The sequence below is a fragment of the Streptomyces sp. NPDC012827 genome (assembly GCF_042900905.1).
GTDB classification, from domain to species: Bacteria; Actinomycetota; Actinomycetes; order Streptomycetales; family Streptomycetaceae; genus Streptomyces; species Streptomyces gulbargensis.
Genome location: NZ_JBIBBY010000014.1, coordinates 54396 through 111416 on the forward strand (window position 1 = coordinate 54396; position 57021 = coordinate 111416).

47 protein-coding genes, 3 pseudogenes and 2 riboswitches (2 of these 52 running past the window's edge) are annotated in these 57021 nt (G+C 71.3%); of the genes and pseudogenes, 24 read left to right on the forward strand and 26 right to left on the reverse strand.

What is annotated here, in order from left to right; translation table 11 throughout:
- A protein-coding gene (locus ACFY60_RS27805; protein ID WP_388616254.1) for an alpha/beta hydrolase crosses the window boundary here: on the forward strand, positions 1 to 630 show its 3' portion. Its footprint begins 102 nt before the window's first position; 630 of the gene's 732 nt are visible here — the last part of the coding sequence; the start codon falls outside the window, past its left edge; it ends in the stop codon at positions 628 to 630.
- Positions 631 to 749: 119 nt separating this feature from the next.
- Here ACFY60_RS27805 and ACFY60_RS27810 read toward each other — a convergent pair whose 3' ends face one another.
- A complete protein-coding gene (locus ACFY60_RS27810) occupies positions 750 to 1499 on the reverse strand; it encodes a ZIP family metal transporter (RefSeq protein WP_388616256.1) in 750 nt (249 codons plus the stop codon).
- 205 nt (positions 1500 to 1704) lie between these two features.
- On the opposite strand from ACFY60_RS27810, the gene ACFY60_RS27815 reads away from it, so the two are divergent.
- Together ACFY60_RS27815 and ACFY60_RS27820 are read left to right on the forward strand one after the other, a co-directional pair.
- Positions 1705 to 2079, forward strand: coding sequence for a PRC-barrel domain containing protein (locus tag ACFY60_RS27815; RefSeq protein WP_388616259.1), 375 nt, complete (start codon positions 1705 to 1707; stop codon positions 2077 to 2079).
- 41 nt (positions 2080 to 2120) lie between these two features.
- Complete coding sequence (locus ACFY60_RS27820; protein ID WP_388616262.1) at positions 2121 to 2543, forward strand: hypothetical protein; 423 nt, start codon at positions 2121 to 2123, stop codon at positions 2541 to 2543.
- Positions 2544 to 2596: 53 nt separating this feature from the next.
- Here ACFY60_RS27820 and ACFY60_RS27825 read toward each other — a convergent pair whose 3' ends face one another.
- Together ACFY60_RS27825 and ACFY60_RS27830 are read right to left on the reverse strand one after the other, a co-directional pair.
- Complete coding sequence (locus ACFY60_RS27825; protein WP_388616265.1) at positions 2597 to 3187, reverse strand: hypothetical protein; 591 nt, start codon at positions 3185 to 3187, stop codon at positions 2597 to 2599.
- Between the two features lie 251 nt (positions 3188 to 3438).
- On the reverse strand, positions 3439 to 4032 hold the full coding sequence (locus ACFY60_RS27830; RefSeq protein ID WP_388616268.1) for a TetR/AcrR family transcriptional regulator: 594 nt from the start codon (positions 4030 to 4032) through the stop codon (positions 3439 to 3441).
- Positions 4033 to 4151: 119 nt separating this feature from the next.
- Here ACFY60_RS27830 and ACFY60_RS27835 point away from each other — a divergent pair, with 119 nt between their 5' ends.
- Entirely contained in the window at positions 4152 to 4367 is a 216-nt protein-coding gene (locus ACFY60_RS27835; protein ID WP_388616271.1) for a hypothetical protein, read from the forward strand.
- Between the two features lie 48 nt (positions 4368 to 4415).
- Here ACFY60_RS27835 and ACFY60_RS27840 read toward each other — a convergent pair whose 3' ends face one another.
- Positions 4416 to 4775: an STAS domain-containing protein gene (locus ACFY60_RS27840; RefSeq protein WP_388616274.1), complete on the reverse strand. Its 360-nt coding sequence runs from the start codon at positions 4773 to 4775 to the stop codon at positions 4416 to 4418.
- Between the two features lie 489 nt (positions 4776 to 5264).
- Between ACFY60_RS27840 and ACFY60_RS27845 the strand changes: the two genes are divergently transcribed.
- From ACFY60_RS27845 to ACFY60_RS27865, 5 genes are all read left to right on the forward strand, one after another.
- A complete protein-coding gene (locus ACFY60_RS27845; protein ID WP_388616276.1) occupies positions 5265 to 9428 on the forward strand; it encodes a SpoIIE family protein phosphatase in 4164 nt (1387 codons plus the stop codon).
- Positions 9428 to 9727 carry an STAS domain-containing protein gene (locus ACFY60_RS27850; RefSeq protein ID WP_388616279.1) on the forward strand — a complete coding sequence of 100 codons (300 nt, stop codon included), beginning with the start codon at positions 9428 to 9430 and terminating at the stop codon, positions 9725 to 9727. The genes ACFY60_RS27845 and ACFY60_RS27850 overlap by 1 nt, the downstream gene beginning before the upstream one ends.
- 448 nt (positions 9728 to 10175) lie before the next feature.
- Complete coding sequence (locus tag ACFY60_RS27855) at positions 10176 to 10430, forward strand: hypothetical protein (protein ID WP_388616282.1); 255 nt, start codon at positions 10176 to 10178, stop codon at positions 10428 to 10430.
- Positions 10427 to 12274 (forward strand): PP2C family protein-serine/threonine phosphatase, encoded by a 1848-nt coding sequence (locus ACFY60_RS27860; protein WP_388616285.1) that lies wholly within the window; start codon positions 10427 to 10429, stop codon positions 12272 to 12274. Before ACFY60_RS27855 ends, ACFY60_RS27860 begins: the two co-directional genes overlap by 4 nt.
- Positions 12252 to 13439, forward strand: a complete 1188-nt coding sequence (locus ACFY60_RS27865; protein ID WP_388616288.1) for a PP2C family protein-serine/threonine phosphatase — start codon at positions 12252 to 12254, stop codon at positions 13437 to 13439. Before ACFY60_RS27860 ends, ACFY60_RS27865 begins: the two co-directional genes overlap by 23 nt.
- Positions 13440 to 13449: 10 nt before the next feature.
- Here the strand turns inward: ACFY60_RS27865 and ACFY60_RS27870 are convergent, their stop codons facing one another.
- Positions 13450 to 13953: a MarR family winged helix-turn-helix transcriptional regulator gene (locus tag ACFY60_RS27870; protein WP_388616290.1), complete on the reverse strand. Its 504-nt coding sequence runs from the start codon at positions 13951 to 13953 to the stop codon at positions 13450 to 13452.
- 181 nt (positions 13954 to 14134) lie between these two features.
- On the reverse strand, positions 14135 to 14608 hold the full coding sequence (locus tag ACFY60_RS27875) for an ATP-binding protein (protein ID WP_388616293.1): 474 nt from the start codon (positions 14606 to 14608) through the stop codon (positions 14135 to 14137).
- Between the two features lie 274 nt (positions 14609 to 14882).
- Positions 14883 to 15031: riboswitch (cobalamin riboswitch) on the forward strand.
- Between the two features lie 158 nt (positions 15032 to 15189).
- Here ACFY60_RS27875 and ACFY60_RS27880 point away from each other — a divergent pair.
- Positions 15190 to 15522, forward strand: a pseudogene (locus ACFY60_RS27880) (acyl-CoA thioesterase); the annotation flags it as partial.
- A 260-nt stretch (positions 15523 to 15782) separates the two neighbouring features.
- On the opposite strand, the gene ACFY60_RS27885 reads toward ACFY60_RS27880, so the two are convergent.
- The 7 genes from ACFY60_RS27885 to ACFY60_RS27915 form a co-directional block, all read right to left on the reverse strand.
- Positions 15783 to 17042, reverse strand: a complete 1260-nt coding sequence (locus tag ACFY60_RS27885; RefSeq protein ID WP_388616499.1) for an extracellular solute-binding protein — start codon at positions 17040 to 17042, stop codon at positions 15783 to 15785.
- Between the two features lie 387 nt (positions 17043 to 17429).
- Positions 17430 to 18761: an LLM class flavin-dependent oxidoreductase gene (locus ACFY60_RS27890; protein WP_388616295.1), complete on the reverse strand. Its 1332-nt coding sequence runs from the start codon at positions 18759 to 18761 to the stop codon at positions 17430 to 17432.
- Between the two features lie 88 nt (positions 18762 to 18849).
- Positions 18850 to 19818: an ABC transporter permease gene (locus tag ACFY60_RS27895; RefSeq protein WP_388616298.1), complete on the reverse strand. Its 969-nt coding sequence runs from the start codon at positions 19816 to 19818 to the stop codon at positions 18850 to 18852.
- Positions 19815 to 20639 (reverse strand): ABC transporter ATP-binding protein, encoded by an 825-nt coding sequence (locus ACFY60_RS27900; RefSeq protein ID WP_388616301.1) that lies wholly within the window; start codon positions 20637 to 20639, stop codon positions 19815 to 19817. Before ACFY60_RS27900 ends, ACFY60_RS27895 begins: the two co-directional genes overlap by 4 nt.
- A gap of 5 nt (positions 20640 to 20644) precedes the next feature.
- Positions 20645 to 21682: an ABC transporter substrate-binding protein gene (locus ACFY60_RS27905; RefSeq protein WP_388616304.1), complete on the reverse strand. Its 1038-nt coding sequence runs from the start codon at positions 21680 to 21682 to the stop codon at positions 20645 to 20647.
- 24 nt (positions 21683 to 21706) lie between these two features.
- On the reverse strand, positions 21707 to 22264 hold the full coding sequence (ssuE, locus tag ACFY60_RS27910) for an NADPH-dependent FMN reductase (RefSeq protein ID WP_388616306.1): 558 nt from the start codon (positions 22262 to 22264) through the stop codon (positions 21707 to 21709).
- A 20-nt stretch (positions 22265 to 22284) separates the two neighbouring features.
- The gene (locus ACFY60_RS27915; protein WP_388616309.1) at positions 22285 to 23220 is read right to left on the reverse strand and encodes a TauD/TfdA dioxygenase family protein; all 936 of its coding nucleotides are present in this window, start codon (positions 23218 to 23220) and stop codon (positions 22285 to 22287) included.
- 636 nt (positions 23221 to 23856) lie between these two features.
- Here ACFY60_RS27915 and ACFY60_RS27920 point away from each other — a divergent pair.
- From ACFY60_RS27920 to ACFY60_RS27935, 4 genes and pseudogenes are all read left to right on the forward strand, one after another.
- A pseudogene (locus tag ACFY60_RS27920) lies at positions 23857 to 24082 on the forward strand (trypsin-like serine protease); the annotation flags it as partial.
- A 183-nt stretch (positions 24083 to 24265) separates the two neighbouring features.
- A pseudogene (locus tag ACFY60_RS27925) lies at positions 24266 to 24834 on the forward strand (snapalysin family zinc-dependent metalloprotease).
- Between the two features lie 403 nt (positions 24835 to 25237).
- Entirely contained in the window at positions 25238 to 28675 is a 3438-nt protein-coding gene (locus ACFY60_RS27930) for an RHS repeat-associated core domain-containing protein (RefSeq protein WP_388616312.1), read from the forward strand.
- Between the two features lie 35 nt (positions 28676 to 28710).
- Positions 28711 to 28836 carry a hypothetical protein gene (locus ACFY60_RS27935; protein WP_388616315.1) on the forward strand — a complete coding sequence of 42 codons (126 nt, stop codon included), beginning with the start codon at positions 28711 to 28713 and terminating at the stop codon, positions 28834 to 28836.
- Positions 28837 to 29000: 164 nt separating this feature from the next.
- On the opposite strand, the gene ACFY60_RS27940 is transcribed toward ACFY60_RS27935, so the two are convergent.
- From ACFY60_RS27940 to ACFY60_RS27950, 3 genes are read right to left on the reverse strand one after another with little or no spacing between them, the layout of a single operon-like run.
- Complete coding sequence (locus ACFY60_RS27940; RefSeq protein WP_388616318.1) at positions 29001 to 30020, reverse strand: ABC transporter substrate-binding protein; 1020 nt, start codon at positions 30018 to 30020, stop codon at positions 29001 to 29003.
- A 15-nt stretch (positions 30021 to 30035) separates the two neighbouring features.
- Positions 30036 to 30848 (reverse strand): ABC transporter ATP-binding protein, encoded by an 813-nt coding sequence (locus ACFY60_RS27945; protein ID WP_388616321.1) that lies wholly within the window; start codon positions 30846 to 30848, stop codon positions 30036 to 30038.
- Positions 30848 to 31945: a FecCD family ABC transporter permease gene (locus tag ACFY60_RS27950; RefSeq protein ID WP_388616502.1), complete on the reverse strand. Its 1098-nt coding sequence runs from the start codon at positions 31943 to 31945 to the stop codon at positions 30848 to 30850. The genes ACFY60_RS27945 and ACFY60_RS27950 overlap by 1 nt, the downstream gene beginning before the upstream one ends.
- Before the next feature lie 114 nt (positions 31946 to 32059).
- Positions 32060 to 32207: riboswitch (cobalamin riboswitch) on the reverse strand.
- A gap of 725 nt (positions 32208 to 32932) precedes the next feature.
- Between ACFY60_RS27950 and ACFY60_RS27955 the strand changes: the two genes are divergently transcribed.
- The gene (locus tag ACFY60_RS27955; RefSeq protein WP_388616324.1) at positions 32933 to 34246 is read left to right on the forward strand and encodes a glycoside hydrolase family 43 protein; all 1314 of its coding nucleotides are present in this window, start codon (positions 32933 to 32935) and stop codon (positions 34244 to 34246) included.
- A 113-nt stretch (positions 34247 to 34359) separates the two neighbouring features.
- Here ACFY60_RS27955 and ACFY60_RS27960 read toward each other — a convergent pair whose 3' ends face one another.
- Positions 34360 to 35601 (reverse strand): MFS transporter, encoded by a 1242-nt coding sequence (locus ACFY60_RS27960; RefSeq protein ID WP_388616326.1) that lies wholly within the window; start codon positions 35599 to 35601, stop codon positions 34360 to 34362.
- A 229-nt stretch (positions 35602 to 35830) separates the two neighbouring features.
- On the opposite strand from ACFY60_RS27960, the gene ACFY60_RS27965 reads away from it, so the two are divergent.
- From ACFY60_RS27965 to ACFY60_RS27975, 3 genes are all read left to right on the forward strand, one after another.
- Positions 35831 to 37360: an ABC transporter substrate-binding protein gene (locus ACFY60_RS27965; RefSeq protein WP_388616328.1), complete on the forward strand. Its 1530-nt coding sequence runs from the start codon at positions 35831 to 35833 to the stop codon at positions 37358 to 37360.
- Positions 37361 to 37365: 5 nt separating this feature from the next.
- On the forward strand, positions 37366 to 39183 hold the full coding sequence (locus tag ACFY60_RS27970; RefSeq protein ID WP_388616331.1) for an ABC transporter permease subunit: 1818 nt from the start codon (positions 37366 to 37368) through the stop codon (positions 39181 to 39183).
- A gap of 245 nt (positions 39184 to 39428) precedes the next feature.
- The gene (locus tag ACFY60_RS27975; protein WP_388616334.1) at positions 39429 to 39845 is read left to right on the forward strand and encodes a TIGR03618 family F420-dependent PPOX class oxidoreductase; all 417 of its coding nucleotides are present in this window, start codon (positions 39429 to 39431) and stop codon (positions 39843 to 39845) included.
- Positions 39846 to 40146: 301 nt separating this feature from the next.
- On the opposite strand, the gene ACFY60_RS27980 is transcribed toward ACFY60_RS27975, so the two are convergent.
- From ACFY60_RS27980 to ACFY60_RS28000, 5 genes are all read right to left on the reverse strand, one after another.
- The gene (locus ACFY60_RS27980; RefSeq protein ID WP_388616505.1) at positions 40147 to 41061 is read right to left on the reverse strand and encodes a carbohydrate ABC transporter permease; all 915 of its coding nucleotides are present in this window, start codon (positions 41059 to 41061) and stop codon (positions 40147 to 40149) included.
- Between the two features lie 8 nt (positions 41062 to 41069).
- Positions 41070 to 41963 (reverse strand): carbohydrate ABC transporter permease, encoded by an 894-nt coding sequence (locus tag ACFY60_RS27985; protein WP_388616337.1) that lies wholly within the window; start codon positions 41961 to 41963, stop codon positions 41070 to 41072.
- 94 nt (positions 41964 to 42057) lie between these two features.
- Positions 42058 to 43374, reverse strand: coding sequence for an ABC transporter substrate-binding protein (locus ACFY60_RS27990; RefSeq protein WP_388616340.1), 1317 nt, complete (start codon positions 43372 to 43374; stop codon positions 42058 to 42060).
- A 42-nt stretch (positions 43375 to 43416) separates the two neighbouring features.
- Positions 43417 to 45150 (reverse strand): alpha-glucosidase, encoded by a 1734-nt coding sequence (locus tag ACFY60_RS27995; protein WP_388616343.1) that lies wholly within the window; start codon positions 45148 to 45150, stop codon positions 43417 to 43419.
- Between the two features lie 87 nt (positions 45151 to 45237).
- Positions 45238 to 46422, reverse strand: a complete 1185-nt coding sequence (locus ACFY60_RS28000) for an ROK family protein (protein WP_388616346.1) — start codon at positions 46420 to 46422, stop codon at positions 45238 to 45240.
- A 766-nt stretch (positions 46423 to 47188) separates the two neighbouring features.
- Here ACFY60_RS28000 and ACFY60_RS28005 point away from each other — a divergent pair.
- The 5 genes from ACFY60_RS28005 (at position 47189) to ACFY60_RS28025 (ending at position 52755) form a co-directional block, all read left to right on the forward strand.
- A complete protein-coding gene (locus tag ACFY60_RS28005; RefSeq protein WP_388616348.1) occupies positions 47189 to 49495 on the forward strand; it encodes a family 49 glycosyl hydrolase in 2307 nt (768 codons plus the stop codon).
- An 86-nt stretch (positions 49496 to 49581) separates the two neighbouring features.
- Complete coding sequence (locus ACFY60_RS28010; protein WP_388616351.1) at positions 49582 to 50028, forward strand: DoxX family protein; 447 nt, start codon at positions 49582 to 49584, stop codon at positions 50026 to 50028.
- An 80-nt stretch (positions 50029 to 50108) separates the two neighbouring features.
- Positions 50109 to 50765 (forward strand): lytic polysaccharide monooxygenase, encoded by a 657-nt coding sequence (locus ACFY60_RS28015; protein ID WP_388616355.1) that lies wholly within the window; start codon positions 50109 to 50111, stop codon positions 50763 to 50765.
- Between the two features lie 112 nt (positions 50766 to 50877).
- Positions 50878 to 51393 (forward strand): hypothetical protein, encoded by a 516-nt coding sequence (locus ACFY60_RS28020; protein ID WP_388616358.1) that lies wholly within the window; start codon positions 50878 to 50880, stop codon positions 51391 to 51393.
- 42 nt (positions 51394 to 51435) lie between these two features.
- Positions 51436 to 52755 carry an ABC transporter ATP-binding protein gene (locus tag ACFY60_RS28025; RefSeq protein ID WP_388616361.1) on the forward strand — a complete coding sequence of 440 codons (1320 nt, stop codon included), beginning with the start codon at positions 51436 to 51438 and terminating at the stop codon, positions 52753 to 52755.
- 52 nt (positions 52756 to 52807) lie between these two features.
- Here the strand turns inward: ACFY60_RS28025 and ACFY60_RS28030 are convergent, their stop codons facing one another.
- Positions 52808 to 53722 (reverse strand): pirin family protein, encoded by a 915-nt coding sequence (locus tag ACFY60_RS28030; RefSeq protein WP_388616363.1) that lies wholly within the window; start codon positions 53720 to 53722, stop codon positions 52808 to 52810.
- Between the two features lie 123 nt (positions 53723 to 53845).
- Here ACFY60_RS28030 and ACFY60_RS28035 point away from each other — a divergent pair, with 123 nt between their 5' ends.
- On the forward strand, positions 53846 to 54331 hold the full coding sequence (locus tag ACFY60_RS28035) for a carboxymuconolactone decarboxylase family protein (protein WP_388616366.1): 486 nt from the start codon (positions 53846 to 53848) through the stop codon (positions 54329 to 54331).
- Between the two features lie 51 nt (positions 54332 to 54382).
- On the opposite strand, the gene ACFY60_RS28040 is transcribed toward ACFY60_RS28035, so the two are convergent.
- The 3 genes in view from ACFY60_RS28040 to ACFY60_RS28050 are tightly spaced (each overlapping or abutting the next) and all read right to left on the reverse strand, a layout consistent with a single transcriptional unit that may run on beyond the window.
- Positions 54383 to 55705, reverse strand: a complete 1323-nt coding sequence (locus tag ACFY60_RS28040) for a lysine N(6)-hydroxylase/L-ornithine N(5)-oxygenase family protein (protein ID WP_388616369.1) — start codon at positions 55703 to 55705, stop codon at positions 54383 to 54385.
- On the reverse strand, positions 55702 to 56292 hold the full coding sequence (locus ACFY60_RS28045; protein ID WP_388616371.1) for a GNAT family N-acetyltransferase: 591 nt from the start codon (positions 56290 to 56292) through the stop codon (positions 55702 to 55704). Before ACFY60_RS28045 ends, ACFY60_RS28040 begins: the two co-directional genes overlap by 4 nt.
- Positions 56289 to 57021 carry the end of an IucA/IucC family protein gene (locus ACFY60_RS28050; protein ID WP_388616374.1) on the reverse strand. Its footprint extends 1091 nt past the window's final position, so 733 of the gene's 1824 nt are visible here — the last part of the coding sequence; the start codon falls outside the window, past its right edge; the stop codon is at positions 56289 to 56291. The genes ACFY60_RS28045 and ACFY60_RS28050 overlap by 4 nt, the downstream gene beginning before the upstream one ends.

Genomic DNA, 57021 nt, shown 5'->3' on the forward strand with positions numbered 1-57021 from the left:
CTCCATGGCGGCCGGGCGGAGGCCCTGGAACCACCGCCCGCCCTCAACCCGCCTGCCCTGCGCATGCGGCCCTTCGCCCGGGCCATCGCGCGGGCCACCGCCCACGACGACGTCCTCGTCGCCCACGTCCGCTACGGGCACCGCGGCTGGAACGGTCACCAGGCGCACCCCGTCGCGGACGCCCACCGCGCCCTGGCGGAACTGCGGGAGCTGACCGGCCCCGTGCCCGTGGTCCTCGTCGGCCATTCCATGGGAGCACGGGCGGCGCTGCGCGCGGCATCGGACCCGCACGTGACCGGGGTCGTGGCGCTCGCCCCCTGGTGCCCGCCGGGGGAACCGGTCGCCCACCTGCGCGGCCGTACCGTCTGCGCCCTCCACGACGAGGCCGACCGGGTCACTTCCGCCGCGAGCACCTGGGCCCACCTCACCCGCGCCCGGGCGGCCGGTGCCCGGGTGAAGGGGCTGCGCATGCCCCACGGCGGCCACGCCATGATCCGCCAGGCCCCCCACTGGCACCGCCTCACCGCGGCGATCACGGCGGCCCTCCTGGGCATCGCGCCGTTCCCCTCCCCTCTCGCAGGGGACGCGGACTGGAACGGCGGCCCCGCCACCCCGGACACCACCGGATGAGGTCACGAGGGCCGAAGCCGCCGCGGCGGAGGGACGAGCGAGCCGCGCAGGGAGGGTGAGCTGGGACGGGCCGGAAGGGTGAGCGGGTACGGGCCGCTCCCGCGCCGCCGGCCCGGCCCCTACAGGTGCGCGAGGGCGAACGCCGACAGGAACCCCAGAACGGTGATCAGGCCCGTCATGAGGTGCACCCTGCCGTACGCCTCGGGAATCATCGTGTCCGCGATCATCGCGAGGATCGCCCCGCCGGCCACCGCCGTGATCACCGCCATCACCGCCGGGGACGCCCCGCCGAGGAGCGCGTACCCCGCCAGCGCCGCCAGACCGCTGATGACCGCGATACTCCCCCACAGGGCGAAGACGTACCGGCGGCTGCGCCCGGCCGCGCGCATGCCGGCGGCACTGGCCAGGCCCTCGGGCAGGTTGCTGATGAACACCGCTCCCACCGTGGCCACCCCGAGGTGCCCGCCGCCCAGCAGACTGGTGCCGATCACCACGGACTCCGGGACGCCGTCCAGCAGTGCCCCGAGCGCGATGGCGTTGCCCGAGCCGGGAGCCTCGCTCTCGCTCGGCTGCCGCCGGCCGGAGCGCTTGCGGTGCCGGGCCCCGTGCCGGGCCAGCAGGGCGTTCGCCCCCGAGTACACGACCGCTCCGCCGACCGCGCCGGTCACCACCGGCCCCATACCGGCCCGTTCGTACGCCTCGGCGATCAGCTCGAACGAGACCGCCGCCATCAGCACTCCGCTGCCGAACGCCATCACCAGCGCGATCAAGCGGGGCGGGACCCGTACGAACGATCCGGCGGCGGCGCCCACCAGCAGCGCCGCTCCCGCGAACAGACCCCATCCCCCCGCAGTCAGTGCTCCTGCCACAACCGCCTCGTTCCGCGCCGACGACACATGTCCCTCATGTGTACCCACCGGCCGCCGCCCGAGACCGGCGAACGGCAGCGGGCCCGCGCGGCGTACCCGGGTGGTCGTACGGGTGTGGGTCCCCCGGTGCCGGGGCAGGCGGTCCTCCTGAAGTCGCGGCGGGAAGCGCCGCCGCACCGCTCGACCGGAACGAAGGAGTATCCGCATGACGGAGAACGCGTGGGCCTACGGGGCGTCGGCCGGCTATCCGGTGGGCACGAACCTCGCCGGATGGCGGGTCGAGGCGACGGACGGGCACATCGGCAAGGTCGACAAGCACTCCGAAGACGTCGGTGACGCCTACCTGGTCGTCGACACCGGCGTATGGATCTTCGGCAAGGAGGTGCTGCTCCCGGCGAGCACGGTGACCCGGGTCGACGTGGAGGAGACCACGGTCCACGTCGGTCTGACCAAGGAACAGATCAAGAACGCTCCGGAGTTCCACTCCGACAAGCACCTCACGGACCGCCAGTACCGGGAGGAGATCGTCCTGTACTACCGGGAAGGCGGGCCGTTCAGGGGCGGTCCGAGCCCCGTCTGACCCCACCGGCCGGCCCCCCTGTCGACACGGAAGGAACCGTCGTGAACGAGCCCGGCTCCGAGCCCTCCTCCCCCGGCGGGGCCGTCGTGCCGCCGGTCGATGCCCACCTGGAGCTCCTGCTGCGGCTGGTGGCCGTACGCCGGGAGGCCAGCATGGCGATCTGCCTGACCACGCCGGGCGGCGTGGTGGGTGGTCACCTGGTGGGCCCCCAGGCCTGGGCCGACCGGTGGGAGGAGGTCGTGTCCGAGGCGATCGGCCGGCAGGAGCGGTCCGAGCTGCTGGCGCAGCTGCCGCACACCGTTCAGGCGGCCCTGCGGCAGACCACCGGGGACGACGGTGGTCTCCAGCCCTTCATCCACCTGGTGGACGTCACCTACATGTCCGTGCCCGGGACACCGACGACGCCCGTGTGGCGCGGGCGGGTCAGCGACATCTGCGGCTGGTCCCTCGGCGCCCCGTCCTGAGGCCGCGCGGCCCGCGACCCCGGCCTCGCGGGCGGGGCGTGGAGCGGTGGAGTTCAGTGGGTCCGGCCGCCCGGCCCGTCCGCCGGCGGCCCGGGCCTCGGCACACCCGGTGAGGTCGGCGCGGCCGGCGAGCCCGCCGTGGCCGCGTCCTCGACCAGCGCGTACGGCACGGCCGTCGGCGTCCTGCCCGGCTCCATCCGGTCCACGACCCGGGCGACCGCGTCGTAGACGCGACGGGCCAGCGGCTCGTCCGCACGGTCCCGGTCCACCCCGCCGTGGGCCTCGTAGTCGAGTTTGCGGAGGTACGCGGCCAGCTGGGGTCCGGTCAGGGTCACCTCGACCATCCCCTTCCTGCCCATCTCGCCCTTCAGTCCGCGCGGCTCCACGTCCCCGAAGGTGTCGTCGTCCAGGTCGTCCCGGCCGCTGAGCCGGGTCCGGTCCCACACGTCCTGAGTGAGGGCGATGTGGAACCGGGCGACCCTGGCCGCCTTGTCCAACCGGTCGGCGTGCCGGGGCGGGGACTGCGTACCGAGGTCACCGCACCCCGACACGGCCGGGGAAGCGGCGAGGACGGCGAGCACGGCGGCGACCGAGCGGAACCGGCGGAGCCGGCGGGACGGGCGGGAGCGGCGGATGGTGATCACCCGGCGATCGTGGCGAGGTACGGCCCTCGGCGAGGGGCATTCGCCCCCCGGTCACCGGAACGAGTGGACCGCCGCCCTTCCCCGGCGGTGGGAGATCGTGCCGCGCCGCTCTCCGATCCACCGGACGACCCCGCCCCTCATGCCAACCGGCCCTCGGGCACCGGGCGTTGCCCGGCTCCGTCCGGTGTCCCGGGGCGAGGGGCCGGAGCCCGCCGGGCAGGGGGTGCCGCGCGAGGTCCGCTGCGCAGTCTTCAGCGAAGGACCTGCTCGATGTGGTGGTCGAGGAGACGTTCGGCCGCTTCCGGGGTGCGGTAGCCGAGGGCGACGTCCACGCCGAGGCTGGTGGCGAGGGACCAGCAGATGTCGGCGTCGATGCGTTCCTCGGAGCGCGGCTTGCTGCCCCGCTGCTCCCGGGCTGCCGTGATGAGGCCGGCGGTGAAGGTGAGCAGCTCGTCGTCGCCCGGCGCCAGGACCTTGGCCATCGTCGGATCGGAGACCGCCCGGCCCGCGGCCGCCAACGCGAAGCGCATCAGCCGGGTGCTCTCCTCGGCCGGACTGATCAGCGCGTGGAGGCAGGCGCGGAGTACGCCCTCCGGACCGGTCGTGCCGGCGGCGGTGACCGCGCTCTCGATGGTGGCGTTGACGGCCCGTACGGCCCGGTCGAGGGCGTCGCGGATCAGGGCCTGCATCGAGGAGTAGTAGTGCTGGATCTGGCCCATGGAGACGCCCGCCTCCTCGGCGACCTTACGCAGCGACACCTGCTCGATGCCGCCGCGCACGGCCAGTGACCAGACGGCCTCGACGAGGCGCGTCCTGCGCGCCTCATGATCCACGATCTTCGGCACGGTACCGCCGCCTTCCTCGCCGTCTTCGCATCTTCACCATGCGATCGCATGGTGAAAACGGGCACTGTCGGTTTACAGTGCAGCCGCATGGTAAAACGCGATCGGACTGCGAGGATCCCATGAAATACGGCATCTACCAGGCGCTCGGCATGGCACTGCTCGTCATCGGAGCCCAGGGCGCCATCCGTCAGCTCGCCGACCACGACAACGCCGGCCTGCTGGGCCGGCTCCCAGGAGGCTTCGCCGCGAGCATCACCGTGTACGTACTGGCCGTCGTGTCCGGCGCGATCATCGCGAGCCGGGCTCACCACGCTCGTAAGGCGACCGGCGACTGACCTGGTGCGGTGACCTTTCCACCGGCCGCCCGGAATGCGCGGCAGACCTCAGGGCCGCAGGGCCGAGGCGGCCGCTTCGGCGGTGGCGTGGAACGTGAAGATCTGATCGAGGCCGACCACCTGGAAGACGCGCATCTGGTGGGGGCTGACTCCGGCCAGGCCGAAGGTCGAGTCGGCGGCTCGCGCCTTCTGGTAAGCGATGACGAGGACGGTGATGCCGGTGGAGTCGCAGTAGGTCAAACCGGACAGGTCGATGACGAGGCCCTGCCCTTGGAGCGGGGCGTCGTTGATGGCCGCGGTCAGGAGCTGAGCGGTGTGGTAGTCGAGCCCGCCCGTCACCTCCAGCACGTAGGGACCCGAAGGGATCTGCCGGGGCGTGACGATCAGGGTGTGGTCGAGGTCGGTCACCGAGTCTCCTGGATGTGGTCGTCGACGTGAGTGGAAACGGCCGGGTGGAGGAGCGTGGTGCCTTCACCGACTCCTTCGCCGAGGACGTACAGGAGGGCTCCGGCGGCGTTGGGCCGGGTATGCGGTGCGAGCCGGACGTGCCTCCGGGACGGGATGCTCCCGTTCGTCCTCGGCCGACGGAGCCGGCCGCATCTCTTGGGCCGAAAGCCGCACTTGGGCAGCCCGCATAGGGTTGACCGTCATCCTTCCCCCGTCCCCCCGGCAGGCCGCCTGCCCGCCCTGCGCGTACGCACGCCCGGCAGGCTTATCCTACGAAAATGTCGCGGTCGCTCGACCCGCCCCCCGTTGCGCGTCGCTGCGGATCGTCTCACGTGGCGGCGCGGGATGTCCCTTCTCTTCCCTGTTGTCCGCCGATGATCGGGGCGCGCGGCAGGCGAGGGGAGCGGCTTCGCCGCGCATGCCCGTCGGGGTGTGGGGAAAGGGGGTGCAATGGCGCGTACGGAAGGCAGTGCTCACGAGCCGGGGGCTGAAGCCACGATGGGAGTGTTCGACGCCGACGGGGAGGTCGGCGGGGACCTGGCCCGTGTGGACTGGTCGGCGACCCCGCTGGGCCCGCCCGAGCACTGGCCGCAAAGCCTGCGGACGGCGGTGAGCATCCTTCTGTCGTCCCGGTTCTCCATGTGGATGGCGTGGGGACCGGAGCTGACGTTCTTCTGCAACGCCGCATATCGCCGCGACACCCTGGGGCGGAAGTACCCCTCGGCGTTGGGGCGCCCGGCCAGCGAGGTGTGGGCGGAGATCTGGGACGACATCGGTCCGCGCATCGACACGGTCATGACCACGGGCCGGGCGACCTGGGACGAGAGTCTGCTGCTGTTCCTGGAACGCTCCGGGTACACGGAGGAGAGCTACCACACCTTCTCCTACAGCCCGCTGCGCGACGACTCCGGCGTCGTGGTCGGCATGCTGTGCGTGGTCAGTGAGGACACCGAACGCGTCCTGGGCGAACGCCGGATGGCGACCCTGCGGGACCTCGGATCCGATCCCAGCGTGGTGCGTACCGAACGGGAAGTGCTGGCGTTCGCCGGCCGGCAGCTGCGCCGCAATCTGCGGGACCTGCCCTTCACCCTGACCTACCTGCTCCGGCCCGACGGCACGGCCGAGCTCGCCGGTACCACCGGGCTGCCCGCCGGACACCCGATGGCGCCCGCCGTCCTGCGGGCCGACAGCGCTGGCAGCGTGTGGCCCGTCGCGGCACCGGCGCGTGGTGAGTCCGTACTGATGCCGCTCGACCGGGCACCGTTCACCGGCCTGCCGGGCGGAGACTGGCCGGAGCCGCCCGTGCGGGCACTGGTGACGCCGCTGCCGCGGCAGGGCGGCGCTCCGTACGGCTTCCTCGTGGCCGGGCTGAATCGGTACCGCGTCTTCGACGACGCCTACCGCGGCTTCGTGGAGCTGACCGCCGGCCATCTCGCCTCCGGGATCGCCAGCGCCCGCAGCTACGAGGCGCAGCAGCGGCGGGCGGAGGAGCTGGCCGAGCTCGACCGGGCCAAGACCACCTTCTTCTCCAACATCAGCCATGAGTTCCGCACACCGCTGACCCTGATCATGGGGCCCGTGGAGGAACTGCGCGGCCGGCTGGCCGGCGCCGGCGACCAGGTGCGGGAAGAACTGGACGTCATCCACCGCAACGGGCTCCGGTTGGGCAAGCTGGTCAACTCCCTGCTGGACTTCTCCCGCATCGAAGCCGGCCGCATGCAGGCCCGCTACGAGCCCGTCGATCTCCCCCAGGTCACCGCCGACCTGGCCAGTGTCTTCAGGTCGGCCGTCGACAAGGCCGGTCTGGACTTCCGTATCGACTGCCCGCCGCTGGCCCAGCAGGTCCACGTCGACCGCGGCATGTGGGAGAAGGTGGTGCTGAACCTTCTCAGCAACGCCCTGAAGTTCACCTTCGACGGTGCGATCGGCGTCGCCGTGCGCGGCGACGACACCCATGCGGTGGTCACCGTCGCCGACACCGGCATCGGCGTCTCCGCCGAGGAGATGCCCCGGTTGTTCGAACGGTTCCACCGCATCGAGAACGCCCGCTCCCGGTCCAATGAGGGCAGCGGTATCGGCCTGGCCCTGGTCAAGGAACTGGTCGCTCTGCACGGGGGCACCATCACCGCCGACAGCACCGAAGGCGAAGGAACCCGCTTCACCGTCCGCCTGCCCTTCGGTACCGCCCACCTGCCCCCCGACGCGCTGGTCCCGGCCGAGGCCGAGGACGGCCACCAGCCGTCCGCGGCCGAACCCTATGTGCAGGAAGCACTGCGGTGGCTGCCGTCGGATGCGTCTCCGGACGTACCGGCGATGGCGACGTCCCACGAAGGGCCGGGGCACATCTCCGGCCCGGCCGTCACCGCCCGCGTCCTGGTCGCCGACGACAACGCCGACATGCGCGAGTACCTCACCCGCCTCCTCCTCGGCGCCGGATACCGGGTCGACGCCGTCAACGACGGCATGGCGGCGCTGAACACGATCCGCACCGACGCCCCCGACCTGGTGATCAGCGACGTCATGATGCCCGGCCTCGACGGCCTGGGCCTGGTGGCGGCCCTGCGTACCGACCCCCGGACCGCCTCGGTGCCGGTACTGCTCCTGTCGGCCAGGGCAGGTCAGGAGGCGTCCATCGAGGGCCTGCAGGCAGGTGCCGACGACTACCTCGTGAAGCCGTTCTCGGCAGCCGAGCTGCTCGCCCGCGTGCGGGCCTGCGTCGAACTGGCCAGACTGCGCAGCCACCAGGCCCGCTGGCGCACCGCCCTGGTCGACTCCCTGCAGGAAGCGTTCTTCGTCTGCGACGAGGAAGGCGCCGTCATCGAGATCAACACAGCCTTCAGCGACATCCTCGGCTACGGGCCCGAGGGCCTGCCCTACCGCCCGGTCCACCCCTGGTGGCCGGACGCCGACGCCGACCCTGACGCACATCGGCAGGTCACCGCCGCCTTCGCCCAGTTGATGAACCACCCCAAGGGCTCCTACACCGTCCCCGTCACCCATCACGACGGGCACCGGGTGTGGGCGACCGCCACCTTCAACAAGGCGCAGGATCCGGACACCGGACGTCAGGTGACGGTCGGCACCTTCCGGGATGTCACCGCCGAGCACTACGCCATCCAGCGCAAGAGCGCGCAGGCGTCACTGGCCGTTCGACTGACCCAGGCCACCAGTTTGCCGGAGGCTCTCAGGGGCGCTCTGACGGAGCTGAAGCACCTCTGGAACGCCCCGTGCGTCCTCGCGGCGGTGTCGCGCCCCGCCCGGGAACCGGACCTCACGGTCGCCGAAGCCGAGACACGCTGGCAGGACCTGCCCGCCGAACGCCGCGCCAAGCTCACCGCCTGGTTCGACCAACCCCCCCTCACCCCGATCGACGACGCCACCGGCGCGGGCATCACCCTCGACCATCCCGACGGCCCGATGGTGGTGTGGATCGATCTCGGTGATCAGCGCCGCCTCTCCGAGGAGGACCAGCTGCTGCTGTCCCTGCTGGCCGGACAGCTCGCGCAGGGTCTGACCCGCGCCCACCAGATCGACCAGCAGCGCGAGACGGCTCTCGCGCTCCAGCGCGCCATCCTCGGACCCGCTCGACTCCCCTCGGGTTTCGCCGTCCGCTACGAGCCCGCCACCCGCCCCCTGGAGGTCGGCGGTGACTGGTACGACACCATCACGCTGCCCGACGGGCGCATCGGCATCGTCGTCGGCGACTGCGTCGGCCGCGGCCTGCAAGCGGCCACCGTCATGGGGCAGTTGCGCAGTGCCTGCCGCGCTCTGCTTCTGCAGGACTCCAGTCCCGCCCGGACACTGATGGCGCTGGACCGCTTCGCCGCCGGTGTTCCCGGCGCACTGTGCACCACGGTCTTCTGCGGTGTCCTCGACCCCGAAGCCGGGCGCCTCACCTACTCCAGCGCGGGGCACCCGCCCGGCATCCTCGCCCGCCCCGACGGCACCACCCACCTCCTCGAAGAAGGACGCTCCATTCCGCTGGCCGTGCGCCTCGGCACCGAACGGCCCGTGGGCACCTGCACCATCCCGGCGCGCTCGACGCTGCTGCTCTACACCGACGGCCTCGTCGAACGACGCCGCCAGTCGCTGAACGTCGGCATCGACCGGGCCTGTGAAGCCGTCAAGGCCGGCCGGAACGTGGCCGTCGACGACCTCGCCACCCGGGTGATGGCCCAGCTCGCGCCCGAGGGCGGCTACGACGACGACGTCGCCCTGCTCCTCTACCGCCACCCCGCGCCGTTGGAGATGGACTTCCCCGCCGAGTCGTCGCAGCTCGCGCCCGTCCGACATGCTCTGCGCACCTGGCTGGACCGGTGCGAGCTGCCTCCGCACACGGCCCAGAACATCCTGGTCGCGGTAGGGGAAGCCTGCGCCAACGCCATCGAGCACGGCCACCGGGACGCGCCCGGGGACGTCCGGCTGCGCGCTGAAGCCCTGGTCGACGACCTCCGCCTGACCGTCGCCGATTCCGGTCGGTGGAAGACGCCACAGCCCGAACTCAGCGCCCACCGAGGCCGGGGCATGATGCTGATGCGTGCTCTGATGCAGAACGTCACCATCACCTCCGACGCCACGGGAACCACCGTCGACATGCACGCGAGGATCGCCTGATGTCCACCCCTCTCACCCTGACCCGCAGTCGGCGACCTGACGGCGTCGTTCAGCTGACGGCTGTCGGTGACATCGACATGAGCAACACCGACGCCTTGGCCGAGGCCATCGAGACCATCCAGGGTCCGCTCGTGATCGACCTCACCGCTGTCGAGTACCTCGACAGCGCCGGCCTGAACGTACTCTTCCGCCACTCCGATCGCATGGAACTCATCGCGACACCCCTGCTGGCGCCTGTACTGGAGATCTCCGGCCTCACCCAGCTCACCACGGTCCACGGCCTTCACGTCGACGACTAGGCCGTGTCTTTTGGATCACGCCGCGAGCCCGGCAAGATCCGAAAGACACGGCCTAGCGGCCGAGGCGCCGGCGGTCGGAGTACCGCGAGCGGGACGTACGAGGCGGTCCCGGGGAGTCGCCGTATCGCGATTCGACCGAATGCTTGCCGTTTGACAACTATGGCCATGAGACAAGAAAGTATGCGGGTCAGTCGGGTACGGGGAAGGACCAGGAATGCTCCGGTGGGCGGAGACGCCTCCGTGTGCTTGCCACCCGCATCGTGAGGCGCCGGTGGCTCGAGCGCCGCAGGGCGTTGTTCGGGCTGTACGGCCGGCCGCGTCGGGGGTGACGCCGTGTATCTGCGTCGCGGCGGCGGAGCAGAAGGCTTCCAGCCCTTCCAGCAGCTCGACGGCCGTGGTCGTCACACGACTGGGTGTCCGGCCTGCCCACACGCCGCACAGGCACCCCATGAGCAGAGTCGGGGACATCCCCGTACAGGACTCCACCCGCGTCCGAGACGTCCGCGTCGCCACCGCACTGCGGGACGGCTCCACCACCGCCCGGGCGTCCCTCGGCGCCGGCCTCGGCACCTGCCGGCGCCTGTCCCACGCATTCGCCCCGCACGGCGCGCCGGACCGCGACGCCGGCAGCGCCGCGCGCCCCGAGCGCGACGACACCTGCGTGGCCGTACCGGCCCCTGCCCCCTCGGATGGGAGTCCATGACCGCGACCACTCACGTCCGGAAGCTGGCGTCGCTCGCCGACGCCGCCCGGGCCCGCGCCGCCCTCGACCGGATCCTCACCGAGGGCGGTGCTCCGGCGTTGGAGCGCGCCCGTTTCCTCACCGCCCTGACGGCGCGGCTGCGCCACTGTCTCGACCACGGCGGTGAGCAGGAGCTGCTGATCCGCGTACGGCCGAGCACATCGGTCGAGGGGGGCGGTCTCGACGTGTGGGTGCGACCCGCCGGGGCCCCACGAGGCACACAGGAGGTACCGACCGTCACGTGCGCCCTGCCGGATCGGTCGGCCAGGGGCCGCCTGCGGGCCGGTTCACCCCTGTCCGAGGCCCTGCTGCGCGCCGACGAGACCACCGCGACCGTGCTGCGCCTCCTCGACGAGCGGGAGGATCTCGTACGGCTCCACGAGGAGGAACTGCACAAGACCAACCAGGGCGTCCTGGCCCTCCACTCCGACCTGGAAGCGGCGGCGGTGGCCCAGCGCGAGCTGCTCGAAGCCGAACGGACCGCCCGCGCCGAGGCCGAACGCGCCCGCCGGCTGCTCACCTTCCTCGCCGACGCCAGCGCCGCCATCACCGCCTCCCTCAGCGCCACCGCCGTCCTGCGCCGCCTGGCCGACATGCTCGTACCGCAGTACGCCGCCCACCTCGACGTCTGGCTCTTCGACGAGGACGGTCCGGAGCCCGGCGGTGCCCAGGCGCCTCAGGAACGCGGACGCTCGGCGGCCCTGACGGCCGCCCGCACCGGCCGTCCTCAACACGCCGCCGCCCACCCCGGCGGCCTGCCCGGCACGGACGACCTTCCCCCCTCCCTCCTCTCCCCCGACCGGCCACTCCTCGCCATCCCCCTCACGGCCCACCGCCTCCTGGGCGTCATCACCCTCACCGCCCCCGGCCCCCGCTTCGACGCCGACACCGCGGTCATGCTGGTCGAACTCGCCCGACGCGTCGGAATCGCCCTGGACAACGCCCGCCGCTACGAGCAGTACCGCGACACCGCCGAAGCCCTGCAACGCGCCCAGCTCACCGACCTGCCCGACCCACCCGGCCTGCTCCTGGCCGCCCGATACCTGCCCGCCACCCGCGGCCTGAACATCGGCGGCGACTGGTACGACGCCTTCCTCCAGCCCGACGGCGGCCTCCTGGCCGTCATAGGAGACGTCACCGGCCACGGGATGCATGCCGCCGTCGTCATGGGCCAGCTCCGCACGGCGCTGCGCGCCTACGCGGTCGAAGACAGCAGCCCCGCTGCCATTCTCACGAAGCTTCACCGCATGCTCGCGCACCTCCAGCCGGAGCTGTACGCCACGGCGATGATCGCCCGGTTCCAGCCGGGCGGGACGGAGATCATCTGGGCGTCCGCAGGCCATCCGCCCGCCGTGGTGCGCGCCGCGGACGGCTCCGTACGCGTCCTGGACGCCAAGCCCGGTGTGATGCTGGGGCTCCCCGTCCCGTACACGTATCAGGACCACCGGGCCGACCTGGGCCCGGGCTCCTCCCTGGTCCTCTACACCGACGGACTGGTCGAACGCCGCGCCGACGGCATCGACCCCGGCATCGAACGCCTCGCCCGCTCCATGGCCGCCTTCGACACCACCGAACTGGAACAGGACCTCAACGCCGCGGCCGACAACGTACTCAAACAACTCCTGCACGACTCCGAACGGGACGACGACGTCTGCCTGCTGATGTGCCACGCCTCGGAATTCGGGGAGCCTGATGTCGAGGGGAACGCGGTGCTTCTTCCTTCCCAGCGTCTCTCCTCCGGGGCGTTCTCTCGCGGTAGCGTGGATGCCATAGGGCGAGAGGGTGTATGCCGTGAAAGCTTTTGACCTTCTTCCGTCCGCGGAAGCTCAGCTACGGGCGGCCGCTCCGCATGCGCTGCTCCCCACCGCCCGCCGGATCCTCACGGAGCAGGCCGGGGCGCAAGAGGTGACGCTTCTCCTGGCCGACTACAGCCTGAGCGTCCTCCAACCGGTGTCCCACCTGCCGTACACGGCGGAATCGGTTCCTGCCCAGGACGGTCCGGCCGGCAGTGCCTTCGTGCAGCAGAGCCCCGTGATCGAGGTCCTCCGTGACCACGCCGGGCACCTGGTGCATCTGCCCATCACCGTGCGGGGGGACCGCTTGGGCGTGCTGTCGGTGCGGCTGCCCACCGGCGGTACCGACCCGGAGAACGTGCTGGAGCTCGGCGCCTTCGCCACGGCCCTGGGTCACGAGGTGGTCACCGCCGACCGCGACACCGACCTGTATCTCCAGGCGCGCCGCACCCGGCGTCTCACCCTGGCCGCCGAGATGCAGTGGCAGCTCCTTCCCGGGCGGGGGTGCGCCCGGGAGGAGTACACGATCGGGGCGCATCTCGAACCCGCCTATTCCATCGGTGGGGACAACTTCGACTGGTCGACCGGCGCGGACCATCTGACTCTTACCGTCACCGACGGCATGGGACAGGGCATCGAGGCATCTCTGCTGACCGGTCTCGCCGTCGGGGCGTTGCGCAACGCCCGCCGCGCGGGCATAGGCCTGGCCGACCAGGCATGCCTCGCCGATCAAGCCATCTACGCCCAGTACGGCGGCAAGGTCTACGCCTCCACGCTGCTGCTCCGGTTCGATCTGGTCTCCGGCACCGTCCGGGCGGTCGACGCCGGCTCCCCCCAGCTGTTCCACCAGCGGGACGGCCGTACGCAACGGATCGAGCTCGAAGCGCAGCTCCCGCTCGGGATGTTCGAGGAGACCCCCTACCAGGAACAGACGTTCCACCTCGAGCCAGGTGACCGTCTCATCGTCGTCAGTTCCGGGGTGCACGCCACGCGCTCCGCGACGGGCGATCTGTTCGGTGAGCGCGTCCTGCGCCAGCTCCTCGGCGCCACTCGCCCCGCGCCGCCGCACGAAACCGCGCGGGCCGTCGTCTCCGGGCTTTTCGAGCACTACGGGAGCCGTGAGCTGATGGCGGACGCCGCTGTGGTCTGCCTGGACTGGAGCGGCCGGCCCGCCTGAGGGGCCGCGGTCAGTCCCTGTCGCCTGCCGGCCATCCGGCGGCGCCGTCCTGAGCTGCGAGGAAGGCCCTCAGTCCTCGGCCCAGCGCGTCCCGCTCCGCCGGCTCCATCGCGGCCAGGACCTCGGCGAGCGCCCGCGACTGGTGCTCGGCCACTTCGTCCAGGACCTGGCGACCGTGCAGCGTGAGGTTCAGCTGGACCTCACGGCGCTTGTGCGGGTGGAGCACCCGCTCCAGCAGCCCCGCCGCCGCCAGCCGGTCGCACAGCCGGCTGGCCGTCGGCAGCGTTATGTCCATCCGCTCGGCCAGCGTGGTCAGGTTGGCCCCCGGCTCGGACCGCAGGATCTTCAGCGCACGCAGCTGGTGTCGCGACAGCCGCAGGCTGGCCTTCTGGCTGGCCGCGCTCCACAGGTGCGCCAGTCCGTCGACGGCACCGGTGATCTCCAGCGCCCGGGACAACGGGTCTCCACCCGTTCCCCTGGTCTGGTCGTCCCCTGTGTCACCGAGACGAGTCACGAACCCATCGCTTTCAGCAATCGCCTGCCTGGAGGGACAGCACCCTCATGGACGCGGTACCCGGCAAGGCACCCCGCACGCATCGCCGCGTCGGGCCATGGTAGGAGCTCAGGCCGATCGCGGCTCGGAATCGGCCCCCGCCGTGCGCTCCCCACCACCTGCGGCGTAGCGACGGCGCCGATCACGGCTGGCGACCCGCCGCGGCCCCTCCGGGATCGTCGGCCAGCACGATCGACGTGGTGATGCGCTTGCCCACAGGTTCGCGATGGACGGCGAAACTCTCGCTGACGGCCATGACGATCTCCAATCCGTGCTGGCCGATGCGGAAGGGGTCAGGGCCGAGGATCGCCGGCGGGGTGGGGTTGCTGTCCCACACCGTCACTTCCACCGAACCGCCCCGGACGCGCAGATCCAGCAGGCAGGGCCCGGGCGCGTACTTACGCGCGTTGGTCACGAGCTCGCTCACCACGAGCTGCACCATGCTCATCGCCCGCCCCGACACCGGCAGACCGTGTACCGCCTGCACATCGGTGAGGAAGTCGCCGGCCAGATCGCGGGCGAGCGCGATGTCGTCGTCGCCCTCGAACACCGCGGACACCGGCCTCACGCCCGCCACCCGCGTGAGCCCGCCCTCGCCACCTGCCGTTTGATTCATTCCGGTCCGCCTCGCAACCGTCCGCACGCATGTCCCGCCCCGCCTACCCCGGATTTCACAGCGCAGACGCATGGAGGCGACATGTGTTGCGGTGACGGGCACCTCGATCGCGTCGGGGCGCGGCTCGGCGGCGTTCTCCGGCGGGACCCCCACCGTGCCCTCGTGTCCGCCCTCTCCCGTTCCGTCGGGGCACGGGCGCGTAGGGTGGGCGTGCAGCTGGTTCGCCCCCGTCCACCCCATGGCCCGTACGGCTCCGGGGAGGTCGGGGGCGTCGTAAGAGGGAACCCGGTGGGAATCCGGGACTGCCCCGCAGCGGTGAGCGGGAACGACCGCCGTCATACGCACTGGACCCGGCGGGTCTGGGAAGCGACGGCCAGTAGATGTCCTCCTCCGGGGAGGGCGTGCCCGCGAGTCCGAAGACCTGCCCGTTGCCCGCACGCCGGTACCCGTGGCGTGCGGAACAGCCCTGCCGCGACTCGCGAAGGAGAGTTGACGTGGCCGATCCCACCGTCACCAGCCCCGCCCCCGTGTCCCGCCCGGTGAAGACGCCGGACGACTCCCGGGTGGTCCTCGCCCACATCATGAGCGAGCACGACACCAACCTCTACGGCACCATCCACGGCGGCGTGATGATGAAGCTGATCGACGACGCCGCCGCCGCGGCCGCGGGACGGCACGCCGACGGCCCCGCGGTCACCGTCTCCGTCGACCGCATGACCTTCCTCGCCCCGGTCCGGGCCGGGGATCTTCTCAGCGTCGAGGCCGGACTCGAACGTGCCGGCCGGACGTCCATGACCGTCGGAGTGCGGGTCACCGCCGAGCGGTGGAACAGCGCCGGACCCGCCACCGAGGTCGCCACCGCGTTCCTGACCTTCGTCGCCGTCGACGCCGACGGATCCCCGCGTCCGGTCCCCGCGCTCGACGTGTCCCTGCCGGGCGTGAACTGACACCGCCCTCAGCAGGCGGTGACGGGCCGGCCGGGGCGGATTCTCTTCGCCCGGGCCGGCCCCGAGGGCGTCACGCGCCTCGGCGCAGCGCCGAGGACGGCGAACACGGCGATCAGGACGAAGGTGGCGGCAGCGACGGGGCGGCTGCCGTGGGCCACACGCGGGGCGCCGGAGCCGTGGCGATCAGGACTGCCACGGGCTCGCCACCAGGCGCGGGCAGCACCGCGCTACTCCTTCCGCGCCGGCTCCCGGGCCTGCCGGGCGATGTCCGCGAGGACGGCCTTCGGGTCGGCGGACGGCGCGACGGCCTTGCCGATGTTCCGCTTGATGATGTTGCTGACCTGCAGCCAGGACGGTTCGTTGACCGGGTAGAGCCGGGCGCCGCGCAGGGCCTTCAGGAACTGCTGGCGGCTGGGGTCGGCCGCCGCGTCCTTGGAGGTCCGGGTCGCGGTCAGCGTCGAGGGCAGCAGGTGGTAGCGGCTGGCGAATTCGTTGAGGTGATTGTCCTCGTAGACGAACTCCAGGAACTTCCCCGCCGGTTCGCGGTTGCCCTCGCGCTTGAAGGCCATCATCCAGTCGGCGACGCCCACGGACGGCGGGACCTCGCCTTCGGCAAGGGTGTCCGACACGGGCATGCTGAGGGTGCCGACCTTGATGCCCTTCGCCCTCGCCTCGTGGAGGAGGGAGGGGTAGCCGTTGACCATGCCGACCTCGCCGCGCAGGAAGGCGGAGAAGGCGTCCTGCCGGTCGAGCGCGGCCGGCGGGACGGGGCCGGTGAGGCCGGGGGCGACCAGGTTGTCCCTGATCCAGCGGAACGTCCGGGTGTTCTGCTCGGACGCGAGGCTGTAGTCGCCGTTGCCGTCGACGTACCCGCCGCCGTTGCTGAGTTCCCAGATCAGGGCCTCGGCGTGCGCCTCCTCGGGGCCGAGCGGCAGGGCGTACGGGTACGTGACGCCCGCCTCCTTCAGCGCCTCGGCCGCGTCCTTGAGGTCCGACCAGGTCTTCGGGGGCTTCGCGCCGGCCTTGTCGAACAGCTCCTCGTTGTAGAAGAGCAGCCGGCTGCTGGCGACGAAGGGCAGGCCGTAGAGGGTGTGGCGGACCGAGCCCGCGTCGGCGAGCGGTGGCAGGAAGTTCGACTCCGCCCTGACCGACAGCAGCTCGCTGGCGGCGTAGAGCCGGCCTTCCGCGGCGAAGTCGGAGTACGCGCCCATCAGGGCCACGTCCGGGGCGTTCCCCTCCTCGACCATGCGCGTGACCTCGCGGTCGACATGGGCCCACGGGTGGAGGGTGACCTCGACCTTCGTGCCGGGGTGGGCGGCGGTGAAGGCGGCGGTCAGCTTGTCCCAGTACGCCTTGGAACTGTTCGAGGGGCCGCTGCCGTACTCGGCCGCCACCAGGCGCAGCGTCGTCCCCTCGCCCTCGCCGCCGGATGTGCCGCAGCCGGTGACGAGGGAGCCCAGCAGTCCGAGTGCGGCCGCGGAGGCCATGGTGCCGAAGATTGTTGGTCGCACAGGTGTTTCCTCTTGCCTTTGGGGAGGTGCGCCCGGATTCTCTCCCGGCTCGGGGCGTGTTGCGGCCTCCGCGGGACAGGTGTGGCCGTTGCTCCAACCGGGGCCAACGGCACTGGTGGTTTCCGATATGCCGACGCCGAGCGCGACGCGCGTAGAACCTTCCACCCTGTCCAAGGCGCCTCCTGTACGGAGCATTGACCGGCCCGTGATCGGCGCCCGCGACGCCGTCCGCACCGCCGACCTCGAGCCGGGCCGCACCAGCCACTTCGCAGCACTGTGCCCCGCCGGGCTGACGCGCGACGGGGCAGGCGAGGGCCGGATCGACCCATGACGTGCGTGACGGACCGGTCCCTCCCGGCTCGGCTATACGCCGTCCCGCGCGTAGCGGTTGACCGGACGCGGCAGGCCGTAGTTCTCGCGGAGAGTGCGGGCGGTGTACTCGGTGCGGAAGAGGCCACGGCGCTGGAGGATCGGCACGACGTGGTCGACGAAGTCGGTCAGGCCGGTGGGCAGGACGGGGGCCATGATGTTGAAGCCGTCGGCGGCCCCCTGCGTGAACCACTCCTCCAGCTGGTCGGCGATCTGCTCGGGGGTGCCGGCGTAGGTGCGGTGACCGCGGCCGGCGCCGAGGCGGGCGATCAGCTCGCGCAGGCTGAGCCCGTCGCGGCGGGCGAGCTCGGCGACGAGGGTGAAGCGGCTCTTGTTGCCGTTGACGTCCCGCTCCTCGGGGAGGTCGGGCAGCGGGCCGTCCAGGGGCAGGCCGGTGAGGTCCACGTTCAGCATGCCGGAGAGCTGGGCGAGGCCGTACTCGGGGACCTGGAGGTCGGTGAGCTGCTGTTCGAGGGCCTTCGCCTCGGCCTCGGTGGACCCGATGACGGGGGCGATGCCGGGCAGGACGAGCAGGTCGCTCTCGGCCCGGCCGTACCGGGCGAGCCGGGACTTGAGGTCCTTGTAGAAGGTCTGGCCGTCGGCGAGCGTCTGCTGGGCGGTGAAGACGGCCTCGGCGTACCGGGCGGCGAACTCCTTGCCGTCCTCGGAGGATCCGGCCTGCACGAGCAGCGGGTACCCCTGCGGGGAGCGCGGTACGTTGAGCGGCCCCGCGACTGAGAAGTGCTCCCCGCGGTGGGCGGCGGGGTGGAGCCTGTCGGTGTCGGCGTAGATGCCGCGCTCCTTGTCGAGGACGATCGCGTCGTCCTCCCAGCTGTCCCAGAGCTTGGTGGCGACGTCGAGGAACTCGCGGGCCCGTTCGTAGCGGCGGGCGTGCTCCAGGTGCTCGTCGCGGTTGAAGTTGCGGGCCTCGTCGACGGTGCCGGAGGTGACGATGTTCCAGCCGGCGCGACCGCCGCTGATGTGGTCGAGGGAAGCGAACTTCCGGGCCAGGTTGTAGGGCTCGTTGAAGGTGGTGGAGACGGTGGCGATCAGTCCGATGTGCTCGGTGACGGTGGCGATCGCGGAGAGCAGGGTGAGCGGCTCGAAGCCGCCGAGGGCGTTGTGGCGGGCCTTGCCCCAGAGCGCGACCCCGTCGGCGAAGAAGATCGAGTCGAGCTTTCCGCGCTCGGCGGTGCGGGCCAGATCCTGGAAGTACCGCACGTCGGTGGTGCGTTCGGGACTGCTGTCGGGGTGGCGCCAGGCGGCGTCGTGGTGCCCGGCGTTCATGAGGAACGCGTTGAGGTGGAGGGTGCGGGATGCGGTCATGTCCGGTCCTGGGGTTTCGGGGGCGGGACGGCGGCCGCCGGGGCGTGGTTGTCCGGCGGGCGCCGCACGGCGCGGTGCGGCGGGCGGCTCAGGCCGGGACGCGCCAGAGGCTGAGACGGCGTTCGATCGCGACCAGCAACTGGTTGAAGGCCACGCCGACGGCGGAGATCGTGACGATCCCCGCGTACATCTGCGGGATCGCGAAGTTGAACTGCGAGGCGTTGATCAGGTAGCCGAGGCCCGCCTTGGCGCCGATCATCTCGGCGGCCACGAGGACGAGGATGGACACGGCCCCGGCGAGCCGGATGCCGGTGAAGACGGCCGGCACCGAGGCCGGGAGGATCACCTTCTGGAAGAGCCTCGGGGTCGACAGGTTCATCGAGCGTCCCAGCTTGACCAGGGTGGGGTCGGCGTTGCCGACGGCGCTGATGGTGTTCAGCAGGATCGGCCACACGCAGGCGTAGACGACGATGGAGACCTTCGAGGTCTCCCCGATGCCGAGGAGCAGCACGAAGACCGGCAGCAGGGCGAGGGCGGCGGTGTTCCGGAACACTTCGAGGAGCGGGCCGAGGACCGCGGCGACGGGCCGGTACCAGCCGATGAGCAGGCCGAGCGGGACGGCGACGGCCACGGCGATCCCGAAGCCGCCGAAGGAGCGGGTCAGGCTGGCCGACGTGTGCTGGAGGAGCTGGCCGTTGCCCAGCAGCTCCCACCAGGCCTCGCCGACCATGCTGACGGGCGGCAGGAAGGTGGCGTCGACCAGGCCGATCCGGGGTGCGGCCTCCCACACGATGAGCAGGGCGAGCAGGGCGGCCGAGCGCAGTCCGACGGCCTTCAGTCCCCGCGCCAGTGCCCTGCCGAGCCGCCGGGCCACCGGGGCCGGCGCCGGAGCCGAGGCCGAGGGAGAGGCCGGGCCCGGGTCGCCGGCCGCCGGGCCGGCGGCATCCCGGCCGGCGGCCGGGACCGCGGGCGCGGCCGACGTACGCACGTCCTCCTCGGGCCGGCCCAGGACGTCGGTGCCTGGGGTGCTCACGAGCGTGGTGGTGTCGGTGGTCATACGGTGGCCTCCTCCTTCTCCAGTCGCTGAGCGCGCGCCACCTCGTCGTGGAGCAGGGTCCAGATCTCGTGGCGATAGCGGGCGAACTCGGGGCTGGATCGCAGGTCCTCGCCCTGGAGTCCGGCGGTGCGGGCCTCCCCGAAAGAGAGGGGGACGACCTCCTTGACGCGCCCGGGGCGGGAGGTCATGACGGCCACCTTCTGGCCGAGGTAGACCGCCTCCTCGATGCCGTGCGTGATGAAGACGACCGTCTTGCCCGTGCGCTGCCAGATGCGGCGCAGCTCGTCCTGGAGGGACTCCCTGGTCTGGGCGTCGAGCGCGGCGAACGGCTCGTCCATCAGCAGGACGTCCGGGTCGTACGCCAGGGAGCGGGCGATCGCGACGCGCTGGCGCATGCCGCCGGAGAGCTCGTGCGGGTGCCGGTCCTCGAATCCGGCGAGGCCGACCAGCTCCAGGAACTCCCGTGCCCGGTCGCTTCGTTGACGTCTCGGTACGCCGGTCGCCTCCAGGCCGAACTCGACGTTTCCGAGCGCCGTCCGCCAGGGCAGCAGCGCGTACTGCTGGAAGACGATGCCCCGGTCCAGTCCGGGCCCGGTGACCGGCTCGCCGTCGAGCAGGATCCGGCCGGACGTCGGCCGGGACAGGCCACCGAGGAGGTCCAGGAGGGTGGACTTTCCGCAGCCGCTGGGGCCCACCACGACCATGAACTCCCCGGCCGGGATCTCCAGGTCGATGCCGTCGAGTGCGGTGAACTCCTCTTTGCTCCTCCTCCCCTTCGCCGGGAAGACCTTCGTCACCGCCTCGAACACGATCTTCGCCATGCTGGTCAGCCCTTTCCGTAACCGTTGAACTCGTTGGTGTAGAGGTCGGACGGCTTGAACCGCCCCTTCTCGATCTCGCCCCGTTCACCGAGCCAGTCGAGCCAGAGCTGGAACTCCTTGTCGGGTATCCGGCCCCCCGTCTCGGCGATCCCGTAGGAGCGCCAGTACCGCAGGGCGGCGGTGTCCTCGTTGCGGCCGCGCTTCTCGACGATCTCCGTCATGCGCGCGACAACCTCGTCGCGCGGGGTGGTGCGGGACCACTCGATGGCCTTGGCCACGCCGGTCGTGAAGGTCCGTACGGTGTCCGGGTTCTGCTTGATGAAGCGCTCGGTCATGATGTACGTGCCCGCGCTGAACGGCCCGAGGAGCTCGACGTCCGTGAACAGCGGGCGGATGCCGCCGCCGGCGACGGCCTTGTCGCGCAGGATCCCGGTGAGCACGCCGACCTCGATCTGCTTCTGGCGGAGGGCCTGCTCGGTGTTGACCGGCGGCACCACGAGGGGCTCGACCTTCTCCGCGTCGGCCTCGGAGAGGCCGTTGCGGCTCAGGTAGAGGTCCAGCAGCGCCTGGTAGTGCGCGCCCAGGGTGTTCATCCCGACCTTCTTGCCGATCAGGTCGCGGGCCGAGCGGATCGGGCTGTCCTCCAGGACGTAGTAACCGGCGTAGGACTGCCGGTCGGAGCCGTAGGACGAGATGACGGCCTTGATGGGGGCGTTGCCCGCGGCGAGCTTGATGACCGCGCCGTTGAAGGCACTGCCGAAGTGCGTCTGACCGGTGGCGGCGGACTGGATGTCCTGCGGGCCGCTGGTGGTGTTGCCGACCCATTCGAGCCGGACGTCGCCGAAGTACCCGAGATCCGCGGCGAGTTCGGGGAGGGTGACCGCGCCGACCGCTCCCTGGTACTTCAGGGTCTTGATCTGCGGGCCGGTGCCCGATCCGCCGCCGGCGGTGGCCGTGCCGCAGCTCACCGCGGCCGCCGAGATGCCGAGCAGGGTGAGGAAGTGGCGACGGGAGGTGGGGGTCGAGGTGAGGGCTGCGGCCATGACGGTTCCTTGTCGGTACGGGGGTTACGGGGTGGCGGTGAGCGCTGCGGCGGGGGCGGGGCGCAGGGCGGCGGCGAACTCGTCGACGGCCTGGTAGAGGTTCAGTTCCGCCTCGGGGCGCAGCCGGTCGGGGCCGCTGCCGCGCTCGACGGAGGAGTCGAGGACGAACCGGCCCGCCGTGACGTGCCGGGCGCCGAGCGCGGCGAGGACGGGGCGCAGGGCGTAGTCGATGGTCAGGACGTGGGCGAGGCTGCCGCCGGTGGCCAGGGGCAGGATCGTCTTCCCGGCCAGCCCGTCCTGCGGGAGCAGGTCGAGGAAGGCCTTGAGCAGGCCGGTGTACGAGGCCTTGTAGACGGGGGTCGCGATGACCAGGCCGTCGGCCTCGGCGACGGCTTCGAGCGCCCGGCGGACGGCCGGCTCGTCGCGGCGTGCGGAGAGCAGATCGGCGGCGGGCAGGTCGCGTACGGAGAGGTGGGCGGTCTCGAAACCGGAGTGCGCCAGGCGGCGCAGCACGTGGTCGGAGACGACGGCGGTACGGGAGTGGGCGGAGGGGCTGCCGGTGACGGCGAGCAGGCTGGGCACGGGGGCTCCTTGCGGGAGGGTCAGACGGTGGTCGAGGCTCCGGAGGCGATGCCGAAGGCAGGGGCCGGAACGGTCTCGGGGCTGATCAGCCGGGACGGCGTCCCGTCGGGCCCGACGGGAACGTCCCCGTCGACCGTCACGCGGCGCAGGGTGCGCTCGTGCTCATCGGAGTCGTCCACGCCGTAGTGCTGGGTGGCGCGGTTGTCCCAGATCGCGACGTCACCGGCCCGCCACTGCCAGCGCACGGTGTTCTCGGGGCGTTCGATGTGTGCCTGGAAGAGGTCCAGCAGGGCGCGCGAGTCGCGGCCGGTGAGCCCGGCGATGCGCTGCACGAAGTTGCCGAGCAGCAGGGAGCGTTCCCCGGTCTCGGGGTGTACCCGGACCACCGGGTGCTCGGTGAGGAACGAGGTGGAGGTGAACACCTCGCGGTACTGCGCCAGTGCTTCGGGCAGCGCGTCGGGTCGGACGGCGGCGTAGTCGTACTCGTTCGAGTGGAGCGCGCGCAGGCTGTCGGCGAGGGCGCGCAGGGGCTCGGGAAGCCCGGCGTAGGCGGTGGCCGTGTTGGCCCAGAGGGTGTTCCCGCCGTACGGGGGGACGGTGACGGCGCGGAGGATGGAGAAGGCGGGGTAGGCGGGGACGAAGGTGACGTCGGTGTGCCACTGGTTGGCGCGGGCACCGTGGTGGGAGTCGATGCCGAGCGCGTAACGCCCGTCCGCGGAGGGGACGGTGGGGTGGGCGACGGGCGTGCCGAGCAGCCGGGCGAAGGCCTCGTGCGCGGCCTCGTCGAGGTGGCCCTGGTCGCGGAGGAAGACGACCTTGTGGGCGAGCAGCGCGGCCCGGACCGCGGCGACGGTCTCCGGGGGGAGGTCGCCGCCGAGGCGGACGCCGCCGATCTCGGCGCCGATGCGGCCCCCGATCCTGGTGACGGTGGGCAGGGCGGTGGTAGCGGTGGCCATGGAAGCTCCCTGGGGGCTACGGATGAACCACCCGCCGCGGTACGCGGGCGGACGGGTGGGGAAGGAAACGCGGCGCGGAGGTGGTCCCGTGCGGCGGATGCGGCAGCGCTGCCTCGGGCACGGCGCCCTGTCAGGCGCGGCCCCGGCGGTCGGGACGAGCGATCAGGCCGTGCTCAGGCCTGGCGGCGGCCCGGACACGCGCCCGGCGCGGTACAGGGGCCGGGGGTGTGGAGCCGCGGGACGAGACATGCGTTCGCGGACATGCCCCGGAGCGTGTCAGTGGCCCCACCCCCGGTCAACCCCCGCCCCCTCCCGGCCCCGCACCCGGGCAGTCCCCCCGCACACCCCCGGCGACCTGGCCTTTCGCCGTTCCTCGCGTCCCCATCACCTGACCCGCGGTGGCCGGAACGGGTGGCTGGATTTCATGGCCCCGCAATGCCGCCGCCACGCTCCGGGTCCCGCCGCACGTCCCCCTCCCGAACGGGCCTCGTGCGCAGCGCTCGACCGGGACGCCACCGACGGCGCGCCCCGACCGTCCGCGCCGGCGGCGGACTGAAACCGGCCCCGTCCGGGGACCACAGGACCGTCGGCGACGCCCGGGACCACGGGACCTTCACCCACCTGCCAGTCCCGGTCCTGAAGACCGCCACCATGCGCGTGACCGGCCCGACCACGGACTACTACGGCGGTACCGCGCGCGCTCGGTCCGCAGGGCGTCGACGGTGTCGCGGCCGGCGGCGACTCCGGGGGACCCGCGATGGCCGGCGGCGCCGTGGTCGGTGTCGCCTCCACCAGCGACCGTCAGTCCGCTTCGCAGTACACGGCCACCGCCGCGTACACGAGCTGGATCCAGTCCGTGGCCTCCTCCAGCTGCCCCGGCGCCCCCGCAGGAGGGGATGCGCCGCCGGCGCGCCCAGGGCGGTCCGGCGTCCCCCGATGAACTCCCGCGCCACCGGCCCCCACCGCGGCGTCGCCCTGGCCCCGCCCCTCCTGCCTCCGCATTCTCGGCCCCGCCGGGCCCGGTCCCGACACATGAAGGGCAGTAATGAAGCAGTACGTACGGCTGGGTATGGCCGACACCGGGACGGCGGTGCCGTTGACGGCGGTCCCGGCGGCGCACGCCGTGTCAGCGGCCGAGCCCACCACGGCGCGGCGTGCGGCCGCGCAGGTCACACTCCGCTACGACGACAGCCGGGCGGGGGCTGGGAGCGGGTGATCTCGGCCGGGGTCGCCGGGTGGAACGGCAGCGTCGGCAACGTCAAGCTGGTCGAGGCCGCCCCGGGCGCCCGGGCGTAGATCGTGATCGTGGCCACCACCGGCTGGCCGCAGGCCACGCTCGGACCGGTCCGGCCGGGTGGCCAGGTCCGGGGCGGACTCGGCAGTCAGGCCGTCGCCCAGGGCTACGACGAGACCCGCATCGTCGCCCACGAGCTCGGCCACGACTTGGGCCTGCCGGACACCGATCCCGGCCCCTGCTCGCAGCTGATGTCGGGCTCCAGCGCCGGTACGAGGCGCCGTGACGCGGCCGAAGGTTTCCGGTTCGACAACGCGTACGCACCCGCCACCATGGCGCGCACCCCGGCCGCGGTCCGCGTCCTGGTGGACGCGCCCTGACCGTACCGCCCGCCTTGCTCACCAGGCCGTGAGGTCCACCGCCCGGGTGCAGTGGCTTCCAGCTCACCCGACCCGCCGCGTACAGGCAGAGCCGGTGGGGTGGTTCTTCCCCCGGAGACGTCGAGGCCGGCTGATCGGGGAACGGGAAGCGATCCAGCCACTTTCGCGGAAAACGGTTTCCGGTCAGCTTGCCTCTCACGAGAGGTGCCTTGCGCCATGGCAAGTGTTGCCCTGCGGCATGGTTTGAGGGGGAAAGGTCGGCCGCGGATTTGACCTGTTCTCGCCCGTGTGTGCGAGGGGATGGGGGGCAGGCCCCGGCCGGTCGGAGCGCCGCTGTGGCAGCGTGTGCGGCTCCAGCGGCCGATGGGGCTGCTGTGACATCTCTTCTCGTGGGGGGAAGTGCATGACTTCGCGTGCTTCCGGCACGCCTTCTCGGCGTGCCCGGATATCGGCAAGACACTCACTGATCGCGGCGGTCGCGGCTCTCGCGCTGGGCGCATCCGCGCTGCCGGCGCTCGCCGCCTCACCCGCGCCCGGTCCGGGCGCCGGCTCGGTCTGGGGCAAGAAGACGGCGCCTCTGGAGATCCCGCCGGTCAAGGTGGGATCGACCAAGCCCCTGCCCGGCAAGCCCGAGGCGGCGCCGTCGAAGGAAGAGGCGGCCTGGCGGGCGGCACAGGAAGAACGCGTCCGCACCGGCGGCGTCCCGTCGAACGGGGGCCGGGTCTCGGCCAACCGCACGGCCGACGAGACCGGAACCCTGGTCTGGGTGCCCGAGGGACAGGGCTCGATTCCCTGGCACCAGATCTCGGACTTCCGCATCACCGATTCCCTCGTCGCGCGGATCAACCTGTCCAACGGCAACCTCATGCTGGCCGCGACCGACTTCGAAGTGGCGGGCGTCGGCCAGAAGTTGCGCCTGGCCCGTACGTACAACTCTCTCCAGGGGCCCTACGGCAAGGTGTCGGACCGCTGGTGGCAGGAGTACGAACGCTACCTGCACGTCTTCACGAACTCGGTCGTCCTCTACGACGCGACGGGTGACTCGCTGTCCTTCACCAAGAACGCCGACGGCACCCTCACCACGCCCAAGGGTTACTCGAAGGACCTGAAGGAGAACGCCGACGGCACCTACACACTCACCCATCGCAAGTCGGGTGTGAAGGACACCTATGACGCGAACGGGACGCTGACGAAGGTGACCGACCGCAACAAGGGCACGATCACGGTCGACCAGCACGACGAGACCGGCGAGCACAAGGGCTTCAAGCTGACCGAGACGCGCTCGGGCCGCTGGATCGACCTGCTCAAGACGTACCCGAACCAGTGGCAGGCCAAGGACCACACCGGCCGCACCGCCGTCTTCGACCTCGACGCCGGCGGCAACCTCTCGCGCACCACGGACACCGAAGGCAAGACCACCTCTTACGCCTTCGACGCCGATGGAAGGATCACCAAGGTCACGACCCCGGAAGGGCGGGTGACGGTCTTCGCCTACGACTCCGAGAACCGGGTCGTCTCCATGCTGCGGGCGACCCAGACCGGCGCCTCCGGACACACCGGCCCCACCTACACCTACGCCTACACCGGCGTCTATCCCTGGGACGCGGGGACGACGACCGTCACCGACCCCGAGCAGCACGCCACGAAGTACGAGCACGACGGCGAGGGCAAGGTCACCAAGGTGACCGACGCACTCGGCCACTCCCGTTCGAAGACCTTCGACGGGAACAACAACGTGCAGACCGCGACGGACGCGATGGGCGTCGGCGGCACCGGTGGCAATGTGACCACGTACGGCTGGGACACCCGCAACAACCTCACCTCGGCGAAGCTGCCCACCGGAGCCACTGCCGCCGTGGCCGGTTATCAGACGCTCTCGGGCGCGGACCTGCCCGGCTCGATGACCACCGTCGACGGGGAGAAGACGGACTACACGTACGACACGGCGGGCAACACCAAGTCGGTCGCCGTGACCGGCACAGGCGGCGGAACCCAGTCCTTCGACTACAACCCCGCCACGCCGACCTGCGGCGGCTTCGAGGGCCAGCGCTGCAAGGTCACGACGAAGATGTCCTCGACCAAGTCGGTCTCCACGTCCTTCACGTACGACGCCAAGGGCAACCTGATCAAGGTCACTCCCCCGGCCCCGCTCGGCGTGACGACGTACACCTACGACGACCTGGGGCGGCCCGCCTCCTCCAAGGACGGCCGGGGGGTCACGACCCTCTACACCTATGACCACCGCGACCGGATCGTGAAGGTCGACACCTCCGGCTACGCCACGGTCAGCTACTCCTACGACGGAGACGGGAACCTCACGCTGCGCTCGGACGGCACGGGTGTCACCGCCTATGCCTTCGACCCGCTGTCGCGTGAGACCGTCCGGACCCTGCAGAACGGTTCGCAGACCCGTCTGACCTACACCCCGGCCGGCAACGTGGACACGTACGAGGACCCGGCCGGCCTGACCGACTACACCTGGAACGCGGTCAACAAGCTCACGCAGCTCAAGGACCCGACCGGCAAGGTCACCACGTACACGTACGACAACAACGACACGCGCACGAAGACCACGTACCCGGGCGGGACCGCCCAGGAGGTCACGCTCGACAAGTCGAGCCGTCCGGAGCGGATCCGGACGACATCGCCCAAGGGCACGCTGGTCGACCTCGCCTACACCTACGGCTACGACCACGACGCCAGCACCACCACCCCCCTCAAGGACGGCGGGAAGATCCGCACCCGCACGGACGCGGTCGCGGGGATGAGGACGACGTACACCTACGACGGCGCGGGCCGGTTCTCCTACGCGAAGGAGGAGAAGGGCACCACCCTCAACTCGTCCTGGCAGTACTGCTACGACCTGGCCGGCAACCTCACCTCCCAGGGCGTCGACCCCGGTTGCCCCCGCGGCACCACCTACACGGTCAACGACGCCCAGCAGATCACCGCGAAGAACGGCGTCGCCACGAACTGGTCGTACGACAAGGTCGGCAACGAGACCGCCGGCGCCTCCACCCCCGAGGGCACCCGCACCGGCGAGACCTGGTCCGACTACTCCCAGATGACGTCGATCACCGTGGGCGGCAAGACCTACACCGGCCAGTACGGCTCGACGGACCAGAGTGAGCGGATCAAGCTCGGCGACACGTTCTTCCACAACGGGCCGCTCGGCCTCTCCGCGAAGAGCCTCGGCGGAGTCGACATGGGGTTCAACCGCGAACCCGGGGGCACCCTGAACTCCATGACGACCGGCGGCAAGTCCTACTACTACCTCACCGACGCGCTCGGTTCGGTCGTGGCGCTCGCCGACGAGGCCGGCACGAAGGTCAACTCGTACTCCTACAGCCCCCGCGGTGTCCAGCGCGCCGGGACCGCCGAACAGGTCCCCCAGCCCTACCAGTTCGCCGGCGGCTACCACGACGCCACCGGCCTCTACCACTTCGCCGCCCGCTACTACGACCCCAACATCGGCCGCTTCACCAGCACCGACCCCTCCGGCCAGGAGAAGAACCCCTACCTCTACGCCGAAGGCGACCCCGTCAACCGCATCGACCCGTCCGGGCTGGCCTTCTTCGACGCGGTCGGCAAGGGCTTCGACATGTACGACATCGGCAGCATGGCCAAGGACGTGTCCGAGGGCAACTACAAGGACGCCCTGGCCACCGGGGTCGGCCTGGCGGCGGGTGCCGCCGCCGAAGCCGGGTGCGGCGCGGCCGCCGTCGCTGCCAGCGCACCCACCGCAGGCGTGGGCGGACTGGCTGTCGGCGCCACCTGCTTCGCCGTCGGATACGGGGCTGGCGAACTGGGCGAGAAGGCCGCGACCAGCGTCCTGAACTAGGCACCGAAATCGATCAACAGCAACGGGAGGACAGCATGTCGTACGGCCAGTTCCTGGCCAAGGGCGCCGGCGAGGGCACTCCGCCCTTCTGGATCATCGTCATCGCCCTGGTCGTCATCGTCGGGGTGGCGTTCCTGGTGAGCAAGGCCCGCAAGAGGTAGCACCACCCTCCGGACACGCGGGACGTGCGGCACTCCGCCCGGCTGGTTCCCTACCGGCCGGGCGAAGTGTTGCCCACATGGGACGCGCTCCGAGGGCCCGGGCCTGCCCGGCCGCGCCGCACCGCCGTCGGCGTGAGGCGGCCGGGGAGTCTGCGTCCGTCAGGTCACGAGGCGAATCTCCTCAGGTCCGCGGCGAGTGAGGCGATGGCCGCGGGGTTGCGCGGGCTCTCCACCAGTTCCGCGTAGTCGAGGACGACGATCCGGTCGTTCTTCACGGCCGAGACGCCGGCGAGCGGCGGATAGGACTTCAGGAACGTGCGCTTCTGCTCCGCGGTGGTGTCACCGTAGTCGTTGATCACGATCACCTCGGGGTCGCGCTCGACGACCGTCTCCCAGCCGACCGTCGCCCAGCTGTCCTTGAGGTCCTTCATGACGTGATCGCCGCCCGCCTTGGTGATGATGTCGTGCGGCCCGGCGTACAGGCCCGAGGTCAGCGGCTTGTCCTGCCCGTCGTCGTAGAGGAAGACGCGCGGACGGTCAGCGCCCTTCAGGGCCTTCGCCTGTGCTTCGGCCACCGTCTTCTCGAAGTCCGCGATGAGGGCTTCCGCGCGATCCTCGACGTCGAAGATCTTCCCCAGGTTCCGCAGGTCGGTGTACAGCGCTTCGAGCGGCGGCATCACCCCGCGGGCCTTCCCCTGCCCGTTGCGGCACGACTCGCTCAGCACGTACGAGTCGATGCCCACCTTCTCCAGCTCGGCGGGGCTGAAGCCCTCGCCCTCGTTGAAGCCGTAGTTCCAGCCCGCGAAGACCAGATCGGCACGGGCGTCGAGCACCAGCTCCTTGTTGATCGTCTTCTTCGAGAGCCACGTCGTCCTCTGGTACGCGTCCTTCCAGGGAACGGAGGTGAGGTCCCCCCGGTCGTCGGGCATCACGTAGCCCGCCATGCGGTTCTCGAGTCCGAGCGCGAACATGATCTCGGTGATACCGACGTCATTGGTGACCACGCGCTGGGGCGCCTTGTCGAAACTCTTCTTCTGGCCGCAGTTCTCGACGGTGACCGGGTAGTGCCCGCCGCGCGCCTTGGCACCCCCCTCGCCGTTCTCCGGCGTGACCTGCGCGCCGCAACCGGTGAGCACCAGGGCGGCGGCGAGGGCGAGCGCGGCGGGACGTACGTGGTTCGGCATGGTGGCGATGACTCCTCAAGAGGTGGGACGGGAGGGCGGAAGACGGTCGAAGAGCAACTGCACGACGCCGGACTCGGGATGCGGCACCCGGTGCGCCCGTACGCCGAACACCTCGGCCAGCAACGCGGGCGTGAGCACGTCGTGCGGAGCGCCGGAGGCGACGATCCGGCCGCTCTGGATGACGTAGAGCAGGTCGCAGTGGAGCGCGGCGAGGTTGAGGTCGTGCAGTGCCATGAGCACGGTCAGGCCTCCCCCAGACTCCGTCCGGGGGGACCCCCAGCCGCGCACGAGGGCCAGGACCTCCAGCTGCTGGGCGATGTCGAGGTGGTTGGTCGGCTCGTCGAGGACCAGGACGCGGGGCTGCTGGGCGAGCGCCCGGGCGATCAGGACCCGTTGCTTCTCGCCGCCGGAGAGGGTGAGGAAACCGCGGTCCGCGAGGTGGCCGGCGCCGACCCGTACGAGCGCGGCCTCGCACGCCTTCCGGTCCTCGTCGGTGGCCCGGGCCACCGACCGCTGGTGCGGCAGCCGCCCCATGGCCACGACCTCGGCGACGGTGAAGTCGAACTCGGTGAGGGCCTCCTGGGGCAGGGCGGCCAATCGGCGGGCGCCCTCGCGCGCGCTGAGGGAGTGCACGTCCTCCCCACCGAGCCGGACCGTGCCCGCCGAGGGGCGCAGAGCGCGGTAGACACAGCGCAGCAGGGTGGACTTCCCGCTGCCGTTGGGGCCGACGAGGCCGACGACCTGACCCCCGTCGGCACGGAGCGTGGCCTCGCACACCAGCCGCGCGCCGGCGACCTCGACCGTCAGCGCGTCGATGTCGATCCGCATCACTTGCCTCCGAAGGTGTAGGAGCGGCGGCGCATCAGCAGGACGAAGCACGGGACGCCGATGGCGGCGGTCACCACGCCCACCGGCAGCTCGACGGGCGCGAGCACCACACGCGAAAGGATGTCCACCCAGATCAGCAGAACAGCTCCGGCGAGGGGTGCGACCGCCAGCAGCCGGCGGTGGTCCGCGCCGACCAGCATCCGTGCGGCGTGCGGCACCATGAGGCCGACGAAACCGATCGCACCGCTCACCGCGACCACGGCCCCCGTGACGGCGGCACAGACCAGGAACAGCTCCTTGCGCAGCCTCCCCGCGTCCACCCCCAGGGCGGCCGCGGTCTCGTCCCCCATCGCCAGCGCGTTCAGGCGACGCGCTGACACCGTCAGGTGGGTGAGTCCGGCGAGCACGGCTCCCGCGGCGATCGGCACGGAGGCCCAGCTGGCTCCGCCGAGGCTGCCGAGCAGCCACATCATCGCGGAGCGGGCCGCTTCGCCGCGTTCTGCCGCGAACACCATGAACGTGGTGACGGCCGAGAAGCCGTAGTACATCGCCGTGCCCGTCAGCACGAGCCGCAGCGGGGTCAGGCCGTCAGCGGTGCGGGCGATCGCGTAGACCAGCGCCATGGCGAGGAGCGCGGAGAGGAAGGCCGCCGTGGACAGAGCCCACAGACCGAGAGCGCCGAAGGCTCCGAAGAGGAGGACGGCATTGGCACCGACGGCCGCGCCGGAGGAGATGCCCAGGACGAACGGGTCGGCGAGGGCGTTGCGGACCATGGCCTGTACGGCGACTCCGATGGCCGACAGGCCGGCTCCGACGACCGCGGCCAGCACGGCTCGCGGAAAGCGCAGTTCCCACACGATCGTGTAAGCCGGGACCTCGTCCGGCGATACGGCGCCGCCTGTCAGCCCGGCCCACAGGAAACGCAGCACCTCGCCCCAGGACAGTCCCGAGGCTCCCATCCCGGCCCCGCACACGACGGAGAGCAGGAGTCCGACGCAGAGGACGAGAAGGAGAAACGGCAGGGACACGCGCTTGGACCGCGCGGGCTCGGCCCCGCTGCGTCCCGTGGGGAATGACGGCGCGGGTGTGCGTTCCAGGGGTGTGACCACCGGCGGGTCGCCTTCGCTCGGGCCGTGCACCTGCACGAGCAAAGGAGCAGCCCGGGACGCGGGGCGCCCTGCGCAGCACCCTCTCGCAGTCCACGGCGATTCGACAGGGGCCTTCACCACCGCGGGTAATCGGGCTCACGGCGCCACGACTTGGGCTCCGTCCACCGTTGCGGGTCAGCGCCGGACTTCGACCGGACTTCCCCCGCGGGGCGCTCGCAGCATAGCGCGTGCGGCAAAGCCCTCTTCGGTCGGATGACAACCCGGCGTCCGCAACGGGTCCGGCGTCGACTGCCGCGTACCACTCTTCCTTACCGGAAGAACTGAGCGATCACACTGGGTTGAGATGCGGCTTCTAGGGATCTTGTGCTGTCCGCTCTCGACTCCTACCATCCATGACGTTCGAAGGTTCGATTTACGTTCGCAGTATCGAACGTGACCTGGCTGAAGCGGCTTTCGCATGGCGTACATGCCGTCCCCCACACGCCGAATGCCGGACTTGGAAGGGTGTACCTGGCCTTAGTGCCCGATCGCCTCCTGGAGCTTCGTGTGACGTCACCCGCACCATGCCCACGCCCGCGCCCGTACCGCGCGGCCGTGCTCCTCCTGTCAGGCCTGGCGCGGCCGGCCCGTCGTCCAATGCGTAGGCGGCGCCCGGGACACGCCGTATCCCGGCCCTGTCCTGCCGCCCCCACCCGGCCAGGTGACCCCACGGACCCGCGTCGGCACCTTCGACCGAACGACCGTGAAACCGAAGTGGGCATGGAACCACACTTCGGACAACGGCCTCCCCGCGTCTGACCGGCTGCTCAACCCCCGACCCGCAGCACCAGGAAGGGCCACACCATGTCCAGTAGCGACGTCCGCAGGCCAACGGCTCACCCGACCGCAGCGAGACCACCCGCCACCGGTACCAGACTCGCCCGGGCAACCTGGGTGCTGATCCTCATGGTGGCGTTCGCCGTCCTTCCTGCCGCGGTGCATCCCACGGCGGCCAGGGCCGACAACCCGATCGTGCAGCACGTCTACACCGCCGACCCGTCCCCGCTGGTGCACAACGGACGGGTCTACCTCTACACCGGGCACGACGAGGACGGCTCCACCTCCTCCTTCGTGATGAAAGACTGGCGGGTGTGGTCCTCCGCCGACATGGTCAACTGGACCGACCACGGCGCACCGCTCAGCCTGAACACCTTCAGCTGGGCGGGCGCCAACGCGTGGGCGGGCCAGGCCGTCGAACGGGGCGGCAAGTTCTACTGGTACGTGCCCGTGACGGTCCGGGCGACCGGTGCCTTCGCCATCGGCGTGGCGGTGGCGGACAGCCCCACCGGACCGTTCCGGGACGCCCTCGGCCGCCCGCTGCTGGAGAACACCGAGTTCGACCCGACCGTCTTCATCGACGACGACGGTCAGGCCTACCTCTACTGGGGCAACCCCAACCTGTGGTACGTCAAGCTGAACGCCGACATGACCTCCTACTCGGGCAGCCCCACCAAGATCCCGCTCACCACCTCAGGATTCGGCACCCGCACCGGCAACCCCGACCGTCCCACGCTGTACGAAGAAGGGCCGTGGGCCTACAAGCGGAACGGTCTGTACTACCTGGTGTACGCGGCCAGGTGCTGCCAGGAGTTCATCGCCTACTCCACGGCACCGAGCCCGACCGGACCCTGGACCTACCGGGGAACAGTCATGCCCGCGCAGGGCAACAGCTTCACCAACCACCCGGGCATCGTGGACTTCAAGGGCAGTTCGTACTTCTTCTACCACAACGGCGCCCTCCCGGGCGGAGGTGGCTTCACCCGCTCGGTAGCCGTGGAGAAGTTCTCCTACAACGCCGACGGCACCATTCCGACCATCAACATGACGAGCACGGGTGCCCCGCAGGCCGGCCCACTCGATCCGTACGTCCGCCAGGAGGCCGAGACGATCGCCTGGGGTTCCGGGATCGAGACCGAATGGACCAGTGACGGCGGAATGAACGTCGGCTGGATCGAGAACGGCGACTACACCAAGGTCAAGGGAGTGGCCTTCGGGTCCGGTGCCTCCTCCTTCGCCGCACGCGTCGCCTCGGCCACCAGCGGCGGCACCCTCGAAGTGCGCCTGGACAGTCCGAGCGGGTCGATCGTGGGCCGGTGCGGTGTGCCGAACACCGGTGGCTGGCAGTCCTGGACCACGGTGACCTGCCCAGTGAGCGGCGTGACGGGAACCCGTGACCTGTACCTGACGTTCAGCGGCGGCAGCGGCTACTTGTTCAATGTCAACTGGTGGCAGTTCACCCGCGCCGCGTAGCCGCCACCGCCAGTCGGGGCCCGCGGGCACCTGGTGGCCGGACCGGCCCGCACCCTCGTCCGCGACGCGGCACCACGGCTGACCTTCAACCGCTGGTCTTCAACCGCTGACCTTCATCGCTTCCGTGCCCGGCCCCGGGGGACCACTCCCCCGGGGCCGGGCGCGGGCGCCGCTCCGCAGCCGTCCGGTCGGTGGCGGGGCACGAGGGCGAGTCCCAGGAGGGGGATCGTCGCGAGGAGGAGCCAGGGGGCAGGGCCGTCATGGTCGAGGAGCGCTCCGATCGGGGCGCCCGCGGCGAGGACGACGAGGCCGGAGAGGGAGGAGAGCGCCCCGGTGGCCAGGCCGATGCGCGTCTCGCCGGTGAGGTCGGGAAGGAGCGCCCGCGTGGCGGGAAGCACCAGCATCTGACCGAGGGTGAGCAGCACGGTGAAGGCGACGGCCCCCGCCGGGCCGTCGAACGTCCGCAGGGCTCCGGTGACGGCGAAGGCGGCGGCGATCAGCAGCAGTCCGGCGCGGATCATGGCCGGGCGGCCGAGCCGGGTCGCGGTGAGCCGTTCGACGGGCGCGGAGCCGACGACCACCAGCACGGAGGAGAGGGCGAAGAGCCAGCCGAGCGCGGCCTGGGAGCCGGTCGCGCGGTCGAGTTCGGCGGGGAGGGCGAGGTAGAGCTGGTTGTAGGCGAGGAGATAGGTGGAGTAGGCGAGGGCGAGGAGCAGGAAGGAGCGGTTACCGAGGACCGTCCGCCAGGGGGCACGCGGCTCCGCGTCCGCCGCCGGCGGGGTGCGGCGCGGCAGGAGCTTGGCGTGGGCGGCGAGAACGACGAGGAAGACGCCCGCCCCGGCCAGGCAGGCGGTGCGGAAGTGGCCCGCACCGCCGCCGTACAGCAGGAGCGTGCCGAGGACGGGCCCGAGGAGCGCGCCGGCCTGACCGCCGGCGGAGAAGCGGGCGAGGGTGTGGGTGCGGCGGGGGCCGCCGTCGCGTTCGGCCCGGAGCGCTTCGCGCGCGATCTCGGACTCCACGGCGGGTGAGAAGAGCGCGGCGGCGAAGCCGACCGTGACCACCGCGCCGATCACGGTCCAGGCGGTGGCGGCGAAGGCGAGCCAGACGAAGCCGGCGACGCGCAGGGCGCAGCCGACGAGGACGACGGGGCGCGGGCCGTACCGGTCGGTGAGGGCGCCGCCGACGACGAACAGGCCCTGCTGGCTGAAGGTCCGCAGCCCGAGGACGAACCCCACCAGGGCGCCGCCGAGTCCGAGGGCGCCTCCAAGGTGGTCGGCCAGGTAGGGGAGGACGGCGAAGAACCCCACGTTGAAGGCGAACTGGCTGGCGACGAGGAGCCGGGCGAGCGGGGACATGCGGTGGGTGCCTTCGGGGTGCTGTGGGAGGGACGGAAGGGGTGCTGCGGAAGGGGTGGGTGGGGGCGGACGGGTGCTGCGGGAGGCGGCGGTACCCGGGGGCGGCCCCAATGGTTGAGAATTCACCTACCCGAGTAGAGTTCGGTAAGCCTACCCTTATAGCCTGCTGTCGCCCGGGGCTCCTCCCCCTCCCCCGGGCGCTTCCCCCGCTCATTCGACAGGACCTCCCATGCGCGCCACCACCCGCGGGCTCCTCACCGCCCTCGCCCTCACTCCCCTGCTGGCCGGCTGTTTCGCGCCGAGCCAGAACTCGGGCGGGGCCGACGGCGGCGGGCAGGAGGACGCGGCGCACCGGCTGCGGGTCGCCCTCGCCGTGCCGCCGGTCAAGGCCCTCTCCCCGTACAGCAACGACGCCACCGTGCTGAACAAGCTGTCGGTCGCCGAGGGGCTCACCGCCCTGGACGCCAAGGGCGCCGCCGCCCCCGCGCTGGCCACGTCCTGGAAGCGGGACTCCGCCACCGTCTGGACCTTCGAGCTGCGCCGCGCCACCTTCCAGGACGGCACGCCGGTCACCGCGCAGGCCGTGGTCAACGCCCTCGCCCACGCCGGCCGGGCCACCCCCAAGCCGCGCGTGCTCAGCGACGTGGACCTGACCGCGCGCGCGGCCGACGCCGACACCGTGACGCTCACCACGAAGAGCCCCGACCCCGTCCTGCCGCTGCGGCTCGCCAGCCCGGCCCTCGCGATCCTGTCGGCGAAGGCGTACGCGGCGGACGGCACCGTGACCCCGGTCGGCACCGGCACCGGCCCGTTCCGCATCACCCGGCTCACCGGCAAGACCAAGGCCACGCTCGACCGGTACGACGGCTACTGGGGCGGCAAGGCGAAGTCCGCCGGCATCGACGTGACCTGGATCGCCGACGGCACCGCCCGCGCCAACGCCCTGCGCTCCGACGACGTCGACATCGCCGAGTGGATCCCCACCGCCCAGGCGAGGCTCCTGGACGAGGGGACCCGCCACGAGGTGCCCTCCGTGCGCACCGACAGCCTGATCCTCAACACCGGCGGCGGCCTCTTCGCCGACGCCGCCCTGCGCGCGGCGGCCCGGGAGGCCGTGGACGGCTCCGCCCTCGTCGGCTCCGTCTTCGGCGGCTACGCCGACCCGGCCCAGGGCCTGTTCGGTCCTGCCGTCCCCTGGGCCGCCGAGCGGCGCGTCGCGGTGACCGGCCGCGCCCCGGCCGCGACGGCGGACCAGGTGAAGGCCGCGACCGCGGGCCGGACGCTGCGCCTGGCCACGTACACCAACCGCGCCGAGCTGCCCGAGGCGGCGAGCGTGCTCCAGCAGCAGCTGGAGAAGGCCGGCTTCACGGTGCAGCAGGACATCCGCGAGTACACGCAGATGGAGGCCGATCTGCTCGCCGGGAAGTACGACGCCCTCGTCTTCTCCCGGGTCACCCTGCTGGACACCGGTGACGCCGTCTCCTACCTCGCCAGCGACTTCACCGGCACCGGCGTCTACAACATCGCCGGCCTGAAGGACGCCGCGGTCGACCGGGCCGTCCGCGCCGCCGCCGAGGAGAGTGACATGGCGCAGCGCCAGCGGAAGGTCATGGCGGCCGAGGCGGCGATCCTGCGGACGGACGCGGTCGTGCCGCTCGTCCACGAGAAGGTCGTCCAGGGCATCGCCGCCGGTGTCGAGGGCGTGACCCTCGACCCCCGCGAGCGCGCCCTGATCACCCTCGACACCCGCCGCAAGTAACGGGAATGAGCAGCGTGTACGGTTCCGCGTCCGCCCGCCGGCCATGGCCACGGCCGGGCGCGGGCGCCGGGCGGGTGGCGGCCGGGGCGGCGGTCCTGGCCGTCGTGGCCCTGCTGCCCTGGCTGTCCCGGACCGATCCGGCCCTCACCGTGCTGCGGACCCGCTCCGCCGAGCAGGACCCCACACCGGCCGAACTCGCCGCCGTACGCGACGAGCTCGGACTGGACGAGGGGCCCCTCGCCCACTTCACCGCGTGGCTCGGCGGTCTGCCGCGCGGCGACGCCGGCACCTCCTGGGTGTCCGGGGAACCCGTGCTGCCGCAGGTCACCGCCGCGTTCGGGGTCTCGCTGACCCTCATGCTGGGGGCGCTCCTCGTCACCGTCCTGGTCGCCGCCGGAATCTGCGCCCGCACCCTGCGGCTCGGGGCGCGGCGCGAGCTCCGCGCGGAACGGTCCGGCACCACGGCGGCCGTGCTGGCCGCGCTGCCCAAGTTCCTCCTCGCCTCCCTGCTCGCCCTGGTCGGCGGGGTGTGGCTGGGCTGGTTCCCGTCGAGCGGGTGGGAGGGCCCGGCGTCGATGGTGCTGCCCGCGCTCGCCCTCGGCATCCCGTCGGGCGCGATGATCGGCGGGCTGCTCGACCAGGCGCTGCCGGCCGCGTTCCGCGAACCGTGGACCAGGACCTGGCACGCCGTCGGCTTCCCGCCCGGGCACGTCGCCCGGCACGCGCTGCGCCGCGCCCTGCCCGGCGTCCTGCCCCAACTGCTGCCGACCGTCGTCGCCCTGGTGGGCGGCGCGGTCGCGGTGGAGCGGATCTTCAACGTCCCCGGGCTCGGCCGGCTCGCCCTCGACGCCGCCCTCGCCCAGGACCTGCCGCCGCTCCAGACGGCGACCCTCACGCTCGTACTCCTCGGCACCGGCGCCGGTCTCCTCGTCCAGGCGCTGCGCCGTGCCCTCCTCGGACGTCCGCTGCGCGACGGCGCCCTGCCCGCCCTGCCCCCGCCGCCCGAGGCGACCACCGGACGCGCCCGGCGCCTCCTCGCCGCGGGGTGCGCCCTGGTCCTCGTCGCGCTCGTGGTGGCGGGTCTGCTGCGCGACCCCCTGCACGTCGACACGGCGGCGCGGCTCCTCCCGCCCGGCCCCGCCCAACCGCTGGGCACCGACGCCCTGGGACGCGACCTGCTCGCCCGGCTCGGCCACGGTGCGCTGCGAACCACCGGGGTGGCCCTCGCCGTGACCCTGGTCAGCGCCCTCACCGGGCTGCTCCTGGGCTTCCTGCCGCGTCTGACCGCCGGGCTGACCGAGGTGGTCGCGACGATCCCCGCCGTCCTCGCGGGACTCCTCGTGACGGCCGCCGCCGGCCCGTCGGTCTGGGGGGCCGCCTGCGCCGTCTGCGCCGTCGGATGGACCCCGTACGCGGCCCAGAGCGCCGCCCTGTACGAACAGGAGCGGGCGGGCGGCCACATCGCCGCCGCTCTCTCCCTGGGAGCGGGCAGGCTCCACCTGCTCCGCCGCCACTTGCTCCCCGCCCTCACCCGTCCCCTCCTGCGCAACGCGCTGCTGCGGTTGCCCACCACTGTCCTCGTCCTGGCTTCACTCGGCTTCCTCGGCCTCGGCGAGCAGCCCCCCGCCCCCGAGTGGGGCCGCCTGCTCTCCGAGAACCAGCCCTACGCCGAACTCGCCCCCTGGACCGTGCTCGCCCCGGCCGCCGCCCTCGTCCTCCTGTCCGTCCTCGCCGTCGCGGCCTCGGCCACCGCCCCCACATCTGTCCCGACCGCACGACCGTCAGTACCGAAGCCGTCCCCGACCCCGGAGAGGCACCCCTGAAAACGCTCACTGTTCCGGCGGCGTCCCGGACGCCCATCTGACGTCCCTCGGTCCCGCAGACACCCCGAAGTCCAGTTGCCTGGGCTGCCCTTTCACGGGGATGTCCAGTGACGGCCCGTCGTCGGCCAGGCGGGAACCCGGCGCCCGTGGCCGGATCGCTCCGCGTTACGGTCGAGGGGGCCCCGGGCGCCGTCCCGGCACCCGGGCCATCGTGCCGAAGCCGCTCGCACCGAGGAGACCGTCCGTTGGACACCGACCCCCTGCCCACCGACGGGGACACGTTCTGGCAGGAACGCCGGACCTGCTTCCTGACCACCCTTCGACCCGACGGCTCCCCGCACACCACCCCTGTCGGCGTCACCTACGACCCCGGGACACGCATCGCCCGCGTCATCACCGACGGCGGCAACAAGAAGGTCCGCAACATCCGCGCCGCCCTGGCCGCCGGCACCGAAGCCCGCGTCGCCGTCAGCCAGGCAGAAGGCCGCCGCTGGTCCACCCTGGAAGGCACCGCCGTCATCAAGGACGACCCCGCCTCCGTCGCCGACGCCGAACGCCGCTACACCGAGCGGTACAAGACCCCGCGGGTCAACCCCGACCGGGTCGTCATCGAGATCACCGTCACCCGCGCCCTCGGCCCCACCAAGCCCTCCGGCTGGTGACCCGCCCGGCACCGGGGCGGGCGCAATGGGCCAGGGTCCCCGGTTTCCGAAACCGGGGACCCTTCCGAGGATGGACGACACCACCGCCACGTCCCCGATCCCCGTGCCGTGGTGCCCCAGCCCCGTCACGTCCCGGGTGAAGCCCTCCTCGCCGGTGCGGGGATGCGGGCGGGTTTCCTCCCGGGGTGCCGTGCGGGGATGCGGGCGGGTGCGGATGTGCCCCTGACGGCGTGCTGTGCGGGGTGAACCCCCGACCCGGTAGCGGGACGATGGAAGCCGGGTCCGGGGTGGTTGTGTGGGGTCACTTCACGGCGCCGGCGGTGAGGCCCCGTGTGAGGGAACGCTGGAAGACGAGGAAGAAGACGACCATGGGGATGACGCCGAGGAGGGCCGCGGCGCTCAGGGAGGTGGGGTCGCTGGAGTACTGGCCCTGCAGGACGGACAGGCCGAGGGGGACGGTCTGGTTGTCGTTGGAGATGAGCAGGACGAGGGGGTAGAGGAACTCGTTCCAGCTCCAGACGAAGAAGAACACGCACATCACCGACAGGGTGGGCCAGCTCATGGGCAGAACGATGCGCCACAGGATGGTCCAGCGGCCGGCGCCGTCGAGGGAGGCGGCTTCGATGAGTTCCTTGGGGAAGCTCGCGAAGACGGAGGAGAGCAGGTAGGTGCCGAAGGCGCTGTAGGTGATGCCGACGAGGACGGTGTAGCCCAGCTTCCCGTCGTACAGGCCCATTTCCTTGAACAGGTAGTAGATGGGGTAGACGAGTCCTTCTTGCGGCAGGACGTTGATGCCGAGGAAGAAGACGAGGAATGCGGTGCGCCAGCGTACGCGGCCGATGCCGATGGCGTAGGCGTTGAAGAGGGCGAGGACGACGGCGATGAGGACGACGCCGAGGCTGATCTGGATGCTGTTGATCAGCTTCTGGGTGAACTCGACGCGTTCCCAGACGTCGCCGATGACGGCCCAGTTCCACTCCTCGGGCAGGGACAGGGAGCCGTTGGCCCGGTAGTCGGCCCCGGTCTTGAAGGAGTTGAGAAGGATGATGGCGAACGGGGAGAGGAAGGCGAGGACGAAGATGCTGACCGCCGCGATGACGGCGTAGGAGCCGGCTGCTCTCTTACGAGCGGGGTTCTTCCTGCGGGGCTTGGGGGCGGCGTGGCCGGCATGGGCCTGCTTGCGGGGGCCAGGCTGCGTGGTGGGTTCGGTGGTCATGGTCATCGTCATCCGTCCTCGCGGGCCTGGCGGGTGAGCATGGCTCCGGCGATGATCAGCACGAGCAGGGTGATCGTGGTGGAGACCGCTGATCCGTAGCCGACGTCGGCGCGCTCGAAGAAGTTCTGGTAGGCGAAGTACGCGGGGACAAGGGTGGAGTTTCCGGGGCCTCCCCCGGTGAGGACGAAGATCTGGGCGAAGACCTTCAGGCCGGCGATGGTGGTGGTGACGAGGACGACGTAGACCTCGGGGCGCAGGATGGGGACGGTGATGCGGGTGAACCGCTGCCACCATGTGGCGCCGTCGAGGGAGGCGGCTTCGTAGAGCTCGGGGTCGATGCGCTGGAGGCCGGACATGAACAGCACCAGGGGGTAGCCGAGCTGCATCCAGACGAGGACGCCCAGGACCATCCACAGGGCGAGGTCGGGGTCGCCGAGCCAGTTCTGGGTGAGGGAGGAGAGGCCGATCGTCTCCAGGATGCTGTTGATGGCGCCTTCGGGGGCGAGGATCCAGCCCCACATCAGGCCGGTGACAGCGACGGGGATGACCTGGGGCAGGTAGAGGCCGGAGCGGAAGACGCTGACGACGCCGTCGCCGTGCTTCTTGCCGATGTAGTCGAACAGCAGGGCCGCGAGGAAGAGGCCGAGGAGGGTGGGGACGACCGCGATGCCGATGATGACGAAGGCGATGTTGCGGAACGAGGCCCAGAAGTCGGCGTCCTGGAAGAGGCGGGTGTAGTTGTCCAGGCCCGTGAAGGCCGGGGTGCCGATGCCCTGCCATGCGGTGAGGCTGTAGTAGAAGGTCATCACCAGCGGGACGACGAGGAAGAGCAGGCTGAGCAGGAGGCCCGGTGCGAGGAAGACGGCGTACCCCGTCGACCGCGGGTGACGTGTGGTTTTCACTGTTGCTCCTGGGTGGGCGGGACGGCGTCCGCTGGGCGGTACGCCGTCCCCTGAACGGCGGAGGGTGCGGCCGCGGGGAGGCGGCCGGGGTGCCTCAGGACCTGGAGGCGACGTACTTGTCGTAGGGGGCGGCGAGCTCGTCCAGGACGGTGTGGGGCTTGGCGCCGTTCATCAGGTTCTGGGTGGAGGCGAGCCAGGTGTCGTAGTAGCCGGCGACGGGCCAGTCGGGGTAGAAGGCCAGGCCGCGGCCGTCCTGGGCTGCGTGGAAGGCGGTGACGAGGCCGCGGGTCTTGGCGTTGGTGACGGTGTCGGCCTTGACGGCCAGGGGCACGTTGCCCTCCTCGCCGATCAGCTTCTGGATCTTGTCCGACATGGTGATCTCGATGAAGTCCTCGGCGAGCTTCTTGTTCTTCGCCTTGGTGGGGATGACCCAGTTGTTGCCGCCGGAGCCGAGGGTCTTCTCGCTGCCCGGGTAGGGGGCGGTGGACCACTTGAAGTTCTTGGCGTCGGTGAGCAGGCCGCCGAACCACCAGTTGCCGCCGACCATGATCGGGCGCTTCTGGGAGATGAACTGCTCGGTCATGTTGTTGCCCTTGAGGCCGACGTCCTTCTTGTCGAAGTAGCCCTTGTCGACCCATTCCTTGTACTTGGTGGCCGCGTAGGTGAATTCGGGGCCGTGGAAGTCGACCTGGCCCTTGTAGAGCTGGTAGTTGTCCACCCAGGTGTCGTTGGCCTTGGACAGCGCCAGCAGGTACAGCCAGTGACCGGCGGGGTGGTCGTTGCCCGCGTTGGCGAGCGGGGTGATGCCGGCGGCCTTGAACGTGGCGAGGGCGGCCTCGAAGCTCGCGAAGTCGGTGGGCTTGGCGACGTTGTGCTTCTCGAACAGGTCGTCGTTGTAGTAGGTGAGGACGAACTCGCCGTAGTTGGGGACGCCGTACCACTTGTCGCCGCCCATTTCGCCGTTGGCGTCGTAGCGGGCGGTGACGGAGGCGCTCTCGCCGACCTTCTTGTCCCAGCCGCGTTCCTTGACGACGGCGGTGAGGTCGGTGAGCAGGCCCTGCTTGGCGAGGAGGCCGGTGGTGGCGTTGCCCTTGTTGTACTCCATGACGTCGGGCGCCTTGTCGGAGTTGAGGATCATGCCGGCGTTCTGCTGGATCTGCTCGAACGCCTTCTGCTCGAACTCGACCTTGACGCCGGGGTGGGTCCTCTTGAACTCCTCTATGGCCGCGGCCCACGCCTTGCCGAGCGCGCCGTCCTTGTCCTCGTAGTGCCACAGGCGCAGGGTGTTCGCGTCGCCTGCGGCGGTGTCGGAGCCGCCGCAGGCGGTCAGGGGGGCCAGGACGGCCAGGGCGGCGGCTGCGAGCAGGAGCGGCTTCGTGCGCCGGGCGATGTCGGTGGGCGGGTTGCTCATGGCTGTTTCCTTGGTGTGCGTCGTTGCGGCAAGGGGGGCGTGTCAGCGGGTGCGGCGGTGGACGCGGGCTTCCCACGGCTGCAGGGTGTGCGGGCTCGTGAGCGGCTGGGTGGCTGGGGTGTTGGCGATGAGGATGTCGCTGTGTTCCCAGCCGTGGGGCAGGTCGACGGTGAGGTCGGCTCCGCTGAAGTTGGCCAGGACGAGCAGTTCGGTGCCGGTGGTCGCGTCGTGGCGGGTGAAGGCGTAGAGCTGCTCGTGGTCGGGGTGGACCATGCGGAAATCGCCGTGGGTGAGAGCGGATTCGGTGTGCCGCAGGGCGATCAGGCGCCGGTAGTAGTGGAGGACGGAGTCGGGGTCGGCGAGCTGGGCCTTGGCGTTGACGTCCTTGTGGTCGGGGTTGACGGCGATCCAGGGGGTGCCGGTGGTGAAACCGGCGTGCTCGGTGGCGTCCCACTGCATCGGGGTGCGGGCGTTGTCCCGGCTGCGGTGGCGCAGGCCCTCGAGGATGTCGTCCTCGACGGCGCCGAGCTCCTGGCGGTCCCGGTAGTGGTTGAGCGACTCGATGTCCCGGAAGTCGCCGATCGAGGTGAAGGGGAAGTTGGCCATGGCCAGCTCTTCACCCTGGTAGATGTACGGGGTGCCGCGGTGCAGGTGCAGGACGGTGGCCAGCAGCTTGGCCGAGCGGTCGCGCCAGGCGGGGCTGTCGTCGCCGAAGCGGGAGACGACACGCGGCTGGTCGTGGTTGTTCCAGTACAGGCTGTTCCAGCCGGTCCTGCCCAGGCCGGTCTGCCAGCGTCCGAGGCTGGCCTTGAGGTCGGTCAGCTTCAGGGGCCGCAGGTCGAACTTGCCGCCGGGGCCGTGGTCGAGGCCGACGTGCTCGAACTGGAAGACCATGTCGACCTCGCGGCGGGCCGGGTCGGTGAAGAGCCTGGCCTCCTCGACGGTGACGCCGGGCATCTCGCCGACGGTCAGCAGCTTGCGCGGGTGGCCGGCGAAGACCTCGCGGTGCATCTCGGCCAGGTACTCGTGCACACGGGGCCCGCAGATGTAGTGGGGGCTGCCGTCGCCGAGCTGGGCGCCCTCGTGGACGATGCCGTCGGGCAGGCCGGGCGTCTTGGAGATGAGGTTGATGACGTCCATGCGGAAGCCGTCCACTCCCCGCTCCAGCCACCAGCGCATCATGCGGTGGACCGCCTGCCGGACCTCGGGGTTCTCCCAGTTGAGGTCGGGCTGCTTGCGGGAGAACAGGTGCAGGTAGTACTCGCCGCTGGCGGTGTCGTAGGTCCAGGCCGGGCCGGAGAAGAACGAGCCCCAGTTGTTGGGCTCCGCGCCCGGCGTGCCGGGCTCCATGCCGTCGCGGGCGGGACGCCAGATGTACCAGTCGCGCTTGTCGCCGGCGGGCCCGCCGTCACGGGAGGCGGCGAACCAGGGGTGCTCGTCACTGGTGTGGTTGACGACGAGGTCCATGACGAGCTTCATGCCGCGCTCGTGGACGGCGGCCAGAAGGCGGTCGAAGTCGGCCAGGGTCCCGAAGAGCGGGTCGATGTCCTGGTAGTCGCTGATGTCGTACCCGTTGTCGTCGTGCGGGGACGGGTAGACCGGGGAGAGCCACAGGACGTCGACGCCGAGCTGGGAGAGGTAGTCGAGGCGTTCGATGATGCCTTGCAGGTCTCCGATGCCGTCGGCGTCGGAGTCGGCGAAGCTGCGAGGGTAGATCTGGTAGACCACCGCGTTGCTCCACCAGGAGTCGGCGGGACCGGGCGAGTTCTCAGGCACGTCAGAACCTCATTGTGATTGCTCGATTACCGAGAGCGACTAGTCGGGAGGGTGCGGTCACAAGGTCGGGCGGTGGCGGTACGGGTTCTAGGAGAGGGTCGCGCCGACCGCGTCACGGATGACCAGACAGGCCGCTCCGCGCGCCCACAGGTCGTGCCGCACCGGATCGACGTGGATCTGGCAGTCCCTGGCCGCGGTGGAGAAGGCGTGGGCTTCGAGGGCCTGGGTCAGGGCGGGGCCGAAGAGGTCGTAGGCGACCGCTCCCTCCCCGGCGAGGATGATCTTCTGCAGGTTGAGCAGGTTGCACATGCCGGCCAGCCCCCGTCCCAGCGCGGTTCCGGCTTCGGCGAAGGCGGAGAGGGCGACGTTGCGGGCCGCGGCCGTTCCCGAGCGGGCGAGGGTGATCGCATCCCCGATGGAGGCGCAGGGGAAGCCCGCGTCCTGGAGGTGGCGCAGGACGGCGCGGTCTCCGGCGAGTGCCTCCAGGCAACCGCGGCGGCCGCAGCCGCACATGGGGCCGGCCGGGTCCAGCGGCATGTGGCCGAGCTCACCGGCCAGGCCGGTGGCGCCGGAGAACAGGCTGCCGTTGAGGAGCAGTCCGCATCCGACACCGGGGCCGACGGTGACGACGGCGAAGGAGTCGATGTCGCGCCCCTCGCCGAACCAGCGTTCGGCGACGACGAGGGTGTTGACGTCGTTGTTCACGACGACCGGCAGTCCGGTCGCCTCCTGGAGGGGGCCGGCCACGTCGACCTTGTTCCAGTCGAGCAGGGCCGAGTAGCGGCAGACCCCGGCCGCCGAGTCGACGTGACCGCTGACTCCGACTCCGAGGCCGAGCACCCTGTCCGCCGCTTCGGGCGCCCGGGAGAGGAGCCTGCCGGTCAGGGTTGCCGCGGCGGACAGGGCGGTTTGGGGGGTGCAGTCGGCGATGGGCTCCTCGTCGCGGGCCAGCACGTTGGCCGCCATGTCGGTGACCACACCGGAGACCTGCGCGGGGCCGATCTTCATGCCGACGACGATGTGCTTGTCCGGGTTGACGTGCAGCATCTTCTGCGGGCGGCCCCGCCCCTGGGGGGCCGTATCGTCCTCCTCCCGCAGGTATCCGTGCTCCAGCAGGGGCGGGAGCATCCGGGTCACACTGGAGGGCACGAGGCCCAGGCGCTGCGCGAGCTGGGTACGCGAGATGGGCCCTGCGGTGAGCACGGTCGCGAAGATCTCCGCGCGGGTCTGCTCACCGACAAGCTCCGAGAAACGGATCTTGGACGGACTCATCACTCATGCCTCCAGGGCTGACGTCGTTCAGGGGCGCTCGGGCCGGGTGGTCACCGTCGGACTCGACGGCGCGGTCACCACCTTCGCGAGAGTACGGCGACCGCCATGGCGACCCCTTCGCTTCCCACTGTCCGCCGGTCACCCGCTGCGGGGCCGACTGCCCATGCCAGGAGTCTGCGCCCCGCGTTTTTATTGCGTCAAGGAAGAAAACTTCGTGTTACGTAACCGTGATACAGGTCACCAGCTCGTCACTCGGCTGGCGATTTGCACGTAATGCCCGGCTGGTCCGAAGGGTGCATCGGGTCGGCGAAGAAAGATCTTGTCCATTTCATTGACACGGCGAAGAAATGACGGGACGTTATCCGGCAACCGCAGACCGTCGGGCAACCGTCGGAACCCCGGCCTCCCATGGCCTCGGCCTCCGCCCGTGACCCGGGCTCGGCGGGTGTCCCGCAGAAGGCCCCCAAGCCCCGTACGGCCGGCCGGCACCACCCCTCCGGCCCCCGCGAACGCCTCGGACCGTCTGCCGAAGAGCTGCTCACCGAACGAAAGGATCCCTGCTCCCGCCGCCCACGCGGCTTCACCCGCGACCCGGCCGCGGCCCTGGTACGCCGGCCGCGACCCGGCAGGCGCGGCACCACGGCCTCCTGCGCATGCCCGCCCTCCACGCGGCGCAGGCAGCGGGCCGCCCGCCCTGCCGGCCCGACACCGGGGCGCGCTCCCCCGCGCCCCGGACCTCCGCACCCCTTCGTCGTAAGGAATCCGCATGCCCGCAAGCAGACTGAGCCGCCTGGCTTCAGGCGCCGCCGGCCTGGCGCTGGCCCTGGCGTCGGTCGTCGTGCCCGCCGGCTCGTCGACGGCCGCCTCCCCCGTCACCGGTGCCGCGATCACCACCGCCGACACGGCGCAGCTCAAGACGTGGTGGCACGACAACCACAAGTTCAACACCACCAGCCCGGTGGCCAACGACAAGGTGCGGCGCTCGTCGTTCTACGACGTGCAGGTCGCCACCGCAGCGGCCCCCGACACCCGGTACGACTCCTTCACCTACATGAGCATCCCGCGCAGCGGGAAGGGCAAGATCGGCTACACCAAGGAGGACGGCGCCGAGTTCTCGTCGTCGGCGAACCTGACGATGAGCTGGTCGTCCTTCCAGTACTCCGCCGACACCTGGGTCGACGTCTCCCTGCGCACCGGACAGAGCGTCTCCTCGGCCGACCAGGTCAAGATCAGGCCCAGCAGCCTGAACTTCACCAAGCAGCTCGTCGACAGCGACACCGTCCGCATCAAGGTGCCCTTCAACCAGGCGGGCCACCGCTTCTCCGTGGAGTTCGAGCCGCAGCTCTACACGGCGTACAACGACATGTCCGGCCCCGCGAACGACGCCGGCAAGCTCACCACCGCCTCCGGCGGCGGCAACAGGGCCATCCACACCGAGCCCCGCAACTCCATGATGATCTTCGCCGAGCCGACGCCGACCGGCGCCGAGCAGGACCGTCTGGTCCCCACCGCGGCTTCGGGCAGCACCTACTACCCGCCGCAGGGCCAGGTCACCAACCTGAACACGATCACCGAGGAAATCGTGTACTTCCGACCCGGCACCTACTACATGACCTCCAAGTACCACGCCCTGCTGCCCAAGCAGGTCAAGTGGGTCTACCTCGCGCCCGGGGCGTACGTGAAGGGCGCCGTCCGGTTCCCGGACGACAGCCAGGGCCTGTACAGGGTGACCGGCTACGGCGTGCTCTCGGGTGAGCAGTACGTCTACGAGGCGGACACCAACAACAACTACGACCACCTCTCCGGTGCGTCGAACTGTCACTCCAGCTGTGTGAAGATGCTGCAGTTCGCCTCGGCCCAGGGCCGTCAGCAGCACCTCGACCTGCAGGGCGTCACGGTCAACGAGCCGCCCTACCACTCCTTCGTCGTCTACGGCGACGAGCAGACGTTCAGCATGCGCGTCGAGAACTACAAGCAGGTCGGCTCCTGGTACTGGCAGACCGACGGCATCGAGCTCTACCGCGGCAGCACCATGAAGAACACGTTCTTCAACGCCAACGACGACGTCCTGAAGATGTACCACAGCGACGTCAGCATCGATAACACCGTCATCTGGAAGAACGAGAACGGCCCCGTCGTCCAGTGGGGCTGGACCCCCCGCAACATCGACAACGTCCGCGTGTCCAACACCCACGTCATCCACAACCGGATGTACTGGAAGGACGTCAAGTACAACACCTGCATCCTCAACTCCTCCTCCCACTGGGAGGACATGGGCTCGACCACCAAGGCCGACCCCAACACGTGGGTGAAGAACATGACCTTCGAGAACATCACCGTCGAAGGCATGACCAACTGCGCCATCCGCGTCTTCGCCCTCTCCAGCTCCGAGAACATCCACGTCAAGAACCTCAGGATCGACGCCTGGAGTCACCTCGACCCCTCCTCCCAGGTCAGCCTCCTCAAGCGGTACTCCAACCCTTCCGGCCAGAAGGTGACCCTCGGCAACGAGACGGGCCAGAGCCGCGGCTTGAAGCTGGAGAACTACACCGTCGGCGGCACCGTCATCGACAAGGCCGGCACCAACTGGGGCGCGGACAAGCTCGGCCGCCTGGGCTTCGACGCCGAGAACTGGGACAACTGGAATGCCTGGGGCACCGGCGGCGACAACCCCGGCCCCGGGCCGGTGACCGGCGGGAAGATCGTCAGCGGCGCCACCGGCAAGTGCGTCGACCGCGCCGGGAACGGTACCGCCAACGGCACCGCCATCCAGCAGTGGGCCTGCGCCGACGCGCCGTCCATGGCCTGGGCCCTGGACGGTCGGCAGCTCAAGTCCGGTGGCAAGTGTCTGGACGTCGAGGGCGGTTACACCGCCAACGGCACCAAGGCCCATCTGTGGGACTGCGGCACCTGGGACAGCCAGAAGTGGGCCTTCCAGGCCGACGGCACCCTGAAGAACCTCAAGTCCGGCCGGTGCCTGGACATCACCGCCCAGAGCACCGCCGACGGCGCCCGCCTGCACCTGTGGGACTGCGGCACCTGGAACAGCCAGAAGTGGGCACTCACCGTCTGACCACCCCCTGCGGGCGGCCGCCGGCGCACCGACCCGGTCGGCGGCAGCCGCTCCCCACCGAGCGCCACCGAGAGAGGGGCACCACCGTGGAAACACCCCCCCGATTCCAGGCACGGGTCCTGGGCCTGTTCCGGATCGTGCTCGGCCTGCTGTTCGCCTGCCACGGAGCCGCGACGCTCTTCGGTGTCCTCGGCGGCGGCCACGGCCAGCCCCCCACCCCCGGTCAGTGGCCCGGATGGTGGGCGGCGGTCATCCAGCTCGCCGGCGGCGCGCTGGTGCTGCTCGGCCTCGGCACCCGGCCCGCGGCCCTGCTCTGCTCGGGCTCCATGGCCTACGCCTACTTCGTCCACCACCAGCCCGACGGGCTGTTCCCGCTGGAGAACGGCGGCGAGTCGGCGGCCCTGTTCTGCTGGGCCTTCCTCCTCATCGCCGCCCTCGGCCCCGGCCGGTGGACCCTGACCGAGCTGCCGGCGCTCGCCGGCCGGCTCACCCACCGCAACCGCGAGGAGGTCACCACCCGCAACCGGATCTGAGCCACACCCGAACAACTGAATGTCATGTGCACATAAAACCGCTTGACCGGCGGTCCCCCGACACACGGAGGAACAGCACGATGAACATCGCACCCGCCACACCGACCCGCCGCACGGCCGTCAGCGCCGGCGTCCTCGCCACCGGCCTGCTGTGCCTGCTGCCCATGGCGCCCACGGCGTCCGCCCACGGCACGGTCATCGCCCCCCAGACCCGCAACTACGGCTGCCTGCAGCGGTGGGGCTACACCGAGCCGAACGAGGCCCAGGATCCCATGTGCTACCGGACCTACCACGAGAACGCCAACGCCATCGGCGCGTGGAAGGCCGTCTACGCCAACAACACCGGCGACAACTACAAGCAGGTCATCCCCGACGGCCAGATCTGCAGCGCCGGCGGCCAGGGCGAGACGAACTACCGCCCCCTCGACCGCCCCGGCCCGTGGATCACCACCCCCCTCGACGACAACTTCACCGTCGACATCTACGACGAGGCCCGCCACGGCGCCGACTGGCTCGAGGTCTACGTCACCAAACAGGGCTTCAACCCCGAGTACCAGCTCATCGGCTGGAACGACCTCGAACTCGTCAAGAAGACCGGCCGCTACCCCTACCAGCCGCACTACGTCACCGACGTCTCGACGTCGGGCTACAGCGGCCGCCACGTCGTGGTGACCGTATGGAAGGCGTCGCACATGGACCAGAAGTACTTCCTGTGCAGCGACGTCGACTTCGGCTGACCCGGGCCCAGGCCGGCTGAGCAGGCTCCGCAGGCCGCCCAGCGGCCTGCGGAGCCCCGGCCTTCCGTCCCCTCCCCGCGCGCCTCCGCCACGGACATCCCGAGGACCGCCGATGACCAGTCCCTCCAGCCCCGCCGACGGCCCCTCGCCCGCACCGAGTACCGCACCCCGCTCACGCCCGCGAACGGCCCTGCGCGAGCGGCTCGTCCCGCTCGCGCTCAGCTACCGCCACGCCGGAAGCGCCGTATTGCGCGCCAGCGTCGGAGTCGTCTACTGCTGGTTCGGCGTCCTCAAGCTCTTTCCCGGCGCCAGCGCGGCCGAGACCGTCGCCGTCAAGGCCGTGACCGAGCTGACGCTCGGACTGCTGCCCGCCGACGTCTGCCTGACGCTGCTCGCCCTCGCCGAAGTGGCCATCGGCCTGTGCCTGGTCACCGGCCGCTTCCTCCGCACCGCCCTGAGTGCCTTCTTCCTCCACATGGCCGGCGTGTTCGCCGCGCTGGTCCTTCTGGCCGGAGACATGTGGAGTACCTACGGCCTCGTCCCCACGCTCGAAGGCCAGTACGTCATCAAGAACATCGTCCTCGTCGCCGCGGGCCTGTTCGTCGCGGCGGACGAGCTCACCCGCTGAGCCCCCCGTCCCCACCGCACCCCACACCCACCAGGAGCCCGAGTGGGCAGCACCGTCACCCTGCGCAACGTCGTCAAGATCTACCCCGGCGGCCGGCCGGCGCTACGCCAGGTCTCGCTGACCGTGGGCGCCGGCGAGTTCCTCGTCCTGCTCGGCCCCTCCGGCTGCGGCAAGTCCACGCTCCTGCGCATGATCGCCGGCCTCGAGACCATCACCGAAGGCGAACTCCACCTCGACGGCATCCTGGCCAACGACCTCGACCCCGGCGAACGCGACACCGCGATGATCTTCCAGAGCTTCGCCCTCCACCCCAACATGACCGCCGCCGAGCACATCGCCTTCCCCCTCGCCGTCCAGAAGCAGGACCCCGCCCAGGTCTCCCAGCGCGTCGAATCCGCGGCACACGCACTCGGAATCAGCCACCTCATGGAACGCCTGCCCAGCCGCCTGTCCGGCGGAGAGCGACAGCGCGTCGCCATGGGCCGGGCCACCGTCCGCCGGCCCTCGGTGTTCCTCCTGGACGAGCCGCTCTCCAGCCTCGACGCCAGACTCCGCACGCGCCTGCGCCTGGAGATCCTCTCCACCGTCCGCAAGAGCGGTGCCACCACCATCTACGTGACCCACGACCAGTCCGAAGCCATGGCCCTGGGCGACCGCGTCGCCGTCCTGCGCGACGGCATCCTCCAGCAGGTCGACACCCCCCAGGGCCTCTACACCCTGCCCGCCAACGCCTTCGTCGCCTCCTTCGTCGGCACCCCCCGCATCAGTCTCATCCACGGGAGCGTCCACACCCCCATGGGTGGCGACATGGCCATCAGCCTCGGCGCGCAGCAGCTCAGCCTCCCCATGCCCCTGTCCCGCGACCACCAGATGCTCCGCGTCATGCAGGGCAGCCCCCTGCTCATCGGACTGCGCCCCGAAGCGGTCCGCATCGCCGAACACACCCAGGCCGGCCACTTCGAACGCCCCCTCACCGGCATCGTCGAACACGTCGAGTTCCAGGGACACGAAACCCTTGTCCACCTCACGGTGGGGGGACGAGCCGCCGACGTACCAGACCAAGCGGTGCCCGAACTCTCGCCCCGTCCGACCCGCAGAAGCACGGCCGGCCCGCCCCAGCGGTTCGTCCGGCGCGCCACCTCCTTCTTCACCCTGCAGCACCGCGCCGCCGGGCGACACCACCCACCGCCGCCGGCCGCACCCACCAGAAACAGAGGCGAAGTCGTCGTCCGCGCCGACACCCGCAGCGTCCACCAACGCGGCCAGCACGTGCCCCTCCTCGTCGACGTCCGCAACCTCTTCGTCTTCGACGCCCGGGGCGAGCGCGTCAGCCCCGACCCCACCCACGTACCTGAGCTGTAGGTACGGGCAGCCGCGCCTCATTGTTCTCCTGCTCGCACACGAAAACCCCAGCTCAGTGCGCCCTCCCCCGCGCCTTCAGTCGGGTGTTGGGGAGTTCCGGGGCCGGCAGTGGAGCGCCGGCGTAGCCCGTGACCTCGCCGAAGCGGGTGCCGGACATCCAGTCCTCGCGGGCCTGGCGGATCTCCTCGTCCGTGCGGCCGACGAAGTTCCACCACATGACGATCTCCTCGCCGAACGGGGGGCCGCCGAGGAGGACGGCCCTGGCCGGGGTGGGAGCGGTGTTGGTGAGAGTGAGGGTGGGGCGGCCGGGGGCGGTGTAGCCGAGGTCGGCGGGGTGGAGGGGGGTGCCGGAGAGGTCGAGGGTGCCCTCGTCGACGAGGAGGCCGTGTTCGAAGGCGGGGTCGACGGGGAGCGTGAGGGTGGCGCCGGGGGCGAGGCGGAGTTCCGCGCCGAGGAGGGGGGTGAAGGTGCGGACGGGGGAGGTCGTGCCGGCGAGGGTGCCGAGGAAGACGCGGATCTCGGCGCCGTCGCGGTGCACCGGTTCGGGGACGTGGTGCTGGAAGTCGCGGGGGGCGTGGCGGTGGGCGCCGGGGAGGGCGACCCAGAGCTGGACGCCGTGCAGGACGGTGGTGGCGGGGGTGGAGACCTCGGAGTGGCTGATGCCGTGCCCGCCGGTCATGAGGTTGACCTCGCCGGGGCGGACGAAGGCGTGGGTGCCCAGGCTGTCGCGGTGCTCGATCTCGCCGGTGAACAGCCAGCTCACGGTCTGCAGGCCGGTGTGGGGGTGGGGTGCGACGTCCATGCCGCCGGAGGTGGCGACCTCGTCGGGGCCGTAGTGGTCGGCGAAGCACCAGGCGCCGATGAGGGTACGGGAGCGCTGGGGCAGGGTCCGTCGCACGGTCATCGCCCGGGGGCCGCCCAGGGGGACCTCTCGGGCGGTCAGCACCTCGACCTCGACATGGCTCATTTCCGGCCCCTTCGCACCCTGCTTAGTTTTCATTTCAACAACTTGGGATGATCATAGCCCTGACGAGGGTTCCTTACAGGAGCCGGCGGAACAAGGCCCGCCGGGGTGGCGAAGGAGTACGGCATGGACGGCACGGCGGGAACCCGAGCACGGCGGGTCTTCGTGGACAAGCAGAGCCCCAAGGCGTACCACGCCCTGGTGCAGACGGCCGAGGCGGTGCGGGCGACCGCGGCCGACGCGGGGCTCGACCGGATCCTGGTCGAACTGGTCAATCTGCGCGTCTCCCAGATCAACGGCTGCGCCGCCTGCCTCGACGTGCACACCCGGGCCGCGCTGCGCGCCGGCGAGACGACCCGGCGCCTCGGGGTGCTGCCCGCCTGGCGGGACACCGAGCTGTTCACGCCCCGGGAGCGGGCCGCGCTGGGCCTGGCCGAGGCGGTGACCGACCCCGCCGACGCCCTCGCCCAGGAACGGGCGTACGCCGAGGCGCGCGAGGTGCTGGACGAGGAGGTGCTCTCGGCCGTGATCTGGGTCGCGATCACCATCAACGCGTTCAACCGGGTATCGATCCTCAGCAAGCACCCCGTACGCGAGTCGCCCCAGGCGTGAGCGACGCCGCCCCCGGGCGCACAGGCCCGGGGGCGGCGCGTCCCGCGTCGTCTACGCGGTTCCGCGCGGCACGTCGAAGCGGGTGAAGGCGCTCCGCTTCGGCAGCCGGTAGGTCTCGCGGCCGGTGACGGCGTTGAGGATCGTGGCGTTGCGTACGGCGCCGATGTCCAGGTTCGGCGCCGAGACGCCGTGGGAGTGGACCTCGGCGTTGGCGACGAAGACCCGTCCCGTGACGCCGTCCGCGAGCTCGACGGAATGGTCGAGCCGCACCTTGTACCGGCCCCGGTCGTCGCGCCGGATCAGGCCGTCCACCGGCTCCATGAAGGCGGGCGCACGGTTGCGGTAGCCGGTGGCGGCCACGACGAGGTCCGTCGTGTGCTCGAAGCGCTCGCCGGAGTCGCGGTGCCGGCAGACGAGGACCGTCCGGCCCGAGGCCTCGGTCCTCGCCGACTCCACGGTGGTGCCGATGCGCAACTCCACGTCGGCGAGGCCGTGTTCGAGCTGACGGCGGTAGAGCAGTTCGTGGATCTCGTCGAGGGTGTCGGTGGAGATCCCCTTGTAGAACTGCCACTGCTCGCCGACGAGCCGGTCCCGCGCCTTCTCCGGCAGGGAGTGGAAGTACTGCATGTACGCCGGGGTGGTCATCTCCAGGACCATCCTGGTGTAGTCGAGCGGCGCGAAGGACGGGGTCCGCGTCAGCCAGCTCACGGCGGGCCCGCCGTCCAGGTTGCGGCCGAGGAGGTCCACGACGACCTCGGCGCCCGACTGGCCGGAGCCGACCACGGTGACCTTCCCCGCGCGGGCCACGTCCTCCGCCCGGTAGAGGTAGTCGGAGGTGTGGAGCAGGGCGGAGGACGGCAGTGCGGCGAGGGCCTCGGGCACGTGCGGCGCGGTGCCGATGCCGAGGACGAGGTTCCGGGCGGTCATCCGCAGCCGGGTGCCGTCGCCGCGTACGACCTCCAGCGTGAACCGTTCGGCGGCGGCGTCCCAGTGGACCTCCGCGACGCGGTGCGAGAAGCGCACGGAGGGGAGGCGGGCGGCCGCCCAGCGCAGGTAGTCCTCGTACTCGCGCCGCGACGGGAAGAAGTTCTCCCGGACGGTGAAGGTGTAGAGCCGGTCCATGTCGTGGAGGTACTCCAGGAACGACAGGGGGTGGCTCGGGGAGACGAGGGTGACGAGGTCGGCGAGGAAGTTCACCTGCATCGAGGCGTCGCCGAACATCATGCCGCGGTGCCAGGTGAGTTCGGGCCGCTCCTCCAGGACGACGAGGTCGAGCCCGTCCACGGTGGAGGCGAGGGCGGCGAGCCCCAGGTTGAAGGGGCCGCAGCCCACGGCCATCACGTCGTGCTCGGTGGTCGCGGGAGTGGTGCTCATCCCGGCATCGCCTCCTCCGCGCGCGGGCGCACCATCAGGGCGGCGGTCTTGTCGGGGAACTCGACCTTCCCCGCGGGCCGGAAGCCGGCGGCCTCGAAGGCGCGCAGCGACGGCTCGTTGGTGATGTCGGGCTCGGCCACGACCCGCACGCAGGCGGGGTCGGCGGCGAGGAGGCCGTCGGCGAGGACGCGCAGGAGGGTCCGGCCGAGGCCTCTGCCGGTCTTCTCGGCGTCGCCGATGGCGATGTGCAGGCCGAGGTCGTGAGGCAGGTGCGGGTAGTGCCCGGCGAGCCGGTCGCGCATCACCCGGTAGACCTCGATGTACGCCAGGGGCCGGCCGTCCAGGTCCACGATCACCGGCAGGATCGCGTCGCCCGCGAGGTGGCCGGCGATCTCCTCGTACCAGCGCTCGCGCGGCCACGCCTGGTGCCAGAAGGCGTCGATGTGCGGGGACTGCATCCAGCCGTGCACGAGGTCCAGGTCGGCGCCCTCGGCGCGGGCCACCCGGGCGGTCCAGCGCCCGCCGAGGAGCGGCAGCGGCGGCCCGGGGACGGTCGCGTCGTGGGCCTGCGGGTCTAAGGCGTTCATGCCGTGGCCTCCTTGAGGGGGTTGGGGGCGTCGAGGTAGACGGACTGGGCGTCGAGAGGGGCGAGGACCTCGTCGATGCCGTGGAGGCGGGTGAGGAGGTTGCCCTTGCACGGCAGGGTGTCGGCGGTGAGCCAGCGGCGGGCGAGCCGGTCGCCGTCGGGGCCGGCCTTCGCGAGGGCGGGCAGCGCCGCCCGGAGCCGGTCGGCGAGGACGCCGAGCAGGACGCGCTCGTCGGCGAGGCCGTCGACGGCGAGGCAGCCGACGACGGAGAGGGCCTGGTTGCGGAGCAGGTAGTAGGAGAGCCGGTCGTCGACCAAGGGGTCGTCGACGACGGCGAGGGTGGAGGTGTCGGCGCCGAGCCTCTCCAGGAGGCCGGGCAGATGGGAACCGGCCAGGTAGTAGCCCTGGTTGTCACGGAAGGTGGCGCCGGTGACCCGGCCGTCCGCGCCGAGCCGGACGAGGGTGTTCTGCTGGTGGGCCTCCAGGCCGATGCCCGTGGCGGCGTAGAGGTGGAGCATGGGGACGAGGACGTGGTCGGTGTAGTCGGCCGTCCACCGCTCGGCGGCGCCCGGTCCGAGGGCGGCGACGAGTTCCCCGAGCGCGCTGCGGCCGAGGCCGGGGCGGGGGGCGACGAGGCCGACCAGGCAGCGCAGGTCCGCGATGTCCCGGGGCACCTCGCGCACGGCGACGTCGAGCCCGGTCACCTCGGGCCCGCCGGGGCGGCCGGGT

What these genes read in the sequence shown, in the direction of transcription:
- ACFY60_RS27815 (WP_388616259.1), top strand. Translation starts at nt 1,705, where the DNA reads ATGACGGAGAACGCGTGGGCCTACGGGGCGTCGGCCGGCTATCCGGTG.
- ACFY60_RS27835 (WP_388616271.1), top strand. Translation starts at nt 4,152, where the DNA reads ATGAAATACGGCATCTACCAGGCGCTCGGCATGGCACTGCTCGTCATC.
- ACFY60_RS27845 (WP_388616276.1), top strand. Translation starts at nt 5,265, where the DNA reads ATGGCGCGTACGGAAGGCAGTGCTCACGAGCCGGGGGCTGAAGCCACG.
- ACFY60_RS27850 (WP_388616279.1), top strand. Translation starts at nt 9,428, where the DNA reads ATGTCCACCCCTCTCACCCTGACCCGCAGTCGGCGACCTGACGGCGTC.
- ACFY60_RS27855 (WP_388616282.1), top strand. Translation starts at nt 10,176, where the DNA reads ATGAGCAGAGTCGGGGACATCCCCGTACAGGACTCCACCCGCGTCCGA.
- ACFY60_RS27860 (WP_388616285.1), top strand. Translation starts at nt 10,427, where the DNA reads ATGACCGCGACCACTCACGTCCGGAAGCTGGCGTCGCTCGCCGACGCC.
- ACFY60_RS27875 (WP_388616293.1), bottom strand. Translation starts at nt 14,608, where the DNA reads ATGAATCAAACGGCAGGTGGCGAGGGCGGGCTCACGCGGGTGGCGGGC.
- ACFY60_RS27885 (WP_388616499.1), bottom strand. Translation starts at nt 17,042, where the DNA reads ATGGCCTCCGCGGCCGCACTCGGACTGCTGGGCTCCCTCGTCACCGGC.
- ACFY60_RS27890 (WP_388616295.1), bottom strand. Translation starts at nt 18,761, where the DNA reads ATGACCGCATCCCGCACCCTCCACCTCAACGCGTTCCTCATGAACGCC.
- ACFY60_RS27895 (WP_388616298.1), bottom strand. Translation starts at nt 19,818, where the DNA reads ATGACCACCGACACCACCACGCTCGTGAGCACCCCAGGCACCGACGTC.
- ACFY60_RS27900 (WP_388616301.1), bottom strand. Translation starts at nt 20,639, where the DNA reads ATGGCGAAGATCGTGTTCGAGGCGGTGACGAAGGTCTTCCCGGCGAAG.
- ACFY60_RS27905 (WP_388616304.1), bottom strand. Translation starts at nt 21,682, where the DNA reads ATGGCCGCAGCCCTCACCTCGACCCCCACCTCCCGTCGCCACTTCCTC.
- ACFY60_RS27915 (WP_388616309.1), bottom strand. Translation starts at nt 23,220, where the DNA reads ATGGCCACCGCTACCACCGCCCTGCCCACCGTCACCAGGATCGGGGGC.
- ACFY60_RS27930 (WP_388616312.1), top strand. Translation starts at nt 25,238, where the DNA reads ATGACTTCGCGTGCTTCCGGCACGCCTTCTCGGCGTGCCCGGATATCG.
- ACFY60_RS27935 (WP_388616315.1), top strand. Translation starts at nt 28,711, where the DNA reads ATGTCGTACGGCCAGTTCCTGGCCAAGGGCGCCGGCGAGGGCACTCCG.
- ACFY60_RS27940 (WP_388616318.1), bottom strand. Translation starts at nt 30,020, where the DNA reads ATGCCGAACCACGTACGTCCCGCCGCGCTCGCCCTCGCCGCCGCCCTG.
- ACFY60_RS27945 (WP_388616321.1), bottom strand. Translation starts at nt 30,848, where the DNA reads ATGCGGATCGACATCGACGCGCTGACGGTCGAGGTCGCCGGCGCGCGG.
- ACFY60_RS27960 (WP_388616326.1), bottom strand. Translation starts at nt 35,601, where the DNA reads ATGTCCCCGCTCGCCCGGCTCCTCGTCGCCAGCCAGTTCGCCTTCAAC.
- ACFY60_RS27965 (WP_388616328.1), top strand. Translation starts at nt 35,831, where the DNA reads ATGCGCGCCACCACCCGCGGGCTCCTCACCGCCCTCGCCCTCACTCCC.
- ACFY60_RS27970 (WP_388616331.1), top strand. Translation starts at nt 37,366, where the DNA reads ATGAGCAGCGTGTACGGTTCCGCGTCCGCCCGCCGGCCATGGCCACGG.
- ACFY60_RS27980 (WP_388616505.1), bottom strand. Translation starts at nt 41,061, where the DNA reads ATGACCACCGAACCCACCACGCAGCCTGGCCCCCGCAAGCAGGCCCAT.
- ACFY60_RS27990 (WP_388616340.1), bottom strand. Translation starts at nt 43,374, where the DNA reads ATGAGCAACCCGCCCACCGACATCGCCCGGCGCACGAAGCCGCTCCTG.
- ACFY60_RS28000 (WP_388616346.1), bottom strand. Translation starts at nt 46,422, where the DNA reads ATGAGTCCGTCCAAGATCCGTTTCTCGGAGCTTGTCGGTGAGCAGACC.
- ACFY60_RS28005 (WP_388616348.1), top strand. Translation starts at nt 47,189, where the DNA reads ATGCCCGCAAGCAGACTGAGCCGCCTGGCTTCAGGCGCCGCCGGCCTG.
- ACFY60_RS28015 (WP_388616355.1), top strand. Translation starts at nt 50,109, where the DNA reads ATGAACATCGCACCCGCCACACCGACCCGCCGCACGGCCGTCAGCGCC.
- ACFY60_RS28020 (WP_388616358.1), top strand. Translation starts at nt 50,878, where the DNA reads ATGACCAGTCCCTCCAGCCCCGCCGACGGCCCCTCGCCCGCACCGAGT.
- ACFY60_RS28030 (WP_388616363.1), bottom strand. Translation starts at nt 53,722, where the DNA reads ATGAGCCATGTCGAGGTCGAGGTGCTGACCGCCCGAGAGGTCCCCCTG.
- ACFY60_RS28035 (WP_388616366.1), top strand. Translation starts at nt 53,846, where the DNA reads ATGGACGGCACGGCGGGAACCCGAGCACGGCGGGTCTTCGTGGACAAG.
- ACFY60_RS28040 (WP_388616369.1), bottom strand. Translation starts at nt 55,705, where the DNA reads ATGAGCACCACTCCCGCGACCACCGAGCACGACGTGATGGCCGTGGGC.
- ACFY60_RS28045 (WP_388616371.1), bottom strand. Translation starts at nt 56,292, where the DNA reads ATGAACGCCTTAGACCCGCAGGCCCACGACGCGACCGTCCCCGGGCCG.